Annotated in this window: 60 protein-coding genes and 1 other RNA gene (1 of these 61 only partly in view); 33 read left to right on the forward strand and 28 right to left on the reverse strand. The window is 35.3% G+C overall.

Annotated features, from left to right (window positions below):
- From LY01_RS12030 to LY01_RS12060, 7 genes are all read right to left on the reverse strand, one after another.
- Nucleotides 1-604, reverse strand: partial view of a LamG-like jellyroll fold domain-containing protein gene (locus LY01_RS12030; RefSeq protein ID WP_104516106.1) — the 5' end (the start) only. The gene continues 1550 nt to the left of window position 1, outside the view; 604 of the gene's 2154 nt are visible here — the first part of the coding sequence; it begins with the start codon at nt 602-604; the stop codon falls past the left edge of the window.
- A gap of 708 nt (nt 605-1312) precedes the next feature.
- Nucleotides 1313-2188 carry a hypothetical protein gene (locus LY01_RS12035; protein ID WP_104516107.1) on the reverse strand — a complete coding sequence of 292 codons (876 nt, stop codon included), beginning with the start codon at nt 2186-2188 and terminating at the stop codon, nt 1313-1315.
- Nucleotides 2189-2366: 178 nt separating this feature from the next.
- Nucleotides 2367-3116: a LytR/AlgR family response regulator transcription factor gene (locus LY01_RS12040; RefSeq protein WP_104516108.1), complete on the reverse strand. Its 750-nt coding sequence runs from the start codon at nt 3114-3116 to the stop codon at nt 2367-2369.
- The gene (locus tag LY01_RS12045; protein ID WP_104516109.1) at nt 3113-6046 is read right to left on the reverse strand and encodes a sensor histidine kinase; all 2934 of its coding nucleotides are present in this window, start codon (nt 6044-6046) and stop codon (nt 3113-3115) included. Before LY01_RS12045 ends, LY01_RS12040 begins: the two co-directional genes overlap by 4 nt.
- Nucleotides 6047-6213: 167 nt before the next feature.
- Entirely contained in the window at nt 6214-6639 is a 426-nt protein-coding gene (locus LY01_RS12050; RefSeq protein ID WP_146080429.1) for a hypothetical protein, read from the reverse strand.
- 62 nt (nt 6640-6701) lie between these two features.
- On the reverse strand, nt 6702-8132 hold the full coding sequence (locus LY01_RS12055; protein WP_104516111.1) for a CCA tRNA nucleotidyltransferase: 1431 nt from the start codon (nt 8130-8132) through the stop codon (nt 6702-6704).
- Between the two features lie 2 nt (nt 8133-8134).
- Nucleotides 8135-8782, reverse strand: coding sequence for an L-threonylcarbamoyladenylate synthase (locus tag LY01_RS12060; RefSeq protein ID WP_245890715.1), 648 nt, complete (start codon nt 8780-8782; stop codon nt 8135-8137).
- Between the two features lie 115 nt (nt 8783-8897).
- Between LY01_RS12060 and LY01_RS12065 the strand changes: the two genes are divergently transcribed.
- Nucleotides 8898-9830 (forward strand): glycosyltransferase, encoded by a 933-nt coding sequence (locus tag LY01_RS12065; protein ID WP_104516113.1) that lies wholly within the window; start codon nt 8898-8900, stop codon nt 9828-9830.
- Nucleotides 9831-9834: 4 nt separating this feature from the next.
- On the opposite strand, the gene LY01_RS12070 is transcribed toward LY01_RS12065, so the two are convergent.
- A complete protein-coding gene (locus LY01_RS12070; protein ID WP_104516114.1) occupies nt 9835-10626 on the reverse strand; it encodes a glycosyltransferase family 2 protein in 792 nt (263 codons plus the stop codon).
- 97 nt (nt 10627-10723) lie between these two features.
- Here LY01_RS12070 and LY01_RS12075 point away from each other — a divergent pair, with 97 nt between their 5' ends.
- Complete coding sequence (locus LY01_RS12075; protein ID WP_104516179.1) at nt 10724-11482, forward strand: lipopolysaccharide kinase InaA family protein; 759 nt, start codon at nt 10724-10726, stop codon at nt 11480-11482.
- The gene (locus tag LY01_RS12080; RefSeq protein WP_245890716.1) at nt 11479-12318 is read left to right on the forward strand and encodes a glycosyltransferase family A protein; all 840 of its coding nucleotides are present in this window, start codon (nt 11479-11481) and stop codon (nt 12316-12318) included. The genes LY01_RS12075 and LY01_RS12080 overlap by 4 nt, the downstream gene beginning before the upstream one ends.
- Here the strand turns inward: LY01_RS12080 and LY01_RS12085 are convergent.
- Complete coding sequence (locus LY01_RS12085; protein ID WP_104516116.1) at nt 12315-13079, reverse strand: glycosyltransferase family 2 protein; 765 nt, start codon at nt 13077-13079, stop codon at nt 12315-12317. The genes LY01_RS12080 and LY01_RS12085 overlap by 4 nt on opposite strands.
- Nucleotides 13080-13193: 114 nt before the next feature.
- On the opposite strand from LY01_RS12085, the gene LY01_RS12090 reads away from it, so the two are divergent.
- On the forward strand, nt 13194-14024 hold the full coding sequence (locus tag LY01_RS12090; protein ID WP_104516117.1) for a glycosyltransferase: 831 nt from the start codon (nt 13194-13196) through the stop codon (nt 14022-14024).
- 20 nt (nt 14025-14044) lie between these two features.
- On the opposite strand, the gene LY01_RS12095 is transcribed toward LY01_RS12090, so the two are convergent.
- Nucleotides 14045-15109: a glycosyltransferase family 9 protein gene (locus LY01_RS12095; RefSeq protein WP_245890718.1), complete on the reverse strand. Its 1065-nt coding sequence runs from the start codon at nt 15107-15109 to the stop codon at nt 14045-14047.
- The gene (locus LY01_RS12100) at nt 15109-15924 is read right to left on the reverse strand and encodes a 2,3,4,5-tetrahydropyridine-2,6-dicarboxylate N-succinyltransferase (protein ID WP_104516119.1); all 816 of its coding nucleotides are present in this window, start codon (nt 15922-15924) and stop codon (nt 15109-15111) included. Before LY01_RS12100 ends, LY01_RS12095 begins: the two co-directional genes overlap by 1 nt.
- 103 nt (nt 15925-16027) lie before the next feature.
- On the opposite strand from LY01_RS12100, the gene ruvX reads away from it, so the two are divergent.
- The 3 genes from ruvX (at nt 16028) to LY01_RS12115 (ending at nt 17584) form a co-directional block, all read left to right on the forward strand.
- Nucleotides 16028-16447: a Holliday junction resolvase RuvX gene (gene ruvX / locus LY01_RS12105; protein ID WP_104516180.1), complete on the forward strand. Its 420-nt coding sequence runs from the start codon at nt 16028-16030 to the stop codon at nt 16445-16447.
- A gap of 54 nt (nt 16448-16501) precedes the next feature.
- The gene (gene def / locus LY01_RS12110; RefSeq protein WP_104516120.1) at nt 16502-17092 is read left to right on the forward strand and encodes a peptide deformylase; all 591 of its coding nucleotides are present in this window, start codon (nt 16502-16504) and stop codon (nt 17090-17092) included.
- Nucleotides 17093-17188: 96 nt separating this feature from the next.
- A complete protein-coding gene (locus tag LY01_RS12115) occupies nt 17189-17584 on the forward strand; it encodes a DUF5606 family protein (protein WP_104516121.1) in 396 nt (131 codons plus the stop codon).
- 76 nt (nt 17585-17660) lie between these two features.
- On the opposite strand, the gene LY01_RS12120 is transcribed toward LY01_RS12115, so the two are convergent.
- The 4 genes from LY01_RS12120 to rlmD are packed head-to-tail and all read right to left on the reverse strand — an operon-like array spanning nt 17661 to nt 20824.
- Entirely contained in the window at nt 17661-18374 is a 714-nt protein-coding gene (locus LY01_RS12120) for a DUF6048 family protein (protein ID WP_245890720.1), read from the reverse strand.
- Complete coding sequence (locus LY01_RS12125; protein WP_104516123.1) at nt 18337-18852, reverse strand: DUF6452 family protein; 516 nt, start codon at nt 18850-18852, stop codon at nt 18337-18339. The genes LY01_RS12120 and LY01_RS12125 overlap by 38 nt, the downstream gene beginning before the upstream one ends.
- 4 nt (nt 18853-18856) lie before the next feature.
- Nucleotides 18857-19393: a TlpA family protein disulfide reductase gene (locus LY01_RS12130; RefSeq protein WP_104516124.1), complete on the reverse strand. Its 537-nt coding sequence runs from the start codon at nt 19391-19393 to the stop codon at nt 18857-18859.
- A gap of 12 nt (nt 19394-19405) precedes the next feature.
- The gene (gene rlmD / locus LY01_RS12135; RefSeq protein WP_104516125.1) at nt 19406-20824 is read right to left on the reverse strand and encodes a 23S rRNA (uracil(1939)-C(5))-methyltransferase RlmD; all 1419 of its coding nucleotides are present in this window, start codon (nt 20822-20824) and stop codon (nt 19406-19408) included.
- A gap of 157 nt (nt 20825-20981) precedes the next feature.
- Between rlmD and rocD the strand changes: the two genes are divergently transcribed.
- The 3 genes from rocD to LY01_RS12150 all read left to right on the forward strand — a co-directional run bounded on the left by rocD (nt 20982) and on the right by LY01_RS12150 (nt 23021).
- The gene (rocD, locus tag LY01_RS12140) at nt 20982-22259 is read left to right on the forward strand and encodes an ornithine--oxo-acid transaminase (RefSeq protein ID WP_104516126.1); all 1278 of its coding nucleotides are present in this window, start codon (nt 20982-20984) and stop codon (nt 22257-22259) included.
- An 81-nt stretch (nt 22260-22340) separates the two neighbouring features.
- Nucleotides 22341-22640 (forward strand): CD225/dispanin family protein, encoded by a 300-nt coding sequence (locus LY01_RS12145; RefSeq protein WP_104516127.1) that lies wholly within the window; start codon nt 22341-22343, stop codon nt 22638-22640.
- 3 nt (nt 22641-22643) lie between these two features.
- Complete coding sequence (locus tag LY01_RS12150; protein WP_104516128.1) at nt 22644-23021, forward strand: DUF2752 domain-containing protein; 378 nt, start codon at nt 22644-22646, stop codon at nt 23019-23021.
- Nucleotides 23022-23109: 88 nt separating this feature from the next.
- On the opposite strand, the gene LY01_RS12155 is transcribed toward LY01_RS12150, so the two are convergent.
- From LY01_RS12155 to LY01_RS12165, 3 genes are all read right to left on the reverse strand, one after another.
- Nucleotides 23110-23472 (reverse strand): CCC motif membrane protein, encoded by a 363-nt coding sequence (locus tag LY01_RS12155; protein WP_104516129.1) that lies wholly within the window; start codon nt 23470-23472, stop codon nt 23110-23112.
- A gap of 61 nt (nt 23473-23533) precedes the next feature.
- Nucleotides 23534-23830: a DUF2752 domain-containing protein gene (locus tag LY01_RS12160; protein ID WP_104516130.1), complete on the reverse strand. Its 297-nt coding sequence runs from the start codon at nt 23828-23830 to the stop codon at nt 23534-23536.
- Between the two features lies 1 nt (nt 23831).
- Nucleotides 23832-25829 carry a T9SS type A sorting domain-containing protein gene (locus LY01_RS12165; protein ID WP_104516131.1) on the reverse strand — a complete coding sequence of 666 codons (1998 nt, stop codon included), beginning with the start codon at nt 25827-25829 and terminating at the stop codon, nt 23832-23834.
- 105 nt (nt 25830-25934) lie between these two features.
- On the opposite strand from LY01_RS12165, the gene LY01_RS12170 reads away from it, so the two are divergent.
- Nucleotides 25935-26144, forward strand: a complete 210-nt coding sequence (locus LY01_RS12170) for a hypothetical protein (RefSeq protein WP_104516132.1) — start codon at nt 25935-25937, stop codon at nt 26142-26144.
- Between the two features lie 3 nt (nt 26145-26147).
- On the forward strand, nt 26148-26678 hold the full coding sequence (locus LY01_RS12175) for a Smr/MutS family protein (RefSeq protein WP_104516133.1): 531 nt from the start codon (nt 26148-26150) through the stop codon (nt 26676-26678).
- On the opposite strand, the gene LY01_RS12180 is transcribed toward LY01_RS12175, so the two are convergent.
- Nucleotides 26647-27636 carry a hypothetical protein gene (locus LY01_RS12180; RefSeq protein ID WP_104516134.1) on the reverse strand — a complete coding sequence of 330 codons (990 nt, stop codon included), beginning with the start codon at nt 27634-27636 and terminating at the stop codon, nt 26647-26649. The genes LY01_RS12175 and LY01_RS12180 overlap by 32 nt on opposite strands.
- A 73-nt stretch (nt 27637-27709) precedes the next feature.
- Here LY01_RS12180 and LY01_RS12185 point away from each other — a divergent pair, with 73 nt between their 5' ends.
- A complete protein-coding gene (locus LY01_RS12185; protein WP_104516135.1) occupies nt 27710-28867 on the forward strand; it encodes a cysteine desulfurase family protein in 1158 nt (385 codons plus the stop codon).
- Nucleotides 28868-28891: 24 nt separating this feature from the next.
- On the opposite strand, the gene LY01_RS12190 is transcribed toward LY01_RS12185, so the two are convergent.
- Genes LY01_RS12190 through LY01_RS12200 form a run of 3 tightly spaced genes read right to left on the reverse strand, consistent with a single transcriptional unit; the run spans nt 28892 to nt 33601 of the window.
- Complete coding sequence (locus LY01_RS12190) at nt 28892-29380, reverse strand: FEKKY domain-containing protein (protein ID WP_104516136.1); 489 nt, start codon at nt 29378-29380, stop codon at nt 28892-28894.
- Nucleotides 29381-29386: 6 nt separating this feature from the next.
- Nucleotides 29387-31882: a TonB-dependent receptor gene (locus LY01_RS12195; RefSeq protein ID WP_104516137.1), complete on the reverse strand. Its 2496-nt coding sequence runs from the start codon at nt 31880-31882 to the stop codon at nt 29387-29389.
- Nucleotides 31883-31891: 9 nt separating this feature from the next.
- Nucleotides 31892-33601 carry a M23 family metallopeptidase gene (locus LY01_RS12200; RefSeq protein WP_104516138.1) on the reverse strand — a complete coding sequence of 570 codons (1710 nt, stop codon included), beginning with the start codon at nt 33599-33601 and terminating at the stop codon, nt 31892-31894.
- A gap of 119 nt (nt 33602-33720) precedes the next feature.
- Between LY01_RS12200 and LY01_RS12205 the strand changes: the two genes are divergently transcribed.
- The 4 genes from LY01_RS12205 (at nt 33721) to rny (ending at nt 36079) form a co-directional block, all read left to right on the forward strand.
- The gene (locus LY01_RS12205) at nt 33721-34008 is read left to right on the forward strand and encodes a hypothetical protein (RefSeq protein WP_104516139.1); all 288 of its coding nucleotides are present in this window, start codon (nt 33721-33723) and stop codon (nt 34006-34008) included.
- 2 nt (nt 34009-34010) lie between these two features.
- The gene (locus LY01_RS12210) at nt 34011-34301 is read left to right on the forward strand and encodes a cell division protein ZapA (RefSeq protein ID WP_170034627.1); all 291 of its coding nucleotides are present in this window, start codon (nt 34011-34013) and stop codon (nt 34299-34301) included.
- A 53-nt stretch (nt 34302-34354) separates the two neighbouring features.
- Nucleotides 34355-34465: non-coding RNA, 6S RNA (ssrS, locus tag LY01_RS12215), on the forward strand.
- 45 nt (nt 34466-34510) lie between these two features.
- On the forward strand, nt 34511-36079 hold the full coding sequence (gene rny, locus LY01_RS12220) for a ribonuclease Y (RefSeq protein WP_104516141.1): 1569 nt from the start codon (nt 34511-34513) through the stop codon (nt 36077-36079).
- 263 nt (nt 36080-36342) lie between these two features.
- Here the strand turns inward: rny and LY01_RS12225 are convergent, their stop codons facing one another.
- Nucleotides 36343-37290, reverse strand: coding sequence for an aldo/keto reductase (locus tag LY01_RS12225; protein WP_104516142.1), 948 nt, complete (start codon nt 37288-37290; stop codon nt 36343-36345).
- A gap of 141 nt (nt 37291-37431) precedes the next feature.
- Nucleotides 37432-38328: a site-specific tyrosine recombinase XerD gene (gene xerD / locus LY01_RS12230; protein ID WP_104516143.1), complete on the reverse strand. Its 897-nt coding sequence runs from the start codon at nt 38326-38328 to the stop codon at nt 37432-37434.
- A gap of 199 nt (nt 38329-38527) precedes the next feature.
- Between xerD and LY01_RS12235 the strand changes: the two genes are divergently transcribed.
- Nucleotides 38528-39127: a porin family protein gene (locus LY01_RS12235; protein WP_104516144.1), complete on the forward strand. Its 600-nt coding sequence runs from the start codon at nt 38528-38530 to the stop codon at nt 39125-39127.
- 96 nt (nt 39128-39223) lie between these two features.
- Complete coding sequence (aroQ, locus tag LY01_RS12240; protein ID WP_104516145.1) at nt 39224-39640, forward strand: type II 3-dehydroquinate dehydratase; 417 nt, start codon at nt 39224-39226, stop codon at nt 39638-39640.
- A 56-nt stretch (nt 39641-39696) separates the two neighbouring features.
- On the opposite strand, the gene LY01_RS12245 is transcribed toward aroQ, so the two are convergent.
- Nucleotides 39697-40053: a TM2 domain-containing protein gene (locus LY01_RS12245; RefSeq protein ID WP_104516146.1), complete on the reverse strand. Its 357-nt coding sequence runs from the start codon at nt 40051-40053 to the stop codon at nt 39697-39699.
- 44 nt (nt 40054-40097) lie between these two features.
- On the opposite strand from LY01_RS12245, the gene LY01_RS12250 reads away from it, so the two are divergent.
- Nucleotides 40098-40988, forward strand: a complete 891-nt coding sequence (locus tag LY01_RS12250) for a hypothetical protein (protein WP_104516147.1) — start codon at nt 40098-40100, stop codon at nt 40986-40988.
- Nucleotides 40989-41061: 73 nt separating this feature from the next.
- Complete coding sequence (locus tag LY01_RS12255; protein WP_104516148.1) at nt 41062-41661, forward strand: outer membrane beta-barrel protein; 600 nt, start codon at nt 41062-41064, stop codon at nt 41659-41661.
- 79 nt (nt 41662-41740) lie between these two features.
- Here the strand turns inward: LY01_RS12255 and lpdA are convergent, their stop codons facing one another.
- A complete protein-coding gene (gene lpdA / locus LY01_RS12260; protein ID WP_104516181.1) occupies nt 41741-43132 on the reverse strand; it encodes a dihydrolipoyl dehydrogenase in 1392 nt (463 codons plus the stop codon).
- Nucleotides 43133-43207: 75 nt separating this feature from the next.
- Between lpdA and LY01_RS12265 the strand changes: the two genes are divergently transcribed.
- The 3 genes from LY01_RS12265 (at nt 43208) to LY01_RS12280 (ending at nt 45657) form a co-directional block, all read left to right on the forward strand.
- Complete coding sequence (locus LY01_RS12265; protein ID WP_104516149.1) at nt 43208-44254, forward strand: quinone-dependent dihydroorotate dehydrogenase; 1047 nt, start codon at nt 43208-43210, stop codon at nt 44252-44254.
- 32 nt (nt 44255-44286) lie between these two features.
- Nucleotides 44287-44640: a hypothetical protein gene (locus LY01_RS12270; RefSeq protein WP_104516150.1), complete on the forward strand. Its 354-nt coding sequence runs from the start codon at nt 44287-44289 to the stop codon at nt 44638-44640.
- A 399-nt stretch (nt 44641-45039) separates the two neighbouring features.
- Nucleotides 45040-45657, forward strand: a complete 618-nt coding sequence (locus LY01_RS12280) for a LysE family translocator (RefSeq protein ID WP_104516152.1) — start codon at nt 45040-45042, stop codon at nt 45655-45657.
- A 41-nt stretch (nt 45658-45698) separates the two neighbouring features.
- On the opposite strand, the gene LY01_RS12285 is transcribed toward LY01_RS12280, so the two are convergent.
- The gene (locus LY01_RS12285) at nt 45699-47477 is read right to left on the reverse strand and encodes a glycoside hydrolase family 15 protein (protein ID WP_104516153.1); all 1779 of its coding nucleotides are present in this window, start codon (nt 47475-47477) and stop codon (nt 45699-45701) included.
- Between the two features lie 86 nt (nt 47478-47563).
- On the opposite strand from LY01_RS12285, the gene LY01_RS12290 reads away from it, so the two are divergent.
- The 3 genes from LY01_RS12290 to LY01_RS12300 all read left to right on the forward strand — a co-directional run bounded on the left by LY01_RS12290 (nt 47564) and on the right by LY01_RS12300 (nt 52538).
- Nucleotides 47564-49774, forward strand: a complete 2211-nt coding sequence (locus LY01_RS12290; RefSeq protein ID WP_104516154.1) for a bifunctional alpha,alpha-trehalose-phosphate synthase (UDP-forming)/trehalose-phosphatase — start codon at nt 47564-47566, stop codon at nt 49772-49774.
- A 247-nt stretch (nt 49775-50021) separates the two neighbouring features.
- Nucleotides 50022-50885, forward strand: a complete 864-nt coding sequence (locus LY01_RS12295) for a hydroxymethylglutaryl-CoA lyase (RefSeq protein WP_104516155.1) — start codon at nt 50022-50024, stop codon at nt 50883-50885.
- 132 nt (nt 50886-51017) lie between these two features.
- Complete coding sequence (locus LY01_RS12300) at nt 51018-52538, forward strand: GH3 family domain-containing protein (RefSeq protein ID WP_104516156.1); 1521 nt, start codon at nt 51018-51020, stop codon at nt 52536-52538.
- Nucleotides 52539-52580: 42 nt separating this feature from the next.
- Here the strand turns inward: LY01_RS12300 and LY01_RS12305 are convergent, their stop codons facing one another.
- Complete coding sequence (locus LY01_RS12305) at nt 52581-53171, reverse strand: hypothetical protein (RefSeq protein WP_042248313.1); 591 nt, start codon at nt 53169-53171, stop codon at nt 52581-52583.
- Between the two features lie 150 nt (nt 53172-53321).
- Here LY01_RS12305 and paaE point away from each other — a divergent pair, with 150 nt between their 5' ends.
- The 6 genes from paaE to paaD all read left to right on the forward strand — a co-directional run bounded on the left by paaE (nt 53322) and on the right by paaD (nt 57663).
- Nucleotides 53322-54398, forward strand: a complete 1077-nt coding sequence (paaE, locus tag LY01_RS12310; RefSeq protein WP_042248316.1) for a 1,2-phenylacetyl-CoA epoxidase subunit PaaE — start codon at nt 53322-53324, stop codon at nt 54396-54398.
- Nucleotides 54399-54562: 164 nt separating this feature from the next.
- Nucleotides 54563-55525, forward strand: a complete 963-nt coding sequence (gene paaA, locus LY01_RS12315; RefSeq protein ID WP_245890722.1) for a 1,2-phenylacetyl-CoA epoxidase subunit PaaA — start codon at nt 54563-54565, stop codon at nt 55523-55525.
- 82 nt (nt 55526-55607) lie between these two features.
- A complete protein-coding gene (paaB, locus tag LY01_RS12320; RefSeq protein WP_036581638.1) occupies nt 55608-55892 on the forward strand; it encodes a 1,2-phenylacetyl-CoA epoxidase subunit PaaB in 285 nt (94 codons plus the stop codon).
- A 41-nt stretch (nt 55893-55933) separates the two neighbouring features.
- Nucleotides 55934-56287: a four helix bundle protein gene (locus LY01_RS12325; RefSeq protein WP_104516158.1), complete on the forward strand. Its 354-nt coding sequence runs from the start codon at nt 55934-55936 to the stop codon at nt 56285-56287.
- Between the two features lie 53 nt (nt 56288-56340).
- The gene (gene paaC / locus LY01_RS12330; RefSeq protein ID WP_104516159.1) at nt 56341-57141 is read left to right on the forward strand and encodes a 1,2-phenylacetyl-CoA epoxidase subunit PaaC; all 801 of its coding nucleotides are present in this window, start codon (nt 56341-56343) and stop codon (nt 57139-57141) included.
- A 24-nt stretch (nt 57142-57165) separates the two neighbouring features.
- Complete coding sequence (gene paaD / locus LY01_RS12335) at nt 57166-57663, forward strand: 1,2-phenylacetyl-CoA epoxidase subunit PaaD (protein ID WP_104516160.1); 498 nt, start codon at nt 57166-57168, stop codon at nt 57661-57663.
- Nucleotides 57664-57671: the final 8 nt, after the last annotated feature.

Here is a 57671-nt window from a genome sequence, read left to right on the forward strand (position 1 = left end):
CAGCTGTACTATTAAGCGAAACTACAGATGGGTATGATTGTAAAACACCGTCTACATAAGTATCAAATTCTATGGTGTTACCGTTAACCTCGCTTACTAATGCAACATGATGCCATGTGTCATCAGTCAAACTGGGAATACTTGTAGTGGCAAAACCATTTTTTTGAATTCCGTTAACGCTTCCTCTTGCATAATATTCAAACCTGCCAGGATTAGAACTGTCGCTATTATTTATTCTTATATTCAAGAAGCCAGAGCTTCCTCCTATTAAAAAAATCTGTGTTGTATTTGCTGCAAGGTCTGCGAGGTCTACTTTCATCCAGAAGCTCATAGAAATTTCTTGATTATTAACGGTCGAACCTTGTCGTGTATTGATAAAGTAATCGGAATTCATTTGGTATGCAGTGTTTGCTGTACCAACTCTGTCTATTACTGAGACCGCAGTTTGATTATTTGTAGTAAGATCTGCAGTTCCAGGTGTTACTTGATTCACTAGACTTCCGTTAGTAAATGTAAAATCCCATAATTGTCCTGTGGGGATTTGAGCATTTGCACTCATCGTAAACAGAAAAGCGATAATTAAAAAAGGTAATGTTTTTTTCATGATTGTAATTATTAGTTGATTTACAATCACAAATTTGCAATAAGATGCCAGTTGATTTTTATAAGAATTTATGAAGGTGTGTTTTCAACTTATGAAGAGTTATTTTAAGCTTAAAATGAAAGACAGAGATCTAGAATTAAGTATTCATAGATGATTGATAAATGATAATTTTGCGAAAAGAATTGCCGAAATAGAAAAAATGATAAACAATCGATAGGTTAAAAAAAATGGAGATCTTTTGCCTATTAAAAAATTAAAATCAACTTGATTAGTTGCAGGTATAAGCTGAACTCGGCTTTGTTTTTATATTTTGTTTTAAAACATTTATACAGGGTTGCCTATAGATTTGTATAATGAGGTACGGTTCATCTTATGAGAACGTATATAGCAAATACTACCGGCTAAGGTTGGGTGCTTTATTAATTCCTTATACTAAAGACTCGAAATATTCAGAAATTAAGCAACACCTTGCAACGGCCTCAAGGATTATAAGGTGTAGTAACCCCTTCACGTTATAGGATTTATAATTTTTTCAAACAAGCCACGCAAAAGAATTCTTGAGGTAGCTGGATCGATAAGTATTTCAGACCAATTAAATTTTGAGTCTAAATAAAAAAGGGAAGTCCTAAATAGACTTCCCCTAAAAAATATTTAATCTCTTGTGTTCAACTAAAAGCTTTAGAACTAGATGAAAATTTGTTTTGTTGTTTAATGAAAAATATTTGTGCAGCTAGATGCTGTTAACCTACAACTTGATTTATGCTCGTCTGCTAATTTCCAACCTCTAAGAGTTTTCTGACCTTCAGGACTATTCCAATAGGCATTGTTCTTGTCTTTAATGTATTTACTGTAAGCGTCTGCCTCTTTTTGCATAGTAGCTAAATCTGCTTCGTCTTTAGATGTTAGCGTATAGGCGATTTGTTTTTCACGCATAGCGGTTAAATAATCGCTTATCATTTCACGTACATTTTCTTTAGATATGGCTTTATATTCTGGTGCTTTTCTAGGATCTGGTCCTGCACTATTATTTAAAGCAATATTTTTTGCTTTGTTTAAAAATTTACCAAAGCCACTTTTCTTTTTTTTAGTTTTTGAACTTGCTTCGCCATCTGGTGTTGTACCCTTTAACACATAAACTCTGTTTATGTCACCAAATTCTGTACGGCTGTTAAAGTGATCTATAAAAAATATATAGTTGCCTATAGCTACATAACCTTCATTAAACACATTTTCATAAACGATATATGTGTTAGGAAACCCAGTGAACGTGTGTCTGTTTTTTGTAAAATCTGCTATATACTGGCTTCCTTTTTCGTCAGTATCATTTTTATCAATAATAGCAATTCCAGAGTCGATACCTTCATGCTTTAACAATTTTACAATAACTTCTCGTGGCTCGTTATACTGGCCTACTCTTTCCTGGCTAAGGTCTACCATTTGTTCTCCTTTGTTATCTGTAGAAACGCCTGGGTATTCTATATAGACTGGGTTTTCACCTTTTGCTTTAATGTTTTCAAAAAATGTTTTCTGTGCAAATGCGTTTGAAGTTACTAGTGCAGTAATAATTAAAATAATGTATTTCATGATTGTAAGTTTTAATTAGTTTACAATCGCAAAGTTGCAGTGAGATGGCGGTCGGTTTTTATATGAACTTATGAAGGTGCGTTTTCAACTTATAAATGCTTTTTCAAAATCAAAAGAAAACAGGAGTCAAGAAACAAGTATTAATGACGACCGACCAGCCGAAAACTGAGGCTGAAAACTAAATACTCTGTACAATAGTGAGAAACTCTTCTCTTTTATCCTTAGAGATGAGTATATCTAGATCGCCTTCCATGAGTATGTAACCGCCATCTTTGCGCACATATTCTTTTATGTGTCTTAAATTAATGAGGTACGAGCGATGTGGTTTATAGAACGTCTTTAAGCTGTCGAGTATATCTGTAAAATGCTTGAGAGGTTTACTTACTAAAATTTTCTCTTTACCTATTAGATGAAATTCTGTATACATACCGTCTGCTTTTATGGCAATGATATTATCAAATTCTACAAACTTAATCCCATCAGAATAGGGTAGTGCTATTTTAGAAAAATTTGCTTCTTTAAAGCTGTTCTTTAATTCAAGAAGTCGCTCGGTAAGTTGAGTTTTACCTCTTAATTCTATCACTCTTTTGAGCGCTTGTTTTAATTTTTCTGGACGCAGTGGTTTGAGTAAATAATCTATCGCGTTTAATTGAAAAGCTTGTATCGCATAGTCGCTATATGCTGTGGTGAAGATAATTTCAAAATTAAAATGATTCTTATCTATAAACTCGGTTATTTCTAGACCGCTATGTTGTGGCATTTCTATATCTAGAAATACGAGATCAGGTAGTTCATTTTTTATAAGTTCAACACCTTGTAGTAAATTGGGTGCATTAGAAATTTCGGTCACTTCTGGACAATGATCTTTCAGTAAAATTTTAAGAACTTCTCTTGCTTTAGGCTCGTCGTCTATGATTATTGCTTTCATTCTTCTGTGGTATATGGTATTTTAATGGTAACTAGCGTTCCAGTCGCTTTATCGCCATTAAATTTATCGGTGGTTTCTATGCTAGCCTCTTTCTCTAGTACGTAGTTGAGTAAAGAAATGCGGTCATCAGTCGCTTTTGTAGCAAATGATTTATGAAGTTTTATTCTTTTGGATTGAATTTCCTTTGACTTCTCACGGCCTACTCCATTATCATCTACTGTGCAAATAATGCGGTGCTGTTCTAGATCTTGAGTAAATTTAATAGTCAATAAACGTTCTCCTTCTATATGAAGTAATCCATGTTTGAGCGCATTTTCTACATAGGGCTGTATCAACATCGTAGGAATGAGAAAATGATCTGGTTGTTCTTCCATATTTATGACGATAGTATACTGCAGGCGTTCTTCAAAACGTAATTGCTCCAGTTCTAGATACATGTTGAGACTATCTATTTCCTCTTGTAAGGTAATGCGTCCTTTAACGCTATGATCCAGGTAAGTTCTTATTAAATCAGCAAATTTCCCAAGGTAATCTCCAGCCATTTCTCGCTGATTTTTCAAAATGTATTCTTGAATGGAATTAAGTGCGTTAAAGACAAAATGCGGATTCATCTGAGAGCGCAGATTCTCTAGTTTGAGGTTGACCATTTCCTTCTCCTTTTGTAGAGTGAGGAGTTGTCTGTTTTTCTCGCTTTCGCGAAAGCGTAATTTCCATCTATAATAAAATACAATTCCTGTAATGGAGAGTAACATTACTGCGATCCAGAACCAATTTTCCTTATAAAAAGGCAGTGTTACTTCTAACATTACTTCTTCAAGATCGCTCGTTTTACCGTCAGTATCCACGGCTCTTAATTGCAGTGTGTAATTACCTTGTGGTATGGTAGTAAAGTTGATGTTATTTGTTCCTTTAGGTATGCGTTTCCATTGTTCAAAAAGACCAGAAAGGCGGTACTCATAATTACCACTGGTCATAGCGCGCAAACCATTTGAATTGAACGTGATTTGAAACTGACTTTCTTCCTGCGGTAACTGGTAGCTGGATTGAAGGGCTACTTTTTTATTATTAATTTCTACCGCGGTAAAATATACTTCGATAGGGTTAAAGTTTTTGAAGGTAAGTTCTCTGTCTATTTTGAAAACACCAGCATTACTGGCAAAGAGAACATAGTTATTTATAATCTTTATATCATTAATGGAATATGAAGGTATTCCATCTTGTTTTGTGAGGTTTTTAAAAGTGTTGTTTTTTAAGGATAGTCTCTGGATTCCTCTATCTGTTGTAATCCATAGAAAATCACCGTCGGCTTTGATTTTATTAATATTGTTAGATAACAACCCATCTTCTTCAGACCATTTTTTTATTACCTCATCGTTTTTAAACTCAAATAAACCATTATTGAATGTAGCAGCCCATAAATGGCTTCTATTATCCATATCTATCGATCCAGTGATTATACTGCCTCTATTTTTATCTTTTAAGAGTGTGCGTTTCCCATTAGAATTAATCTTAAGGAATTCATCTATCATGGCAAAATATTTGTCTTGGGTAATTGGATCATAATAACAAGTGTAACCTCTTTTTAGTATATTAATAGTATACTCATTATTGTCCCTTTCTTGAGCTTTGTAGTTGACAACGTTAGCGCTGTTAGAACTTACAATCATAATACTATCAGGAGAAATGACGTGCCCTTTTTTAACCGTGGAAAAATTTATAAGATTTGATACAATGGAGTTGTTTTTACCTAAGGTGGTAACTTCAATATCCTGAAGAAAGCTTTTTTGTTCTCTATAGGGATCGTAAATAATCTCACTAACGGCTCTAGTCCCATTAATGTTTAATTGCTCTAAAGATTTGTGTTCTAAGTCATATTGAAAGGCAGCTCCAGTAGAGGTTCCTATATAGAGTGTTTCATTTCCATTTGTTTCAAGAACTCTAGAATCTCCTGTGTTCTCAGGTAATTTTATAGTTTCTATATGGATATTAGGCAACACAAATATACCGTTAGAAGTAGTCGTGACCCAGTGATTATCATCACGATCTTTTATAATATCAGTAGAGAATACATCATCTAGCAATGTGTTTTTATAGATAAGAACATCATCTATTAATTGCATAAGTAAAACACCTTTTGATGTACACACCCATATGTCGTCTGCTATTTTTTTGACTTGGATGATTCTTACTCCATCCAGCACATCAGGTACTGAGATTTGTTTCCATGTATTGTGGTCCAGGAGTTCTATGAATTTTTCTTGATTGTTGTTTTGATAAATTATTAGGGTTCTATCCTTGCCTATGTAGGTAGTTAAATCAATGACATCACGAGCTCTGTTGAACGCTTTTAGATCTTTAGGAAGGTTGCACCATAGTTGAGGTTTGTTGTTTCCTAGAGTATACAAATCGTTGCGATAGGTAAATACTACTTTATCCTCAGTTATAAGAGGTTTGAGAGCTATATCTGTATTAGTGTTTTTTATTTCTTTAATTTCAAAGTTTGTCTTTAAATCAAATACCCTTACAAAAAGATAAGAACTCACTACTAGCTGGTGATCATAAATAGCAAGTTCAGGTAAGTTTCCTTTAAGATCGTTTTGCAAATCTTTAAAGAGCACCATCTCATCGTTTTGTACATAAAAAATCTGTCCAGAAATGTTGACGCACCATATGCGATCTTGCTGATCTACATGAATTTCAAAAACAGATAAACCACGCTTCTCAGGATGAGAAAAGGTCTTGTAATTTTCACCGTCAAACCTGGTAAGTCCTTTATTACCTGCAAACCATAGAAAACCTTTACTATCTTCAATAACACCATAAAATTCCTTGTCTGGTAAGCCATCCTTTTCTGTTAAATGAATAGATACAGGTTGTTGTGCCGTAGATAAATTACACAGAATAAAAAATAAAAAAATAACAACTTTCAAGATTAGCTTTTAGGTTATTGTAAATCTACTGTTTTAATGAGTTTTATGTATAGAACGATTGATGAATCTGCCTTATGGACTTATAAGAAAGGAAAAGCTATGTTGATTTGGGTGTAAGTAGTTGTGAAATTTTTTTAAGGATACAATTTAACAAAAGTAGCAACAAATTAAAACTGTGGTGCTGTAGAATAATTACTATAACCAGAACTTAATATAGAATTACGACCTGCTTCAAAAAGAGCAAGGTTGTTTGTTTTCATATTTATGAAAGTAGAGTTGTAATTTCCTAATTCTATGAAAGCATCTGAATTGATATTTTGAACGGTAGGGAACTCTTCACTCACTAATAAAAGTGGTAGTTTTTTAAAATTTATTTGGTCTGTTAGTAGTGTAGATTGCGCTACTTCTATAGAAGACTTATCGCTAATGCATTTTGCAAATAATTCTAAATCACTAGTTGTAATACTGGATTTAAAATTAACGTCGCACGAATCTTTTTTTACTGGTATATCTTGCAATAAATTGTGTTGCGCAAACATGAAAGCACTAATAAATAAACAAATTATAAACGATGCTATTTTTGATGCTTTCATGATTGTTAGTTTTAAAACACTTAAATATAGTGATTTAAAAATCTGTAGGTCTTAAAATAAATTTATTTTTTAAGTGTTAAACCCAGGCTTTTTCCTTTTTCGAGCATAAATTGATATGCTGCATCGTGCTCGTTAGGAATCACGCCATCGAGGATAGAGTCTTTAATAGCGGTTTTAATGATTCCTATTTCTTTACAAGGTTTCAGGTCAAAGGCTAGCATGATTTCTTCTCCAGTAACTGGTGGTTGAAAATTGCGTACATGATCGCGTTCTTCTACCTCGACTATTTTATCGCGCACCTGTTGAAAGTTTGCGTGATACTGTTTAAAACGCCTAGGATTTTTAGTGGTAATATCTGCCTCACATAGAATCATTAAATCTTCTATATGCTCGCCAGCATCGTGTACTAGTCTTCTCACAGCGCTGTCTGTAGCGCTCTCGTCAATAACGGCTATAGGTCGGGAGGACATGCGCACCATTTGCTGCACAAATTTCATCTTATCATTTAACGGCATTTTTAATCTTTTGAAAAGATGGAAAACCATTTTTGCTCCCTTGAACTCGTGTCCATGAAAAGTCCAACCTACCTTTTTACTAAATCTCTTGGTAGGTGCTTTACCTATGTCATGAAGTAGTGCTGCCCAGCGCAACCACAGGTCTTCTGTATTGCGTGATATGTTATCTACTACTTCTAGTGTGTGATAGAAGTTGTCTTTGTGTTTTTGTCCTTCTACTTCTTCAATACCTTTTAAGGCAGTGAGTTCTGGCATTATTAATCTAAGCAAGCCAGTCTTTTGAAGTAATAGAAAACCTAATGATGGTTCTTTACACAACATGATTTTGTTAATCTCTGTAACGATACGCTCTTTTGATATAATTTCAATTCTATGTGCATTGCGTTTTATACTTTCAAAAGATTTAGATTCTATCCTAAAACCTAATTGAGATGCAAATCTAATAGCGCGTAGCATTCTTAATGGGTCATCACTATAAGTAATGTCAGGATCTAATGGTGTGCGTATAATCTTATTCTCTAGATCATTGATGCCATTAAAAGGATCTAATAAAGCGCCGTAGTTTTTTCTATTAAGAGAAAAAGCCATTGCGTTAATGGTAAAATCACGACGGTTTTGATCATCTTCTAGGGTGCCATCTTCTACAACAGGATTGCGACTGCCTCGATCATAACTTTCTTTTCTTGCACCTACAAATTCTAATTCTAGATCGTCTGTTTTAACCATGGCGGTGCCGTAGTTTTTAAAGACACTTACTTTGGTGCTGTGTGGTAATAGTTCTTCTACTTTGCGAGCTAGTGTAATACCGCTTCCTACGGCTACTACATCTATGTCTTTTTTCTGACTGCGTTTAAGGAAGAAATCTCTTACATATCCACCTATTACATATGCTGGTAATTCTAGTTCTTCTGCTGCCTGACTTAAAGTTCTAAAAACGTTTTCTTGAATGGCTTCAGGGTAATGTGTTTTTTGATCCATTCTTACTCGCGTATAATTTTAATAACTCCATTACTAGAGATCTTCATAATAGAAGATGGTTTGATATTTTTATGAACAAGAGGTAAGTCCATTACATGGTCTACTCTTGCAATTAAATCTGGATGAATATCTGTAAAGTTAACTGGAGAAGGTGAGCCACTTAAGTTTGCACTGGTAGAAACGATAGGTTTGCGTAATTTCTTAATGATAGACCTACACAATGGATCGTTAGTAACTCTTACGGCTAGTGTGTTGTCTTGAGCTACTACGTTTTCTGCTACGTTTTTAGGCCTGTCGAATACGATAGTAAGAGGCTTTTTATTCACCTTAAGAACCTCCCAAGCCATATCAGGTACATCTTCAATAATAGATTCTAACATTTGAAAGCTATCTACTAGAACTAGTAAAGATTTAGATTTATCACGTTCTTTAATTTCAAATATTTTTTCTACTGCGTCATAATTACTAGCGTCACAGCCCAAACCATAAATGGTGTCTGTTGGGTAAATAAGAGTCTGACCTTTTTTAAGAGCCGTTACAGCTAGGTTAATAGCCTCACGAGGTAATTCTACCTCTATTTGCTTATCCTTACTAGGTTTACGACCTCTTACTTGGTCTCTTCTATTTCTACTTCTATCACTTCTTCCCATGGTTTGCAAAATTAAGTTTTCTAGCTGTATTAGTAGCTTTTTTATGTCAACTTCATTCTATTGTTTCTTGTTAAACTATGATCGGTTAACTTTGAAAGCTAAATCTTAAAGATCAATGCTAGATATAAGCTGTGTTTATGTAAACTACAATAGCGCGTCATACACGTTAAATGCCATAAAATCGTTGCTTGAAAAAACGACTGACACGGTTACTTATGAAATTGTGGTCGTGGATAATGGATCTAAATATGAGGATTATGAAATACTTAAAAATTCTCTAGATTTATCAAAGTCTGATAAGATACGGTTATATCGCAGTAGGGTTAATACAGGTTTCGGTGCAGGGAATATGTTAGGAGTTAACTTTGCCGCACCATCTAAGTATTATGCATTCATAAATAATGATACTCTTTTTACTCAAGAGAATACATTACATGATTTAAAAGCATTTATGGATAGTACTCCAGATGCTGGTATATGTGGTCCTCAAATGATGAGTGAACATGGTGACAGGATATCGTCATTAGACCATCTTGCTACACCTGCTAGACAGCTATTAAAAAGAGATTTTTTAGAATGGATTAATGTTACTAAATATCCGAAACGTAAAAAAACATATACAGAGCCTGTGGCCTGTGGTTATGTGCCAGGTAGTTTTATGTTTGTAAAAGCCAGTTCTTTTGATACAGTGGGAGGTTTTGATACAGCTTTGTTTCTTTATTATGAAGAAAGCGATTTATCTACAAGATTATTGAAAAGACTAGGAGAGAAGACATATCATTATCCTAACCAGCAATACATTCATTATCAGGGTAAGTCTACGGAGAAGAATGTCAACATAAAAATAGAGCAAAAACTGTCGCTACTTTATTTGACTAAAAAACACCATGGTCGTTTAGCTTATTGTTTACTGCTTAATTTTTACACGATTAAGTTTTTCCTAGGTGGGATTTTTAGTGCCAAAAAAAGAAAAATGTTCATCGCATTATTTAAAGGAGGTTCTCTAGATCAATCTTTGCGATGCAAACAAGTTGTTCAAAAAAGGTAAAGGTTTAAAGATATTGATCGACACCTTTCTGGGCATAAGTATTTCCAGAGTTTTCCATTTGTTTTTCTATTTCTAGATTTAAATGGACCTGGCTTTTATCTTGCTCTTTGTGATATACGTGATATACGATACCTTTATGTTTGATACGTTTACCTAAAACACCATTGTTAATCATGCGTTGTATAAGTTCACTGTCGTCGATTCCCCAGCCTACTAGTTCTTCATTAAAACCATTTACAGCTATAAAGTCTTTGCGCCAAAAGGACATGTTGCAACCTCTTAATTTTTTAGATCTTTTAGTTTCTTTCTTTGCGCTATTTGCTAGTAAAGGAATGCGCAATGTTCTATTGCGTTTTTTGATGCCTTTTGAGAAGTAATTAAAATCTATTTGTTTGTTTTTAAATAACTTTTCTAAATGGCTTTCCTGAATATTTACACGACTACCGAATAGGTAAACACCTTCTTCAGCCATAGAAAGGTGGTCTTTTACAAAGTCTTTATGTAAAATAATATCTCCATCTATCTCTAGAATGTAATCATAAGTAGCTCTGGCAATAGCCTTATTCATGATAGCAGGCTTTTGATTTCCGTGATCTTCATGCCAGACATGGATAAGCGGTACGGGAAAATCTTTTTGATATTTTTCAATAAGCTCGCGTGTAGCTACTGTAGAGCCATCGTCTGCAATAATGACCTCGTTAGGTAACATACTTTGTCTTTTAACACTCAATAGTAGTAATTCTAGCGCATGTGGCCAGTTATACGTAGGAGTAACAAGAGAACATTTTAAAGACATAGAGATAAATAAAGTTGTACACTGCAATATTAAGTAATTCTATTCATTTGATAGTTTTTTCCGTTTCTTTGCGGTCTGTAAATAGATGGAAAATAAAATGAGTAGAGAAAAATTTGTTAGTGGCACGCTTTCGCGAAAGCGGTTTCAAGAAATACTCGATCTATTTCATCAATCTACTCAACAGTTAGGAGATGATCGTAATAAGATTAAAATAGTCACGTACCAAGGTGAGAAACTGGTAGTAAAGTCTTTTAGAACGCCTAATTTTATTAATAAAATAGCGTATCGATTTTTTAGAAAATCTAAGGCCGCTAGATCTTATTACAATGCACAGTATCTAGAACAACACGGTATAGGTACTCCATCGCCTATTGCTTTTCTAGAACAATTAACAGCTCTAGGACTGCATGAAAGTTATTATGTAAGCGCCTATGCAAATCATGATTTTACCTATCGCGAGATTATAAATGATGATCAATTACAGGATAAAGAGAATATCTTAAAGCAATTTTCAAAATTCATGTACGACATGCATGAAGCCGGTATTTATTTTTTAGATCACTCTCCAGGAAATACTTTAATAAAAAAAGAAGGAGATAATTATACGTTTTCTTTGGTAGATTTGAATAGGATGAAGTTTTATGATATCCCATATGAGGATAGATTAAAAAACTTTGAACGTTTATCTCCTAAAAAAGAGATGTATGAAGTCATGGGAGCAGAGTACGCTTTACTTTCTAAGCAAGATCCACAGACTACTATAGAAACTATGTGGAAGTATACACAGCAGTTTCAAGAAGCATTTCACAGAAAGAAACGCATGAAGAAGAAAATTAAAGGTATTTTTAAATCATGAAGTTATCTGAAATTCCTAAGTCCATAAGCACGAGTCTAAAGATGGTGCTGATACCGAGGTCTAGGCTAGCCACTAATCCAGAAAAGAGAATACCTGTGATAGTGTCTTTAACTTCTATACCGACTAGATTGAGAACATTGCACATTACTATACGCAGTATGATGCAACAAGAGTATTTGCCAGAGAAGATTATTTTATGGCTCAAAGAAGACCTTAAAAATCAAATACCTAAAAGGCTTGCAAAATTAGAAGGAGATCTTTTTGAGATACGATATTCTGCTTATGGTTTTTCTCATAGAAAATTGATTCATAGCATAGAGGCATTTCCAGATAAGGCTATAATCACTTGTGATGATGATGTTATTTATCAACCAAATACACTTAAGCTTATTTTTGAAGAACATCTTAAATTTCCAGACCAAGTTATAGGAAACAGGTGTCGTAAAATGACTTATTTAGATGGTCATGTAAATTCTTATAGTAAATGGCCTTTTGTAGTAGATCCACCAGCACAGAGTCCTCATAATATGCCAGTAGGTGCTTTTTGTGTTTTATATCCTGCAGGTAGCTTGCATAAGGATGTTCAAAATGTTGAACTTTTTACAAAATTAGCTCCTAAGGCAGATGATCTTTGGTTTAAAGCAATGGCTATTTTAAATGGGACAACCTCATTACAAAACAACTCTAGGCCAGAAGTTCCTATTCCTATTTTAGGTACTCAGTTTGTAGCATTGAAAAAAGTGAATAAAGGACAAGATTTTAATCGAGTACAATGGGAGCAAATTTGCGTCCATTATCAGTTATCTGAAAGTAAGATAGAAAAATTACTAGCTTAATTTATACCCCTACGCAGTAGCCATAGTTTTACATATCTCATAAAGATTCCATAACTTCTTAGGTATGCAATGGTAAAACCTACAAATCCATCTAGAAAACCTAGTTGAATGATGTAGTGTTTAAAAAATCCCCAAAATGGTTTAACCACCACATGGAACAAGGTGATCTTGCCTACTTTTTTATCAAAATCTCTTGCTTGTAAACTAGCATAACGCTGTAGTTTATTTACATGGTGATCTATGTTTACATATTTATAATGCAAGAGCTTGTTGTCTAGCCAGCCTAGAGATCCATTTGTTTCTATTTCAGAATGTACGTGTTTATCAACGTATTTACATTTAGATTTTTGAAAAAGGCGTATTACTTTATCGTTTTTCCAGCCGCTGTAACGTACCTGTTTACCCATAAAGAAATTGCGTCTACCCATCCAGTAGCCTGTGTGACCGTTAGTCTCTAGATTAGGTAAAAGGTTAATGATTTCTTCTTTTAAGGCAGGTGTGACCCTTTCGTCTGCATCTACAAGTAAAATCCACTCGTTAGTTGCTTGCGGTATGGCCCAGTTCTTTTGAGAAGCACTGTGAATATATTCCCTAGAAAGTAATTTATCAAAATAGGGCTGTGCCAGTTCTACAGTATTATCAGTACTGTTACTGTCTACTAATATGACTTCGTTACAAAAACTTACACTTTTAAGCACTTCAACAATGTTGTGGGCTTCGTTATAAGCAGGTATTATGGCTGTTATTGGATATTTTGGCATGTGGTGACTAATCTACAAGATAAAAATCAAACAGTAGCAAAAATAACTTTGTTATCTTAATAACCCATCTTATATGATTAAATTTGTAAAAAATCAGAATACTATTTTCATTTTATGATTAAAGATCCATCTATATCGGTAATAATAAGTACATATAACTCTATTCCATGGTTAGAAAAAACCTTGTGGAGTTATGAGCATCAAATATTTAGGCAGTTTGAAATAGTTATTGCAGACGATGGGTCAAATGATGAGACTAAAGAATTTATAAAAAAATACAGTGAGAAAAGCTCTAAGAAAATCATACATGTATGGCATGAAGATAATGGTTTTCAAAAAAGTATGATTTTAAATAAAGCTTTATCTGCCTGTAATGCAGAGTATGTAGTAATGTCTGACGGTGATTGTATCGCGAGAGAAGATTTTTTACAGATTCATTACGAGCGTCGTGAGCATGGTTATTTTCTTTCTGGCGGTTATTATAAATTGCCATTAGAACTTTCTCAAAATATTACAGAAGAAGATATCGCTACTCAACGATGCTTTAATGCAAACTGGTTAAGAAGTAATGGATTACCTGCATCTTATAAGAACCAAAAACTAACATCAGGATTTGTTACCGCAAAGATTATGGAAAACCTAACACCGACTAATGCTAGTTGGAATGGGCATAATTCTAGTGGCTGGCTGGTAGATCTTAAAAAAGTAAATGGATTTGATGAGCGCATGCAATATGGTGGTCAGGATAGAGAATTGGGTGAGCGATTATTCAATTTAGGTATCAAATCAAAGCAAATACGTTATAGTGCCATCTGTTTACACTTAGATCACGCTCGTGGTTATAAGAACCAAGAATCTATTGATAAAAACAAAGCAATAAGAAAAGCTACAAGAGGCGAGAAAAAGGATTATACGCCTTATGGAATTGTGAAGGAAAGTAAGTAGTTTTTAAAAACTATTATTAATTAATAATTCTCTCTAACAAATTTTGCTAGATCGGGAAACATCAACTCGGCATCAAATTGCTGGTATAATTCCATGGCTCTAGACTTCATGTTCTTAGGAGAGGAGTCTTTATATAGTTCTGGTAAATAATCTTGTAAATGTACAGAGATGTGTTTTTTACCATCTTCACTAACATTCCATGATGCTTTATTAATCCATGGGCTGAATATAGCAAACGTGGGTATATCTAGTGCTTTACCCATATTAATAGCACCACCTTCATTACCTATTATACTTGTGCAGTGCGACAGTACTTTTAGAAAATCTCTAATACTAGGTGCAAATGCATCTATAAAGATGTGTTTTTGAGTAGTGATGGAGCAGGCATTATATATAGCTAGCGCATCCTTTTTCTGACTAGGTATGTAATTAAAAAGTAATTGTGAGCCAGTCTGGTTTACAAAATTATCGAGCACCTTTGCCATGGAGGTAAATGGTAAAGTCTTATTTGCACTACTTCCTAAAACACTCACCATAGTAAGTGGTTTTTTAAGATCTATTCCAGACTCTAAAAGCCATTGTTCACCTTCTTTTTTCTCAGCTGGTGTGAGGTATATCTTAGGTTTTAAATGCCATTGCACATCGCTAGTTATAGGTGTGGTAAGCAACATGCGGCTGCCTAGTGCGATACCAGTTTTATAAATAGAGGTGTCTGGATTATTTTTTACGGCATCTGTATAAGCTAGTCTAGAGAACCACTTTTTATAGCCTATTCTTTGTTTTGCTCTAGATAAAAGAGATAGCACAGCGCTATTATTTTTTCCATAAGCATCTATGAGAAGGTCGTATTTTTTGTGTTTCAGCTTTCGCGAAAGCGAGATTATAAAACTCATTTTCTCAAAATCTGACTTGGTTACTTTTATCAAATTATCAATAGCTGGGTGATGTGCCACTAGAGCATCGGCATGTGCGATGATGAGGTAATCGATTTGAGCATCAGGATACGTGATCTTGAGCTGTTGTGCGATAATGGTACTGGTAAGTACATCACCTAGCATTTGATATTGAATGAGTAATATATGCACTAAACGGCTACATTATATTCACGTAAAGCATCATTTAATGAGGTCTTTTTGTTAGTGCTTTCTTTACGTCTACCTATGATTAAAGCACAAGGTACTTGAAACTCACCTGCAGCAAATTTTTTAGTATAACTACCAGGTATCACAACAGAACGTGCAGGTACACGACCTTTCATCTCTACAGGCTCATCACCAGTAACGTCTATTATTTTAGTACTCATAGTAAGAACAACATTTGCACCTAGAACAGCTTCTTTTTCTACGTGTACGCCTTCTACAACTATACAACGAGAGCCTATAAATGCACCGTCTTCTATAATTACTGGAGCTGCTTGTAGAGGTTCTAAAACACCACCTATTCCTACACCACCACTTAAGTGTACATTTTTACCTATTTGAGCACAACTACCTACGGTAGCCCATGTATCTACCATAGTGCCTTCTTCTACATGCGCACCTATGTTTACATAAGATGGCATGAGGATAACACCCTTAGAAATGTAAGCTCCATGTCTAGCTACTGCATTAGGTACAACGCGTATTCCTTTTTCTGCATAGCCTGTTTTAAGAGGTATTTTATCATGATATTCAAATGGTGCACATTCTATAGTTTCCATTTTTTGAATAGGAAAGTAAAGTACAACGGCTTTTTTAACCCATTCATTTACTTGCCATCCATCTTCTGTAGGCTCTGCAACACGTAATGTACCGCGATCTAGCATGTCTACAACTTCTCTTATAGCGCTTTTAGTTACTTTGTTTTCTAAAAGGGAACGATCTTCCCACGCATTTTCTATAACATTTCTCAATTGATCCATGGTGTTCTTTTTTTTACAAATATAATAGCTAGCTCTTTGAATTGATACTTTGCAGGTAGCATATTAGGGCATCCTTATGGATTTGGTTATTTTTGCAATATATATGGCAAGATTACTAGCAATAGATTACGGTAAAAAAAGAACTGGAATAGCGGTGACAGATCCTATGCAAATTATTGCATCTGGCCTTACCACGGTTGCTACACGTGATTTAACCTCTTTTTTGCAAGAATACCTTAAAAAGGAAGATGTAGAAACTATAGTTTTAGGTGAACCTAAACAAATGGATTATACAGATAGTGAGTTAGGGCCATGGTTGAGAAAGTACACAGTTCAATTACAAGAACTGTTTCCTGATGTAAAAATAGAGCGTGAAGACGAGCGTTTCACTTCAAAAATGGCACATGCAGCTATGCTTAGTGGTGGGCTTAAAAAGAAACAACGCCAAAATAAGGCGTTAGTGGATGAGATAGCAGCCACGATCATATTGCAAAGTTATATGGACAGAAATCGTCCGTTTTAAATAATTAGTTTTTTAATTTTATGATTGAAAAGCATTAACAATTAATCATTTATTATGATTTTACCAGTAGTCGCTTATGGCGATCCAGTTTTAAGAAAGAAGGCAGTAGATATTACATCAGAACATCCTCAAATAAAGGAGATTCTAGACAATATGTGGGAAACTATGTATAACGCGAGTGGAGTAGGTCTTGCTGCGCCACAAGTAGGAATGCCTATTAGACTTTTTCTAGTAGATACGACTCCGTTTTCTGAAGACCCAGATCTCAGTCCAGAAGAAGCAAAGGAATTAAATGGGTTTAAAAAGACATTTATAAATGCTGAAATCCTTGAGGAAAATGGTGAAGAATGGGCTTTTAATGAAGGTTGTTTAAGTATACCTAACGTTAGGGAAGATGTTTTCCGTCAGGAAGAGATCGTTATACGTTATCTAGACGAAAACTTTAAAGAACACACAGAAACTTATAACGGACTAATAGCTCGTGTTATACAACATGAGTATGATCACATAGAAGGTGTTTTATTTACAGATAAAATTTCAAGTCTTAAAAAGAGATTGATAAAAGGTAAATTATCTAACATCTCAAAAGGAAAAACTAATGTAGATTATAGAATGCGCTTTCCTGAAGTTAAGGGAAGAAGGTAGTTCTAGACAGATTTCACAAAGAAATGTTGAAATCTTAAAGTAATAGTTAAGGTAAAGTGTAATTATATATATTTGCCACCGTTAAAAAAGAAAAATATGAATTTAGATAATATACTTTCCATAACAGGTAAGCCAGGTTTATACCAATTAAAGAGTAAAGCAAAAAGTGGTTTTGTAGTTGAGTCTTTGTTAGATAACAAAACTTCTATAGTTGGAATTAGTCATAATGTAAGTGTTCTTAAGGACATCTCTATTTATACGTATTCTCAAGAAATGCCTTTAAAAGAGGTGTTTAAAAAGATAGCGACAAAGGAGTCTAATGGTCCTGCAATTAATCACAAGGGAAGTAAGAAAGAACTAGAAAGTTATTTTAATGAGGTACTGCCTGATTATGATGAAGATCGCGTTTATGCAAGTGATATTAAAAAAGTATTACAGTGGTATAACTTACTACAAGGTAATGACTTGTTAGGTTCTCTAGAAGAAGAGTAAACTTAAAGTTATCATATAAAAAGAAAAGCCTTTCCATAATAGGAAAGGCTTTTTTTTATGTCTTTGAAAATGTGATTTACTTTTTGAAAAATGGAATTCTGTACATGATTCCATAAGAATAACCTACACCTATATTTCCAGTGTCAAAAGTTCTACCATATCCTGGGACATAGAGATTATCAAAATTATCAGGTGTTTTTTCTGATACCTGACGCTTTAATTGAAAGTTTGCTGTCATGTATAGGTTGTTCAACACTTCAACTTTTAAACCTAGTTGTATTTCTAGCCAGATCATATTCAGACCTGTAAATTCTCGATCTACAGCGTTAGTGAAAACAGGAAAGTAGTTGTTATCTATATTATAATCATATCGGTTTAAGGTTTGTGACATGGTGGCATATCCTATTCTCGCACCACCATAAATCATGTTATCCATGTCCAGCCAGTTTTGATAGAAATTATAATCTACACCTGCTTTTATGAATGACCCTGATGTTTCATAATCTACGCTTTCGCTTATTCTGTCTAGAGATTCATTACCTAGCTCTCCAGCAATATAAAGTCTGTCGCTTAGTCGGTAATCTGCTAGGACTTGGAAACCGGTGTACTCATCGTCAAGTGCGGTTCTTATTAAACTAGCAAGATCTAGACCAGCACGCAACCCATAAGATTTTTTATAAACGATGCTGTCTTTTTCTATCTCGTTTTCGCCTTGAGCGTTACTAGTAAAAAAAGTAAGTATGGCTAGTATGCTAATGAAGTATTTGAACATGTATGTCTTCTGTATCATTAGTTATATTATTTTCTACAATTACGGTCCTGTTGATCCATTGCGTGCCGGTAGTCTCTGGAGTAAGAATAGCAACTAGGTTGTCATAAATGATTCTAAAACCACAAGCTCTACTCACATACTCTTCTTCTAGTATGTAATTAAAATCTATGTTATCAGAATTTATAGTGCCGTCTTCAGTTAAGATAAAGTCATAACTAGTTCTATTACCATCAGTACGTAAAGGTATAGAAATGGTTTCTACGTCTGTAAGAGTGGTAGAATCATTGCTATCTAGTGGTGCAAGCTCTGTACTGCCTATTTCTTGTACTTGAATTTGATCTACCGCTTTAAGATTAAGAGGGTTAAGTACGTCTCTAAATTCAATTACTAGCCTAGGAGTAACTGCCTGGTCTGTTGTGCATAAATCATCTTTTTCACAGCCATTAAATAAAATGACTGCGAGTAGGACTAAAAGAATGCTGAAAAATCTTTTCATAGAACTATGGAGTGCTATTAGTCATATCAACAACTTCATCATTGATCAACTTTGTTAAAATGTCTGACGTAGGTCCGTGACTAGGTCTGTGTATATAGTCAGATAGTACCTGATTTCCTTTTTTATCATAGATCGTATAAGTCGGGAAACCTATTAAGTTTAATTGCTGTTGTACAATAGAAGCTTGCTGGTCTGTAAGGAAATAATGTTTTCCTTTTATATTATACTCTTCTATAGAAGGTAAATAGGTAGCTTCTTTACTTGCGTGGCATAGGTAGATAAATTCTACATCTTCTTTAAATTTTTCATGTAAAGCAGGTGATGCTTCTTTAAACTCTGCTTTGCAAGGCGCGCACCAGGTTGCCCAGTTGTCTATGTAGATAACCTTGCCGTCTGCATTGGCTACAATTTCATCAATAAATGTAGATGCGTCGTCATTAGAAAAGGTGAGTATTTCTATGTCGTTAGATACTTCAACTTGCTCTTTTTTACAGGCGACTGTAATAAAGAGCAAGATTATTATTGTGAAAATGTTTTTCATAATTTGATTTTTCTAGCTTTTAAGTTCTAGTAAAACTACGTTTTCTACGTGGTGCGTCTGTGGGAACATATCTACAGGTTGTACCTTTACTATAGAGTATTTCTCATCTAGTAACGCAAGATCACGTGCTTGTGTTGCACTGTTGCAGCTTACATATACAATGCGTTGTGCACTTAGTTTAATAAGTTGTGCTACCACATCTTTGTGCATACCATCTCTAGGTGGGTCTGTAATAACTATATCTGGCTGTCCGTGCTCGTCGATAAATTCTTGAGTAAAGACATCTTTCATATCTCCGGCAAAGAATGTTGTATTTTCTATACCGTTGTGTAGAGCATTTGTTTTTGCATCTTCTATAGCAACAGGTATAGCTTCTATACCTACCACGTGTTTTGCTTTTTTAGCAACAAATTGCGCGATGGTTCCTGTTCCTGTATAAAGGTCATAAACCAGTTCTTCTCCAGATAATCCTGCAAAATCTCTAGTTATTTTATACAGCTCATAAGCCTGCTTGCTATTAGTTTGATAAAAAGATTTTGCATTAATTTTAAACTGCAAACCTTCCATTTCTTCAAAAATATGATCGCGGCCGTTATAGCATATCACATCTTGATCATAAATCGTGTCGTTTGCTTTTTCATTTATAATGTATTGCAATGAGGTGATTTGTGGGAAGTTTTCCTTTAAATGATCTAATAAAGCAATTCTCTGTGCTTCATTATCTTCAAAAAATTGAATTACTACCATGTTCTCACCGGTAGAAGACATGCGTAACATTAATGTTCTTAATGTTCCTGTTTTTTCTCTTGGGTTAAAGTAGGATATGTTTTCCGCTTTCGCGAAAGCGTGCACACTCAACCTAATATCTTCTCCTATTTGAGGATGTAGATGGCACTCGTCTAGGTGTAAAATCTTATCCCACATTCCAGGGATATGAAAACCTAGCGCTTTTTTATCTTCTATTTCTACATCACTCTGAATTTCTTCTAGTGTCAACCATCGGTTTGCAGAAAAGCTGAATTCCATCTTATTGCGATAGTGGTATTGCTCAGAAGATCCTGCGATAGGAGTCATTTCTGGAAGGTCTAGGTGGCCTATTCTTCTCAGGTTCTCTGCAACTTCTTTTTGCTTAAAAAACAACTGACTTTCATATGTCATGTGTTGCCATTTACAACCACCACAGGTGTTGAAATGTTTACAAACAGGCTGCGCGCGTCTGTCACTTAATTCAATAAATTCTGTAACGCGACCTTCGTAAAAAGATTTCTTTTTCTTAAAAGTCTGGATGTTTACCACATCACCTGGTACAGCGTCTGTTAGGAAAATTACTTCTCCTTCTTCTGTTTTTGCTACACTTTTACCTCTTGCACCTGCATCTACCACTGGTACATTTTCAAAGGTCTTTTGAGCTCTTCTTCTTCGTTTTGACATAGGCGGTAAAATTAACGTAATTCCTTGTTTTTATAGAATCTTTAGGCATTTATGTTAGTGGTAGATTCTTGCGAAATTGATAAATTCTTAGATGTTTTAATTTTAATTCTGTAATCGAAATGATTAAATTGCGGCAAACGATAAAAATAGCACTGCAATGAGCATGAATAAAGAAAGTAAAGCACAACATTTTATAGATCTAGAAGATAAACATGGAGCGCATAATTACCATCCCTTACCTGTAGTATTAGAAAAGGGAGAAGGTGTTTATGTATGGGACGTGGATGGAAAGCGATACTATGATTTTTTAAGTGCTTATAGTGCGGTGAATCAGGGACACTGTCACCCTGCGATCGTAAATGCTATGAATGAGCAGGCGCAAACTTTAACGCTTACATCAAGAGCATTTCATAATGATAAATTAGGTCAGTATGAAAAATACATGACAGAGTATTTTAAGTTTGACAAGGTGTTGCCTATGAATACTGGTGCTGAGGCGGTAGAGACTGCTATAAAAATAGCACGTAAGTGGGCTTATGAGAAAAAAGGAGTAGAGGAGCATGCTGCAAAAATTATAGTATGTGAAAATAATTTTCACGGTCGTACGACTACAATTATCTCTTTTTCTAATGACGAAGATGCTCGTAAGAACTTTGGACCTTATACACCTGGATTTATAAAAATACCTTACAATGATACTGCGGCTCTAGAAAAAGCACTGCAAGAAGAAAATGTAGCTGGTTTTCTAGTAGAGCCTATACAAGGTGAGGCTGGGGTTTTTACTCCTAATGATGATTTCATGAGAGCATCTCGCGAGCTTTGTAATAAATATAATGCTTTATTTATAGCAGATGAGATACAGACCGGTATCGCAAGAACTGGTGGTTTACTGGCGGTATGTGGTGACTGTAGTTGTGATGCGCATTGTGAGCGTCAGGAGGCAACTTATGCACGTCCTGATATGTTGATATTAGGTAAGGCATTATCTGGTGGTGCTTACCCTGTAAGTGCAGTACTTGCAGATAATGAAGTGATGAATGTTATTAAGCCTGGTCAACATGGTTCTACCTTTGGTGGTAATCCAGTTGCAGCAGCAGTAGCAATGGCTGCTCTAGAAGTGGTTAAGGATGAAAAGTTAATTCAAAATGCTCGTGCATTAGGTAGCTATTTCAGAGCTGAGATTAATAAATATATTGCGACTACAGACACGGTAACTCTAGTAAGAGGTAAAGGTCTTTTAAATGCTATTGTTATTAATGATACAGAAGATAGTAAGACGGCATGGAATATATGTTTGAGATTAAGAGATAATGGATTGCTAGCAAAACCTACTCATGGAAATATTATTAGATTTGCGCCACCACTTGTAATGACTAAAGAACAGTTAGATGAGTGTATTGCAATTATTATTAATACTTTAAAAGAATTTGAATAGAATTATAAAAGTTAAGTCCGTTAGTTTTTTAGGATCTTAGTGAATTTAATTTATATTTGATTTTTTTAAACCAACTTAATTATGCAAAACGAATTCAATCAAGGGCAAGGACAAGGTCAAAGACCAGTAGGTCCACCACCTAAAACATATTTAGCAGAATCAATTATAGTAACTATTATCTGTTGCTGGCCTCTTGGTATCCCTGCGATTGTTAATGCTGCCAAAGTAGACCGTCTATATCAACAAGGTCTTCATGCAGACGCTCAAAGAGCTTCTGAAAAAGCAAAACAATGGTGTATTTATAGTGCGATAGGAGCAGCAGTATTTATTGTTTTATACTTTCTTTTTGTCTTTCTGATAGTAGGACTTGAAAACTTTTAATTAGTGTTAAAAATTTATAGAGTTTTATTTATAATCATAGGAGCCACTTTAATAGGTGGCTTTTTTTATTTGTATCTTTCTTATAATCCATTAGAAAGTAATTTATTTCCCAAGTGTCCTAGTAAGTATGTTACAGGATATGACTGTCCAGGCTGTGGTTCCCAGAGGGCTTTTCATTCTGTGTTAAATGGAGAGTGGAGAAAGGCATTTGATTATAATGCGTTGTTGTTTTTGTTAATCCCATACGGATTATTGGTTGGGATATTTGAATGGTTCCCATCTTTGAGAGGCCATTCTTTTAGGAGAATACTAATTAATATGTATACCATTTTAACGGTATTTTCTATAGTTGTCGTTTTCACAATCGTACGTAATCTATAGAATTCTAAAACTATATCATATCTACATTTTAAACAAAAAAAAAGGGAAAGCGTTAGCTTTCCCTTTTTTTTTGTTTAAAATGTATTTTTTAGATACATCCAGCTTCTTCCATAGCTTCATAAATAGGAGCTAGTTGTTCTTCTGTAACACCTGGTTGGTCTCCAAATGTATCTAAATACCATGTGTAGAATTCGCATTGGTTAAAATAGAACCACGCCATTAGAGCAAGTCCTATTAGTGAGATAACTAGAGAGATGATAGCCACGGTTTTAGCAGTTTTCATAGCTTTACCATTCACAAACTGTTCTGGATTTGCATTGTATTTATTCAATTCTTTGCTAGCTACCACTATAGCTATTATTGCTGCAATGGTACCTACACCGTAAAAACAGCAGCATAAAAATCCTATTACTGATAGAATATAAACTAGAGTTGTATTTAATTTTTGCATAATTTGGTTGATTTGATATATAAAGTTAGTTGATTATTTAATCACAATGTTACAATATTTTTTAATGAATTGCCATTTTGATAAAATAACTAGTGAGAATGGTACCTATAGTAAGTATGGTAGCCCATAGTTTAATTTGCTCTCCGTGTTTTACATTCTTAAACCAATCAAAGATGAGAAAGAAGAATAAAAACATGCCTGGGTAAAGGCCTGGGTACATTAAAAAGGAATCTACGATGTCACCTTTGAGTAAAAAAGAAATGGACCGCTGGATTCCACATCCAGGACAGTCCATTCCTGTTAATTGTTTACTCATACATGGTAGCATCCAGCTATCGTCTATGAGAAATGATTTCATATTAATTTGAGATACTCACCTTAACAGCTACTTCTTTATTGTTAACAGTAGTCACCTTTGCGATGTAAATAGCGCTAGAAAGTGATGCTGTTTCAAAACTGTAACTACCTTCTGTAGATGATGGCTTGTTAGAGAAGATTTGCCTTCCTGCAAGATCATATAAGGAAATGTTTGCTACATCTTCTAAGTTAGGATTAAGTATCGTTAATTCTTTCTTTCCGTTGTTTTGGAAAATATCAAAATTAGTTTCTTCTACAAGTTCATTACTCAATGTACCAGAAGTGTTTTTAAATGTTACTTCAAAACGATCTGTATAGTGACCTGGAGCAATTAATAAAGTCTTGTTTCCTGCTTTTAAATCGTGATAAACTCCTGTTGTTTTATCATGAAGATAAACCTCGTTAGGATCAAAGTTAATCAAGAATGCTAATTCAAATTCTACGTCGATAGGAGCAGTAAAAGAACTCGCAACTTCTACACCTATAGGAATAGCCATATTCTCATCAAACGCTTGAGAAGAAAGACCGTATTCACCTGCAGTACCTATTTTGATATAAGCATCTGTAGCAACTCTACCAGATATAGGAGATTCCCATGCATAATCATATGCTTGTGATGTACTGTCGTCGAAAGCAAAGTTAAGAGGTCTAGCATAAAGTCCGTTAGGCACAACATTTATAATCATCTTAGGTATTTGTCTAGCAGCAACACTACTTAATGGATTACCATTAACTGGAGCAGCTTTAAATACAGATGTATTACCATCTTCTTTTTGAAAAACTCTCATTGCATTAGTGAAAATTATCTCTTCACCTGTTTGGCCACCTGGTAGTGTTACTCCACCGGTAATAAATTCAGTTGCCTCTTGTTCAAAAGCTGTTGCAGAAAAAGTAACATCTGTATTAGTTCTAGAAATAAAGAAACCTTGACCTATTGCAGCATATCTTCTTCTTCCATCTATTCCTGATCCTGTGTTAGATGCATTAGTACCTGGAGGAGTTGCAAGTCCTAGTGTACTTGAAGCTGTACTGGTCATGATGTTACCATCATTATCTGTTCTTCTAAAGATAGGTTCTAGATAAGTACCGCTATTATCATAGCCGTTTTCAGATCCAGGATCAAATCCCATAGGCACGTATCTTGCATAACCACCTAGGTAAGAAGTAAGTTGGTGAGAAGTCTCTACTTGAGATTCCCAAAACTCTACCCATGGATCCATTTTTACATCACTACCACTTGTATGTTCAGCATTAACTTGTATAAATCTTTTTAAATCTAGTGCACTTGGATAAGGGTTACCGGCAAGAGTTGCGTTATCATTTCCTACAGCTATAGTAATAGTACCGTTGTTAGGTCTTCCTCTAAAATCATAACGTTGTCCACCATTATAGTTAGCAGATCCTCCAGCGATTTCATTAACACCTTTCATAGTAAAACCTTGACCAGCTGGTGTGTTTTGTGCACCATTAAAAATAGACCATCCTGCATATCCTGTTGCAGGGTTACCACCGCTTTCATAAGTGTATAACCATCTACCAGCTATTTTTAATGGGCTACCATCTATAGTAGCATCATCAGACTCTCCATCTCTAACATTAAAGGCTAGTATTTGTGAATCTTCTGCAGTAATAGTAAAGTCGGTGTTAGTTCCTGCAGCTGTAGTAGGGTATTTGATTTGTGTGTTTAAAAAACCAGTGTTACCAGTTCCAGTAGTTTCATCACTTACTGGAGAAGACCAGTAGTTATAACTATAACTATTAGTTGTTCCTTCTTGAAATACAGAAATGATTCCAGCACCTTCGTTAGGTACATCGGCATCTTGTATTAACTGAGCTTCTTCTCTTAGGTAAAATTTAGAATCAGTATCTAGATTGATTTTATTTTTCACAAAGATGTTTGTTCCCTTTGAGTAAATAAAATTATCACCCTTAATCCATACTTGTGCGGTTGCCATTTGAAAGGCAAAACCCACTAGTAATAAGCTTATAATGTTTTTCATAATAATGCTGCTTTAACAATACAAAAATATAATTTATCTCCTTAATGCTAGTGCCTTTTAAATAAGTTTATAAATTTGTTATAACAATTAGACTAAATAGAAAAAATGCCGATTAAAAACACCTTTTTACAGTTAATCAACGGTTTTGTGATATTTATAGGTGCAATTTTATTGCTCTATACCTTTATAAATGAGGACGCAAACATATTATTTAAGGTTTTTGGAGTGATTCTAATCATGTTCGGCGCATATCGTGCGAGTACACATTGGGTTGCTCATAAAGATGATCATTTATCTGAAGAAGAAGAAGAATAGTCCATGAATCAGTTTCAAAAAGGAGATCGAGTACTGGTTCTGGACGATGAATTTGGTGGTGTGGTAGCTTTCGCGAAAGCGGAACAAGTAACCATCTTAACTGACGATGATATAGAAATTACTTATAATTCTAGTGAGTTGATTTTAGACAGGTCATTCAAAGTTTCAAATTTTACTCTTAAAGAAGAACCTGCTCCTAAGAAATCTAAAGTTAGACAGGTTTCTAGAAAAAAAGCAGCTTTTATTCCTGCGGTAGAAATAGATCTACACGTACATCAATTAGTAAAGTCAGAACGTGGCATGGATGCTTATGATAAGCTTAATCTACAAGTAGATACGGCGAGGCACAAGATAGAATGGGCTATTCAAAATCGTGTGCCTAAATTAGTTTTTATACATGGTGTGGGGCAAGGAGTACTTAAAGAAGAACTCAATTATCTTTTTCAACGATACAGTCAGATCAAATTTTATGATGCTGATTATCAAAAATATGGAAAAGGCGCTACTGAAATATACATACACCAGAACCCATAGTACCTGGAAATGCTGGCGTACAGGTTAATATAATACCGTCTTTTATATAATTACCAAAGTCATAATCATCTTCAATTATTTCTACATTACCGTTAGTTAAGGTAAGACCTGCTATGGTGATGTGCAATTGTGTGATGCGTTCTATAGTATGTGGGATGTATTCTTCTATTAATGGACTAGCCTCTGCTGGTGTGCTAGAGAATACTAAGTAATTAGGTACTGTGGCACCTATGGCAAAATCATCTGTTGGGTCTAGATTACCATCTATACTTTCGTTTCTTGTGAGAACTCCATCGCCATCGTCGTCTTCCTCTAAGTAATCTAATTTGTCATCACCATCGGTGTCTCGACTATTTGCTATGTCTATCGTCCCGTCACTATTAAAAGCGACACCTTCTTGACTAGTAGGTACATTATCACCGTCATCATCTATATCCATGAAGTCAGGTATGCCGTCCTCATCGGTATCTTCACTGGCAAGAAAATCAATATTTCCATTAAGGTCGTACTCAATTCCTTCATCTTCAGATAGGATTCCATCATTATCATCATCACTACGTGTAGATGTTTCTATGGTAATGTCTCCACCTATGGCATTAAATACCTCAGTTACTGTAGGTGTGCTAGGCGGTATGCTGTTGCAGTAATAATCATTACCTGGCGCAGCATTGAATTTACGGTATTCAAATATGGTCGTACTAGTAGTTGAGATGTTATAAGGACCGTAAATAGCATTTGTATTTAAAATGTCATCACTAGTTAAAATTTGTAAAACGAGGCTTTCAAAATTTGTGTCTTCATTTTTATAAAAAACAAAATTATTTATACTACCAGAAGAAACTGTTGGGTCACAAGCCTCTACACTGGCATCTTCAAAATCAAAGTCGTTAGTAATGATGTCTCCATCGTTACAGCCTAGTAAAACTATAGGAATTATAAGGTATAGTAGTTTTTTCATGTGTACAAAAGTAGTCAATCATATTAAAGCGCTAAAGTGCAAATTTTATTGTAAATAAAATTACTTTTGTGCTATGAGAGAAGTTTATTTAGATAGTGCGGCAACGACACAAATGAGACCAGAAGTTGTTCAAAGAATGACTGAGGTGATGACAGAAGTTCATGGAAACCCTAGTTCTACCCATAGTTTTGGACGTAGTGCAAAGTCCCTTATTGAAAATGCTCGTAAGAATATTGCTGCTCAATTAAATGTTACTGCTGCAGAGATTATTTTTACCTCTGGTGGTACAGAGGCAGATAATCTAGCTATTCATAGTTGTGTGCGTGATCTAGGTGTGGAGCGTATTATAACTACCACTATCGAGCATCATGCGGTTCTTTATATAGTAGATTATTGTAAAGAAAAATATGGTACAGAGGTAGCTCATGTAAAACTTAAAGATTGTGGTACACCTAATTATATAGATTTAGAACAATTGCTAGCATCTAGCGATAAGAAAACGCTAGTTTCATTAATGCACATTAATAATGAGATAGGAAATAAACTAGATATAGATAGAGTAGGAGAGTTGTGTAAAAAACACAATGCGTTGTTTCATAGCGATTGCGTGCAGTCTATAGGTCATTATGAAATGGATTTAAGTAAGTTACCAGTAGATTTTACAGCAGTATCTGCTCATAAATTCCATGGGCCTAAAGGAACTGGATTTGCTTTTATAAGAAAAGGAACAGGTTTAAAACCGCTTATTTTAGGTGGTTCTCAAGAACGAGGTATAAGAGCAGGTACAGAAAGTGTGCATAATATAGTAGGTATGGATCTGGCTTTAAAAATGGCCTATGACAATCTTGAAGAAGATCGTGCTTATGTTTTAGATCTTAAGAATTACTTTCAAGAACAGTTAGAAAAACACGTTCCTGGTGTTAAGTTTAACGGTAATTGTGGAGATCATAAAGAGAGCACGTATACTTTATTAAACGTGTGTTTACCATGCCCTGCTGATAAAGCTGCAATGCTTTTATTTACTATGGATCTAAAAGGTATTGCTTGTTCTAAAGGAAGTGCCTGCCAGAGTGGTTCTCAAAAAGGGTCTCACGTATTAACTAGTGTTCTTTCAGAAGAAGATTTGAATAAGCCGAGTCTACGTTTCAGCTTCTCTATTTATAATACAAAAGAAGAACTGGATTATGTAGTAGGAATATTGAAAGAATATATGGAAGGTATTGTTGCTTAGGTCGAATTTTAAGAATTAAAAAATCTATTTGTCTCGTTTTAATGTAGTATCAGACTTAAGTGTAGTTTGAAGGTTTTCTTTCCAGTTTTTGAAACCTGCTATATCTTCTCTTATTTCTGTAATCCATTTTGTTCCATACAGCTTTAGCATGTGATCAAACATTACATTGTTGTAAGCTAGGATGACTTTAAATTCTGGAGGAGTACATCCATATTCGTAAAAAGATAAGTTATATTTCTTCTCAAAATCAGTATCTGAACTTATAGATACTGGAGCAATTCCGCTAGCTAATAATAGGGTTGTGTTGTTAGATTTTATATCGTTAATGGCTTGTTCTTGAGCTTTTTTTGGATTCTTTATGAATTCTTCATAAATATGATTGCTTACAATTTTTAATGGGGTGTGTTTTTCTGTCTTAGAGATTGTTTGGGCGTGTAAAGCAAATGAAAAGAAACATAATGATAAAACTAGTTTTGTCGAGATATTTTTCAAATATGTTTTTATATTAATCATTACTTTCTACAACTTTGCAATCAATCTCAAATTAAAAACACGTGGCGTTAATCTGACAGGTACTGCGTATTGCGCACTGCTAGCTACATCACGCACCCATAGGTTAGAAATATTATTTTCATAATCAAAGATGTTGAATATTTGAGCTCCTATAGAAAACTCATCAAAATCTTCCAGCCAGCTACCGGCCTTTGGTTTTTTCTTGTCATCTACCAGTACAAATTGTACACCTAGATCTGCTCTAAAATAATCTTTTAAACGGAACTGGAAATCATAAGGGTCTGCATAGCTAGGTGATCCACCAGGTAATCCAGAACTATACACCATGTTGATGTATGCCTTTAAATTAGGAATGTTAGGTACATAATCTTGAAATAAGAATGCTACTTTAAGTCGTTGATCTGTAGGTCTAGCGATATAACCACGACCATCTAGATTTTCTTCTGTTTTTAAATAGCCAAGTGATATCCAGCTTTCAGTTCCTTTTACAAATTCACCTGCCAGTCGCACATCTAGTCCGTAGGCATAAGCCTCTGCGTCATTATTTGCTCTATAGCGTATTCTTACGTTTTCTAGCGTGTAGGTATTTACATCAGATAGATCTTTGTAATAGGCTTCACTAGTTAATTTAAAAGGTCTTTTATCTCCGTTAGGGGCTGTCCAGTTAAAGCTCCAGTCATTTCCTAATACAAAATGAACCGATTTTTGTGCCTTCACATCTGGATTAACAACACCTTGTTGATCACGTAATTCTCTGTAAAAAGGTGGTTGATAATATATACCGGTTGAGAACCTGAAAAGCATATTTGTATCGTCCCATGCCGGTTTCATAGCTAGCTGTCCACGTGGCGAGATAACAGTTTGAGTAGTGCTTTGAATTCCTGCTCCACTTACGTTCCAGGTATGTGATCGCACACCAGCATTCCAGTATAATTCATGATCACCTACATAGCCACGGCTGCTGTATTGGGCAAATGCTTGGAGTCTGGTTATTTGCACATCGTTATCTGCACTAGCAGATTCAAAAGAATCTAACGGTGCAGTATATGCAAAATAAGGCTCGTCGTTTGCAGCCACTGACGGCGGTCTTATATTAAAACCAGCACTGTCTATAACAGTGTATTCTCTTAAACGATCTCTTATATCTTCTCGATTAAATTTTAAACCCCAATCCAGTTGGTCGTTTTCCTTTTTACCGTTGTCAAATTCTAATGTTCCTTTATGTTCTAGACTTACTATAAGAGCATCTAGATCATTACGACCGTGGTCTAACTCGCTACCTATCGCACGAGTAAAATCTACTTCTCCTAGGTCATCACTACCTATGTTAGTGTTAGGTCTACCTATGCGATAACGTCCTAAAATGTCGTAATGTTCTTGTTCTTGAGTGTGGTAAACGCTAGTTATAAAGCGCAAGTTTAAAAGCTTATTCACATCATAACTTGCTTTTAATGCGCCAAAATAAGTCTCGTATTGATCGTCTTCCTTTCCATCATAATTTATGATCAATGATTGTGCATCGTCTACGGTTCCAAAATTAGTTTGAGAAGTCAGTGGTTCAAACTCATAACTGTTGATGGCTATATTACCTAAAAAGCTTAATTCAAATTTAGGACTTACCTGATAGGTTAAATACGTTTGTGCATCTATAAAAACAGGTTTTGTAATAGCCTCAGTCTCGCGGCTATTCACAAATAAACTGTTGTTTCTATATCGTACTCCTAGTATTCCTGTTGCCGCTTTCGCGAAAGCGGTACCTTCTGCATAAGCATTAACACCTAAAAAGCTAGCGTCTATTCCTGCGCCGAATTCAGTCGGGCGACGGTAATTAATGTCCAGAACAGAACTTAATTTATCGCCATATTTAGATTGAAAACCACCAGCGCTAAAATCTACACTACGCACAAGGTCTGCATTTACAATACTCAGTCCTTCTTGCTGTCCACTGCGTACTAAGAACGGTCGGTACACTTCTATTTCATTAATGTAAACTAGGTTCTCGTCATAGTTACCACCACGCACAGCATATTGGGTGCTCAGTTCATTATTAGAAGATACTCCAGGTAGTGATTTCAATAAATTTTCTACACCAGGTTGTACACCAGGTATTGCTCGCACAACAGTAGGGTCTACATTTGTAATTCCGGCAAATTCTTTTGTTCTTGTGTTATTAATGGTAACGGTACCTATTTGCTCTATATCTGTTTTAAGTACAGGATTGAATTCAAACGGTGCTTTACCGTCAAGTTCTATGTCTTTTAAGGTAGAAGGTTTAAAAGATATGGATGTAAATGTGATTGTGATTTTTTGATTTGCAGGAACTACTAGTCTATAGAATCCAGTGTTATCACTGGCGGTTCCTATAGTTGTTCCCAGGACATTTATGTTAACGTCTGCAATGGTTTGATTTTTATCATCAAGTATAACCCCTTGAATAACGGCGTTCTGAGCATAAATAAAGCTGGTAGCAACAAGTGCTATAAATAGTAAGAAGTTCTTCAAATCGTTTGTTTAGCTTTTACGGTAAAATGTGGCTTCAAATGTAGTGCTATTTCCTACATTATCAGTAACAATAACCTTCAGTTCGTTTTCTGAATCAGTAACGACACCATCTGAGAAATCGTGTGTGATAACTCCAGTTTTATAGTCGTATTCCATTAAAATGAATTTACCATTTACAGTTGCTCTATATCCATCTACACCAGTGTCTCTATCGGCTATTTTTAGTCTTAAGGTTTTGTTTTTAGTAATCCACTGTTTGTTTTTAAAGTTAATAGGTTTTATAGTCGGTGCGGTGTCGTCTTTACTAATGGCATAGGTTCCCATAGTTCTAGTGGCAGCACTTAATATGTTTCCTTTTCTTCTTGTGTTCACATGATATACAGCACCCCAACTAGTTACTCTACCTATATAGTATTGTTTAAGGTTGTCGTTTTCTTTTGAGCTCATGTCATAACTTATGATCATGTTTTTATGTAATGGGACGATGTCCTTGTGTACCTTAAGCGTGTCTGCACTTTGTGATAAATCTAGAAATTCACTTTGATAAAGAGCTCCTTTAGGAATCATTAATGAATAAGGACCATAACTTTGGTTATAAGTGCTGTTGTGATCCACAAAGGTCATGGGATCATTATCTATGTATGGTATGGATTCTAAAGCAGCCTCATTTTTAATATCCATATTTATTTCTACGCTGTTCTTTTTATAATCTTCTATTTGGATACTATAAGAATGAGTAGTCCCTGCGTCGTATAATTGTAAAACACCTTTGTTAATGTGATGTTCGTATAAGCTTAATGGACTTTCATTAGGAATGTAAAGTCTGGAGATGCGGCTTTTAGTCTTTTTAAAATGCTCGTAATCTATCATTTGATTGATGTGTCTGGACTCACTAAATGCATAACGATCAAATGTCATTTCAAAATTCTTACTTCCATTAAAATAAGTTTCAATGTGAAAAGTTCCATTTTGATTATTTGCCGCACTTTGCTGGTCACTGGTATTTACACCTATTCCTATCTCTCCATAAGCACTGAAAGGTTCTACTTTAAACTTCCCTCCTTTTAATGGAATGAGTCTTAGAAGTTTTGCTTCATTCTTACCATTAATAGTAGAGCTCTCATTTAATGGATAGGCTTTTATTTGTTTTACAAGAGGCCTTTTAGTGTCTGGAATCTCAATTCCCATCATCATAGGGTTGATAGGTCTTGCTGCGCTGTCTCTAATTTCAAAGTGTAAATGAGGACCACCGCTACCACCAGAATTACCGCTATAAGCAACAATTTCATTTTGATCTACTCTAAGCTCTAGATCTGTAGGGTATAATTGTATGGTGTAGCTTTCTTTCTGGTATTGCTTTTTCTTTAAATATGCTTCTATGCGTGGAGCAAACTTTTTAAGATGGGCATAAACAGTAGTGTATCCATTAGGATGTGTGATATAAAGAGCTTTTCCATAACCATATCGCTCTATTTTTATACGGCTTACATAACCAGATGCTGCAGCATGCACATTTGCACCAGTACGTTGATTTGTTTTAATATCTAGGCCGCTATGAAAGTGATTGGATCTTAGTTCACCAAAAGTTCCACTCAATTTAAGATCTATATCCAGTGGATTAACAAAGTAATCTTGAGGGAGATTTTTGATGGTTTGGCTTTCGCAATAGCGAGATGTAAATAAAAATAATGTCAGGAAACAGATAAAAAGTCTAATCATGAGTTAAATATATAATGAGAAATGGTATTAATGCAAAGCTTTTCAAACTTTGTTCCATAAATATTTGATTTGTCTAAATGGAAACTTAGATTTGTAATAACAGCATTAAATTAGTCCGTATGCCTACATTGTCTTCTCAAATTTCTGAAATAGAGCTAAAGATCAAGTCTTTAATATCAGAAAACACCAGATTGAAGGCTCAAATGGGTGATAAGGATCAACGCATTTTTGAACTTGAAAAAGAAAATAATGCGCTTATTACCGCGTTTAAAGAGAGTGAAGACAGAAATGTAGCGCTTAAAACGGCAAATGCAATGCTAGGTAGTGATGAATATAAAACAAAAACAAAGCTCAAAATAAATGCATTGATTAGAGAGATCGATCAATGTATTACCCAATTGACTTAACAGTGGCAGATAAACTTAAAATAAAAATATCGATTGCAGATAGGGTTTATCCACTAACTATAGATCCTTCTCGTGAAGAAGGTTTGCGTAAAGCAGCAAAAAGTATTGAAGCCATGATTAAACAACTGGAGCAAAGCTATGCCGTGAGAGATAAGCAAGATCTTCTCGCGATGTGCGCCCTTCAGTTTGCAGCAAAGTCTGAGCAATTAGTTATAGATGATAGTGCAGATGTAGAGCAGGCCAAAGAACAATTAAACGTTCTTAACTTGTTACTAGATAAGCAGCTATCATAGTCGTTCTTTAAACATAAACAGTTACTACCTGCACTTGTTTCATTTTTTGGTGAACTCAACAAGATATTCTTTAAAAAAGGTGAGTCGTGGTTGTAAAAGCAAGCCGAACTTATGAGTCGGATCCTTGATCAGCCAGTTAACCTTAAACTTTATTTAAGGAGTTCATACAAAACCCAAACTCGTGCAGGTTTTTTTATACACAATAACCAATGGAAACAATTATATATGCCATCGTGGCACTTATTATAGGTCTAGCAATAGGCTTTTTTGTAGCAAAATCAATAGTTGAAAAAGGTAAGGCATCGAGTCTTATCGCAACTGCAAAAAAAGACGCAGAGTCTATTCTCAAAGATGCCGAGGCAAAAGGAGAGAAAATATCTAGTGAAAAGCTATTTAGAGGTAAGGAAAAGTTCATGGAACTTAAATCTAAGCATGAGAAAGAAATCATGGCTAGAGAACAAAAAATGAAAGATGCAGAGAAACGTACAAAAGATAAAGAGTCTAACGTTTCTAATGAACTTGCAAAGAGTAAAAAATTAAATCAGTCCTTAGATAGTAAACTTAAAGATGTAGAAGGAAAGCGCGAGTCTGTTTACAAGCGCATGGAAGAGGTTGATAAAATGCACGCCTCTCAAGTAAAACAACTTGAGGTAATAAGCGGCATGTCTGGTGAAGATGCAAAGAAACAACTTGTAGAGTCTTTAAAAGATAAAGCAAAGAGTGAAGCCATGAGTATAGTGCAAACTACTATAGAAGAGGCAAAACTTACTGCACAACAAGAAGCTAGAAAAGTAATTATTAATACCATACAACGTATAGGTACAGAAGAAGCAGTAGAAAACTGTGTAAGTGTATTTAACCTAGAAAGTGACGATGTTAAAGGTCGTATTATAGGACGTGAAGGTCGTAATATTAGAGCTATAGAAGCTGCTACTGGTGTAGAGATTATAGTAGATGATACTCCAGATGCTATTATTCTTTCTTGCTTTGACTCTGTACGTAGAGAGGTGGCTCGTTTATCATTACACAAATTAGTGACAGACGGCCGTATACACCCAGCACGTATTGAAGAAGTGGTTTCTAAAACTAGAAAGCAAATCGATCAAGAAATTGCCGAGGTAGGTAAGAGAACAGTTATCGATTTAGGTATTCATGGTTTACATCCAGAATTGATTAAAATGGTAGGTCGTATGAAATACCGTTCTTCTTATGGACAGAATCTATTACAACACAGTAGAGAAGTAGCAAAACTTTGTGGTACCATGGCTGCAGAATTAGGTCTTAATGCAAAACTTGCAAAAAGAGCTGGACTTTTACACGATATAGGTAAGGTGCCAGAAACAGAAGACGAGACGCCTCACGCAATACTAGGTATGAAACTGGCTGAAAAGCATGGTGAAAAGGCTGAAGTGTGTAATGCGATAGGTGCTCACCATGACGAGATAGAAATGACATCTTTACTTTCTCCTATTGTACAAGTATGTGATGCGATAAGCGGTGCACGTCCAGGTGCTAGAAGACAGGTGCTAGATTCTTATATCCAGAGATTAAAAGATCTTGAAGATATAGCCTTTGGCTTTAAGGGTGTGGAAAAAGCATATGCTATCCAGGCCGGACGTGAATTAAGAGTTATGGTAGAGAGTGAAAAAATAAATGACGATCGTGCTGCACAATTATCATTTGAGATTTCACAAAAAATACAAACAGACATGACTTATCCAGGTCAGGTTAAAGTAACGGTAATTAGAGAAACAAGAGCGGTGAATATCGCTAAGTAAAAACTCTTAGTTTTATTTCAAGCCTCGGTAATTTATTTTATCGAGGTTTTTTTATATGTGTGAATTAGATTCTAACATTACAGGCTTCTCTTATCTATCAGATTTAGATTAAGCTTTAATCAACCTTTCTTAAAAAGAAAAGGAATTCTTTTGTGCTGTTAGTTCACACTCTTTAATTTATTTGTAAATAAAAAATCCATTATTCGATTTGTTTGAATAATGGATTTCATTTCTTCTAATATCTAATATCTAATATCTAATATCTATTCATCATAAATATTAGGATAACCTTTCTCCGCAACTTCAAAGAATTTACCAGTTACATAGCGGTAGTGTTTATCCATATCAGCAAGATTTTTTAAATCCTCTTTATCAAAGTTAACGGTTGCAGCAGCTAGATTCTCTTTTATACGTCCTTCATTTGTAGATTTAGGTATAACTGCAGTACCTCTATTTGCACTCCAGTTAATTAACACCTGTCCAGGACTAGCGTTATGTTTACTAGCGATAGAAGTGATGGTTTCATTTTCCAGCATGTTAGGCTCGTTGTCTTGTTTCATCGCGTCACTGCGGTCACCACTTCCTAATGGAGAATATCCTGTTAAATGAATACCTTTATTAGAACAATATTCAAATAGTTCATTTTGTTGTAATAAAGGGTGCAATTCTACCTGATTCATCTCAGGTGCTTCATCAGTTTTTGCAAGAAGGTCATCCAGTTTAGTGGTAGAGAAGTTAGAAACCCCTATATGCTTCACCTTACCAGCTTTCTTTAAATCTACCATCGCATTCCATGTTTCATGAACAGGCGCCTCTTGTGGTGTTAGATAATCATCTGGCTTTTCGGCCGCTTGTACTTCTGGTTTAAAAGCAACTGGCCAGTGTATTAAATATAAATCTAGATAGTCCAGTTGTAAATCATTAAGGGTTTGATCTAGGGCAGGTGCTACATCACTTTTTAGGTGTGAATTGTTCCACAATTTTGATGTGATCCATATATCTTCTCTTTTAATCTCTCCTTTTGAGAACACTTCATTAAACGCTTCTCCTATTTCTTTCTCATTTCCATAAACGGCAGCGCAGTCTATGTGTTTGTATCCAGATTCTAGGGCAGTTATTACCGCTTGTTTTACTTCACCTGGTTTAGATTTCCAAGTACCTAATCCTATTGCGGCCATTTCGTCGCCGTTTTTAAACTTTAGAGTTTTCATTGTGTCGTATTTTTTTATAAAGTTAGCTTTCGCGAAAGCGTACACCAAAAAATCACCTTTACTTTATAAAAACTTTAGTACATCTTAAGAGTCATTAAAACGAGATGTTAATGAAGATGTAATCAAAGAATGTAAATTGAATTATGCTCGAGGGTGGTGTTCATTAATCACCTTGGAAAGGTGTGCACGATCTACATGCATATAGATCTCGGTAGTGGTAATACTCTCATGACCCAACATCATTTGTATGGAGCGGAGGTCAGCGCCATTTTCTAATAGATGTGTCGCAAAACTGTGTCTAAACGTGTGTGGGCTTATGGATTTTTTAATCCCTGCTGTAATAGCTTGTTGTTTAATGACATGAAAAATCATTGCTCTAGTAAGTCCAGCGCCACGTCTGTTTAAAAAAAGGGTATCGGTATGGTCAGGTTTTACTGGTACATGAATGCGTACTTCATTCTTGTAGAGTTCAATAATTTTTATCGTGTATTCTCCTATTGGGACAAATCTCTGTTTATCACCTTTACCAGTTACTTTTAAAAAACCTTCATTAAAAAATAGATCACTTATCTTGAGAGTTATCAATTCACTAACACGCAAACCGCAAGCATAAAGTGTTTCTAGCATGGCGCGGTTGCGCTCACCTTCTAGAGTAGAGCGATCGATGCTGTTTATCAATAGATCTATTTCTGTGGTGCTTAGAGTATCGGGCAGTTTGCGACCTGTTTTAGGAGCCTCTATTAATGACATGGGCTGGTCTTCTCTATATCGTTCTAGAGTTAAAAATTCAAAAAACGCTTTTAAACTACTTATAGATCTGGCTTGCGATCGTGGCTGGACCGTTTTTGCTAGCTCATATATATAGGTGCGTAACGTATCTACTGTAATGGCAGCAGGTAATTCTTTTACCTCGTTAATTTCTAACCACTGCGCCAGTTTATTTAAATCTCTAGTGTATGCTTTTAGGGTGTTGACTGACAGGCCTCTTTCTAGCTTTAAGTATATAGAAAAGTCTTTTATGGCCTGCTTCCAATTCATAATTGTAAAAGTAAAAATTATTAGACGTGAATAGATTGTTAAAAAAACAATGTTAATTAATTTGTAAGAAAAAAAGCTAATATACTGAAGCTTAAAATGTAGGAAATACCTTTAACAATCTTTAAGATGAGTTGTGATTTTGTTAATAATCAAAGAATTAAACCTTCTCTAATTTTGCACCGAACTAATAAACATAACTATGAAAAAATTATTATTAAGTGCAGTAGCAGCAGTATTTGCAATGGGAGTTTCAAATGCTCAAGAAATTGATTTTGGTGCAAAAGTAGGTGTGAATTTTGCAAAGCTCCAAGGTGATGCAGTAGAAGACCTAGATGGTAGAACTGGAATTAATGTAGGTGTAACTGGAGAGTATATGTTTAATGAAACATTTGCTTTACAAGTAGAGGCTCTTTATTCTCAACAAGGATTACAATCTGACGAGGGTGGAGTAGAGCAAAAATTAAAATTAGATTATATTAATGTTCCTGTTTTAGCAAAATTCTACATTGGAGAATCTGGTTTTTCTGTAGAAGCAGGACCTCAAATAGGTTTTCTAGTAAGTGACAAGTATGAGGTAGACGGCGTTAATGTAGACGAAGATTTAAATGCGGAAACTATAGACCTAAGTGCTGGTGGTGGTGTTGCGTATAAATTTAAAGAAGGTACTTCATTAGAAGGATTATCTGCAAACGTGCGTTACATGATAGGTCTTAATAATGTGTATAAAGATAACGGTGATACTTTTGGTGATGACATTACTAATTCTGTATTAGCTATATCATTAGGGTACAAATTCTAAGATACATATTTAATTCATTAAAAGCCGAATCATGACGATTCGGCTTTTTTTGTGTCTCGCTTTCGCGAAAGCGGAATTACCAATATCTTTATACCTATGAAAATACTTATTCTAAACGGTCCTAATTTAAATTTACTAGGCAAACGCGAACCTGAAATTTACGGTTCACAAACTTTTGAAGATTACTTTACAGAATTGCAATTCAAATTCAAAGAAGTAGAATTGGGCTATTTTCAATCTAATATAGAAGGTGAAATAATCGATAGACTTCATAAAGCACAAGAAGAAGAATTTAATGCAGTAATTTTAAATGCTGGTGCGTACACGCATACATCCATAGGTATAGGTGATGCAGTAAGTGGTATTACAACGCCGGTTATAGAAGTGCATATTTCTAACGTTATGGATCGTGAAGAGTTTAGACACGTATCTTATATTTCAAAATATACGGCAGGTATTATTACAGGTTTTGGCCTCAAGGGATATGAACTTGCTGTGAAGAGTTTTTTGTAAAAAAAAAAGCCCATTTAGAAAATTTCTAAACGGGCTTTTATAATAATAGGTCTTAATTATAGACCAGGGTAACTACCTGTAACTATATCAATAAGGTCAATGATTGCCCATACACCTAATCCACCAAAAGTTAATATGAAAAGGATGTTCCATCCAATTGGACTTTTAAGGAACCAACGGTGAGCTGCAAACGGCCAAAGAAAAACAAAAAGCAATGTTGCTATAGTTTGATTTTCTGACCATACAACTGCTGCTGGAGAAGTAAGAGTAGCAGTAGATTCTTCTACTGTAGTACCATTTTCAAGTGTTACCACTTGGGTAGTAACTTGTCTTTCTACTGGAAATGATGCAAATGCAAGACTGCTTACCATCATAAACACACTCATAAGAGCTAGAGTTAATTTTGTTTTCATAAAAGGTTATTTAGTTAGTTATATTTGTAAATATAAAATAAAATATGAAATCATTAGTGCTAGTTTTATGTGTATTATTCAGTTTAAGCACTGTTAATAGTCAGACGTATGAATATTTAGGTTTATTGAAATTACCAGATAGTTCTCTAATTCCTTATAAGATAGACTTTAAAGAAGTGGATGGGAAAATTTCTGGGTATTCTTTTACAGATTTAAATGGCAAACATGAAACTAAGGCAACTATAGTAGGTAGGTATGATGATAAAAAGAATCAACTTGAGTTTAGAGAAATAGATATAGTTTATACTAAGTCCACATTGAAAGAATTAGACTTTTGTAATGTCTATTTTACTGGTGATATGAGACGATTAAATGGTAAATCTAAAATAGAAGGGACTTTTAAAGGGTATTATGATGACCTTACAAGTTGTATCGATGGGGAGTTGTTTATGAGTGCTGCTCAAAAAATACAGAAGCGTAATGAAAAACTCCAGAAGCGTGTAGACCGATCTAGTCGCGTACCAGATAGTGTAAAGCAAAAGTTTGATCTTGATAAAATGTTTAACCGTTATGCGAAAAATGATCTTAAAGGTGGTGAACAATTAAATATATTTTGGAAAGAGGAGTACCTTAAATTAATTATCTGGGATGATGGAGAGGTAGATGGAGATCAAATAGATCTTACTATTAATGGTAATAAAATTCTTGATGCCTACAGTCCGGTTGCCAAAAAGAAAGAAATGGAACTTTCTTTAATCGATCCTGTTAACACCATTTCACTTAAAGCAGTTAATCTAGGGGTAAAACCTCCTAATACGGCAAAGATTCAATTAATGAAGAAAAATGGCGAGATCATTGATCTAGCCTCAAATTTACAAGTAGGTGAAGAGGTAACTTTTGTTTTTTATAAAGAAAAACCTAAAGTTAAGAAGTAGTAACTAGAGTTAACAAGCGTTTGATATTGTGATAGTTGGAGTTTATTTGTTTTAAACTACAAAAAACTACACCATGAAAACGAAGTTAATTTTAAGTGCCATCATCGTGCTTTTAAGTATCAACTGTCTACAGGCACAAGAAAATGAAGAGTCATCAAATCAATTATTTCAACTGCCAGAGAACTCTTCTCGCTGGGATTTTGGACTCACATTTCAGGCCCTAAGTGGTATTAGACAAATTCAACACAATGCTGGCTCAGAAAAAACAGACGAGGCATGGATAGGTCTAGGAGTAGGCCTCTATGCCGATTATAAAATAAATAAGGTATGGAGTCTAAGGGCAGAAGCTGGTGTGAATACTCCAGTAGCTATTCAGCCTTATGTTAATTTCCAGTCAGAATTCAAATTCAGTAAACGCTGGAGTTTTTATGCTGGTGCTGGTGCTTACTTTAATACAAATGCAGACAGTCTGGTAAATAGAGATTCTCGAGGTCAGGTGATTTTAAATCCATATGTTCAATTAGGACTTAGATATAAAATGAGTAAAAGCTGGACTATGGATTTAAGATATCAGCAAGATCTTTTTGCTAGACAGCGTGCGACTAATTTTAATAGATTCACCAAAGAAGGAGAGATGAGTACATTTAGTCTAGGTTTCAATTATAGGTTTTAAAAAGCCTTAAGCATAGAAAAACCCCTTTGAAACTATGTTTCAAAGGGGTTTTCTTATTTTAAATAAAAACTATTTAATACTACAAGTGAATTACTTCATCATAAGCATCTGCAACAGCTTCCATTACCGCTTCACTCATTGTAGGGTGTGGATGTATCGCTTTAAGGATTTCATGTCCTGTAGTTTCTAGTTTACGAGCTACAACAGCCTCAGCAATCATGTCAGTAACACCAGCACCTATCATGTGACATCCTAACCACTCACCGTACTTAGCGTCAAAAATTACTTTTACAAAACCATCTTTTGCACCAGAAGCACTTGCTTTTCCAGATGCAGAGAAAGGAAATTTACCTACCTTGATCTCGTGTCCAGCTTCCTTAGCTTGCGCTTCAGTCATACCTACACTTGCGATCTCTGGCGTTGCATACGTACAGCCAGGTATGTTTCCATAATCGATAGGTTCTACATGCATGTCAGCTATTTTTTCAACGCAAAGAATACCTTCGGCACTTGCAACGTGAGCTAGAGCTGGTCCAGCAGTAATATCACCTATGGCATAGTAGCCAGGTAAGTTAGTTTGATACCACTGGTTAACGAGTACCTTGCCACGATCTGTAGAGATACCTATTTCTTCTAGACCTATTCCTGCGATGTTAGTTTCTATACCTACAGCACTAAGAACAACGTCTGCCTCTATAACCTCTTCTCCTTTTTTAGTCTTAACATGAACTTTTACACCATCACCAGATGTGTCCACGCTAGTCACCTCACTAGAAGTCATGATTTTAATTCCTGCTTTTTTAAAGCTGCGTTCCATTTGTTTAGAAACGTCTACATCTTCTACAGGTACGATGCGGTCTACATATTCTACTATAGTAACATCAGTTCCCATAGAGTTATAGAAATAAGCAAATTCTACACCTATTGCTCCAGACCCAACAACAACTAATTTCTTAGGTTGTTCTTTAAGAGTCATAGCCTCACGATACCCTATAACCTTTTCACCATCCTGTGGTAAGTTAGGAAGTACACGTGATTTTGCACCAGTTGCGATAATAATATGGTTTCCTTCTACAGTAGAGGTAGATCCATCTTCAGCTTTCACCTCGATTTTTTTACCTTTTTTTACCGTACCGTAACCCATGATTACGTCTATTTTATTCTTTTTAAGTAAGAACTGCACACCTTTGCTCATTCCGTCTGCCACATCGCGGCTACGTTTTACAACAGCAGTAAAATCCTTATCTACATTATCAGCTTTAAGTCCATAATCTGCAGCGTGGTTGAGGTAATTGAATACATCGGCACTTTTTATAAGCGCTTTAGTAGGAATACAACCCCAGTTTAAACACACTCCACCTAGAGATTCCTTTTCAACGATTGCTGTTTTTAACCCTAGTTGAGAAGCACGTATTGCTGTTACATATCCGCCAGGTCCACTACCTAAAACGATCACATCATATTTACTCATATCAGTCATTTTTTAAGAGTAACAAAAATATGGAATAAAGTCGAATGGATTGTAAATTTGCGCAACCTTATTCTTATGTATAAATCTTTAGTCCGTCCGTTACTTTTTGCCTTTGATCCAGAGGCTGTTCATCACTTTTCTTTTAAGAGCATTAAATTGTTAAGTAAAATACCTGGTTTTAGCACGCTTTCGCGAAAGCGTTACAGGAAAAATCATCCTGCTTTAAAAAGAGAACTCTTTGGTTTACAGTTTGATAATCCGGTGGGTATGGCTGCAGGATTTGATAAAGATGCCAAAGCTTTTAAAGAATTTTCTAACCTAGGTTTTGGATTTATAGAGATAGGAACGCTGACACCAGTACCACAAGATGGTAATCCTAAGCAACGTCTTTTTAGATTAAAAAAAGATCAGGCGATAGTAAATCGCATGGGGTTCAATAACGGTGGTGTAGACCTAGCGGTGGAACGATTAAAGAAAAACCCCAAATTAGGTCATCCTAATCATGTTTTGATAGGTGGTAACATCGGTAAGAACAAAGTTACACCTAATGACCAGGCAGTAAATGATTACATTATCTGTTTTGAAAAACTATTTGATCATGTAGATTATTTTACAGTAAATGTAAGCTCGCCTAATACACCAGGTCTAAGAGAATTACAAGACCGCAAGCCATTAACGCATATATTACAAACACTACAAGACTTAAATAATAAAAAGCCTCAAAGAAAACCGATACTCCTTAAAATCGCTCCAGATCTTACTGACGATCAATTGATGGATATTATTGGAATAGTAGAAGATACTAAAATCGATGGAGTTATTTCTTCTAACACCACCATCTCTAGAGAAGGATTGCAATCAGAAGAAAGTCTAGTAAAACAAGCCGGCGGACTGAGCGGTGCGCCATTAACTAAAAGAGCGACTGAGGTGATTGCTTTTTTACACGATAAAAGCAACGGTGCCTTCCCGATTATCGGTGTAGGTGGTATTATGACCGCACAAGATGCTATTGATAAAATAAATGCTGGTGCCAGTCTGGTTCAATTATATACTGGTTTTGTTTATGAAGGCCCTGCGTTGATTAGGGAAATTAATGAAGAAATAATTAGAAAAGCTCACTAGTTTTTTATTTTTTTGACGAAATAATAAGAAACATGCAACATATTAAATTTTTATTACCAGTCCTTTTTACTTTTTTTATAATAAGCTGTGCGACAGTTGAAGACCATTTTGATGAGAAATGGAAAGGTAAAACGGCAGCTAGTATGATTAAAAAGAATGGCGAACCGGATGAAATAAAAGAAGGAGATAATGGTGAAAAAATTCTTGTTTATTACGTTCAACAAACGAGTAAACTTGGGTATGCAAAAGCTACTAAACCTACATCTAATCGTGCTCAACAAATTAAGAATGAGCAAAAATTGAATAATCCTAAAACATATTCTTATACTCTCAATTATTATGTAAATTCTAACGATAGGATATATAAAGTCACACAAACGCCTTAGGTTAAAATATTAAGATGCTATAACGTACCCAAGGCTATCATTAATTTGATAGCCTTTTTTATTGGTTGACATTTAAATCTTAAGGGTCATTTGTTGAAACTGTCAAATGTTTGTATACTTACTCTTAAATTTAAGAGGAGATATGGTTTATTTAACTTGTGATAAATGTAACGAAGAATTTCCCATGGCATTAAAGGGTTGTCCTTCGTGCACAGATATTGGCAAAAAGGCTAAAAATAAATTTATCGAATCAGAAAAAAATACTTCTAAGGGAAAGTATTCTGAATTTGATCAATATCACAAAAAGACTGAATCTAAAAGTATTTTTACCTTCAGAAATATCCTTAGCTTTATTCTGATCACTTTTGCAATTGTACGTATAATCATTAGGCTTAATAAGTGATAGAAACCCTAATCTCCTTTGCATTTGCAACTTTACTCCTCGCATTAAGTCCAGGACCAGATAATATTTTTGTACTCACACAATCAGTTGCAAGAGGCTCTAAATACGGGATCGCCATCGCCAGTGGATTAATTACAGGATGTATTGTTCATACATCAGTAGTTGCATTAGGTTTTGCTGTTGTTATCCGAGATAATGAGTGGTTGTTGTATTCTATTAAAATTGCTGGTGCTATTTATTTGCTTTATCTCGCTTTTAAAATTTATAAATCAGATGCGAGTATTGAATTTGGTGATTCAAAAACTTCTTCCCAAAGTCTATGGAAGCTTTACAAAGTAGGAATTACTATGAATTTGCTCAATCCTAAAGTGACTTTGTTTTTTCTCGCATTGTTACCGCAATTTGTAATCGCAAACTCTTATCCAGACTGGATTCAGATTTATGTTTTAGGTGGCGTTTTTATGTTAGTTTCATTACTAACATTTTACACCATTGCTTTACTAGCAGGAAAAGCAGCAAGTTTTATAAAAACTTCTACCTGGTTTGCACCAGCCATGAAATGGACGCAAATTGTAGTTTTTATAGGTATTGCTGTTGCTATTTTGATTCCGTAAATAAAATGCTTTTAAACAACTTGCATATTTAGATTTCTTGACTAATTATTCTCCATGGTTTTTGAAAAATTGATAGCAGTTTCTATAAGAGCAAGATGTGAATAAGCCTGCGGGAAATTACCTAGTAGTCTTTTAGTTTCAAAATCAATATCCTCACTAAATAATCCTAAATGATTACTATAAGATAACAACTGATCAAAATACATGCGAGCTTTCTTAGTCTCCCCTATTTTATTAAGACTGTCGATAAACCAAAATGAGCAAATTGTAAAGCTGGAAGAAGGCTCTCCAAAGTCGTCTTGATTCTTATATCTATACATTAATCCATCGCGGCACAATTCTTTTTCTGTTGCTTGGACAGTACTTATAAAACGAGAATCTGTGGCTTTAATAAATCCATACTGTTCCATTAGTAATGTAGATGCATCTAAATCTTTTGAGCCATAAGATTGAGTATAAGCTTGTACTTCTTCACTCCAAGAATTCTGGTAAATGTCTTCATAGATTTCTGATCGTAGTGTTTTCCAGTCTTCTAAAGGTTCTTTACGACCTAATATCACACCTACTTTAATAGCCCTATCCATGGCTACCCAACAAAGTAATTTTGAAAAGGTAAAATGTCTATCTTCAGTACGCAATTCCCATATACCTTTATCTGGTTCTTGCCAGTGTTGTTCTACTATTTTAGTAATTCCTTTAATAATGGTCCATAGTTCTTCACGGTTTTCTAAAGTGGTTTCAAACTCTACAAACTGGCGATAAATAACCTCCATTAAAATCCCATAAATATCATTTTGCTTCTGTATATAAGCAGCGTTACCTATACGCACAGGCTGCGAATTCTTATAACCATCAAGGTGATCTAAGAAACTTTCGGTCAGGTCACGCTCACCATTAATTCCATACATGATTTGAATTTTTTCATCCTTATCTGGTATGGTATTTATAACAAATTGTAAAAATTTACGTGCACTTAATGGGTGACCTAGATCTGCAATTACTTTAATTACCATTGATGCATCACGTATCCAACAAAAACGATAATCCCAGTTTCTTACCTCACCTATAGTTTCTGGCAAACTTGTTGTAGCCGCAGCAAGAACAGCACCAGACTTTTCATATGAAAGCACTTTGAGTGTAAGAGCACTGCGTATAATTTCATTTTGATATATAGGATAACTAGTCGTTTTTTCACTCCAGTCCATCCAGTAGGTTTTAGTACGTTGGAATTTGAGATAGCATCTATCTAGGCTTTGTTGACTCAATTTTTCATGATAACTTACAAGTAAATAAGCGTTACTAGTCAGTGTTATAGTTTGCTGGTTGACAATGTCTTCATAGTTAAGATCACTATATAAAAACAAAGAATCATATTTACCGTCTTTAGTCTGGCTGTGGACATATTCTTCTTCAATTGTGGTAAATACTTTACTAGAAGCATATTCTAGACGTGGATCATATTGAATGGAGAATTGTGGCTTTCCTTTTAAAAGCCTTATAAATCTTATGATATCAGGTGGCGTGTAATAACTACCGTCTTCTTGCTGGTAGCGCGGCATAAAATCAATTACTTGAAAGGCATCGATACCATTATCATAAGTAGTGCTTAGAATATTTGTTTTCCACAGATATTCTTGAGATATACTATAATCATCACGTAATATAAAACTAAGAGAACCACCCTTTTTATCATCTAATAATTTTGCAAATACAGACGCAGAATCAAATATGGGAAGACAGCACCAGTCAATGGATCCTTTTTCAGAAATAAGGGCTGCGCTTTGGCAGTTACCTATAATTCCATAATTTAAATTATTCATAATAATCGTAAATTTTTATTTAGGACAAACAGATTTTTCCGAAATTTAAGAATTAATGAATAATTCAAACCAAAGATTTTATTTTTATGTTAAAAACCTTAATAGTTTCTAATAGATTACCCTTACAATTAAACATTAAGAATGGTAAGGTTTCCTCTTCTCCTAGTGTAGGTGGGCTAGCTACAGGACTTAAATCTGTACATAAAGAGAGTAATGGTTTATGGATAGGGTGGAATGGTCTTATACAGGAAGATGTTGATTCCCAGCTAGTAAATACTGTGGAGAAGGTAGTAAAAGAACAACAATGTGCCTCTGTAACATTATCTAAAGATGACTTCGACGGTTTTTACTATGGATTTAGCAATCATACCATATGGCCCATGTTTCATTATTTTATGGAATACGCAAAATTTAGTAATGATTATTGGGAATCTTACAAAAGGGTAAATGAAAAATTTGCGCAAGTAGTGTTAGAAAATCTTGAAGAAGGTGATACCGTTTGGATACATGATTATCAGCTTATGTTATTGCCTCAACTTATAAAAGAAAAACGTCCTGATGTATCTGTTGGTTTCTTTTTACATATTCCATTTCCTTCGTTTGAAGTTTTTAGAACAATTCCATGGCGTGAGCAGATTTTAAATGGTCTTCTAGGAGCCGATCTTATAGGGTTTCATACATATGATTATGAGCGACATTTTTTAAGCTCGGTAAGTAGGATTTTAGGCTATGCGACTAGTTTTAATAGTATCACTCTGGCAGATCGTGTGGTGACGGTAGATTCTTTTCCTATGGGTATCGATTATGAAAAGTTCTCGTCTTTCGCGAAAGCGAATCAACAACAAACAGACACAACACAGAGTGAGCTACAACGTAGATTATACCATCATCAAGAAGAAACTCCAGAGGCTAAAATGATTCTTTCTATCGATCGACTGGATTATACAAAAGGTATAGCAAACCGTATCAAGGCTTATGAACGTTTTCTAGAGAAATATCCTGAATACATCGAAAAAGTGAGACTAGTTATGCTAGCGGTTCCTAGTCGTTCCAACGTAAAGCAATATAAACGATTGAAAAAAGAAATAGATGAGCTAGTAGGGCGAATTAATGGAAAATTTGCCACAGTAAGCTGGACACCTATCTGGTACTTTTATCGATCCATGCCTTTTACAAATTTAATAGACCTATATACTTCTTGTGAGGTAGCACTTATAACACCTATACGAGACGGAATGAACTTAGTTGCTAAAGAATATGTTGCCTGTCGCACTGATCAGACAGGTGTATTAATTCTAAGTGAAATGGCAGGTGCCGCAAAGGAAATGAATGAGGCATTACTCATCAATCCTAATGATATGGAATTGATTGCAGACACTATTAAGGAAGCTATAGAGATGCCTGTAAGTGAGCAGAAAAAACGTAATAAATATATGCAAAGCCGTCTTAAACGCTATAATGTAGAAAAGTGGGCAGAAGATTTTATGAACAAGCTTAAATCAATTAAAAGGACCGAAGAGTTAGTAAAGACTAAATTATTAAATTTTAATCGCAAGGAAAAATTATTACAACGATATAAAGAATCTAAGAATAGAATCTTCTTTTTAGATTATGATGGGACTTTGAGAGGATTTGTGAATAATCCTAATGAAGCATCCCCTGATGAGAAAATTTTAAATTTAGTACGTAGTTTAAATAATTTGCCACGTACTGAAGTTGTGATCATAAGTGGTCGCGATGCAGATACTTTAGGAGAGTGGTTTAAAGATATTCCGGTAGTTCTTATTGCAGAACATGGGGTTCTTAAGAAAAATGTGGTCGATAACAAATGGTTTCTAACTGAGGCCATGAATACAGATTGGTTTCCTACTATTGAACCTATTCTTCAAAAATATGTGGATCGTACTCCAGGAACATTCATTGAGAAAAAGAAATATTCATTAGCATGGCACTACCGCAAAGCAGATCCCGATTTAGGTGAACAACGAGCAACAGAACTCTCTAATGTTATTAAAGAATTAAGCATTAACCGTGGCTTAAGTGTTCTTTATGGTAACAAAGTCATTGAAGTGAAAAGTATGAATGTTCATAAAGGTAAAGCAGCAACTAATCATATATTAAGTTCAGAAAAGGATTTTGTATTTGCAATAGGAGATGACTGGACGGATGAATTTATGTTCCAGGACCTACCAGAAGATGCTGTTACTGTTAAAGTAGGACGTGTTAATACTGCAGCACGATATTATATAGAAAGACAGGAAGATGTTGCCGATTTGTTGAGTTTGTTTATATCTTAAAAAGGGTTGTTGTAATCAATTAAGTGCCGTTGTGATATTTATGTGATGATTATTATTCATATTTGAATACTGATTTAGAAATCGTAATAAGTTAGACTTGAATTTTATTAAAATATTTTAAAAGTAATTTTCCCCTTAAATTTTACTTTAATCTTAAAGCCTCTTTTTATAAGAGGCTTTTTGACTTTTAAATAAGAAGTAGAAATCATTTCCGCAAACCTTTGCGTAACCTTATATTTGCAGCTCAATGGAAAAGGTAAAAATCATAGAATGTCCGCGTGACGCAATGCAAGGAATCAAAGAAATGATTCCTACAGATTTGAAGGTGCAATACCTTCAATCCTTATTGCGATGTGGATTTGATACCATAGATTTTGGTAGTTTTGTTTCTCCTAAAGCAATACCGCAACTAGTGGATACGGCTGAGGTTCTTTCAAAACTTGACCTTTCTAAAACAGAATCTAAACTGCTTGCTATTATTGCAAATCTACGTGGTGCAAAAGCGGCATGTGAGCATCCAGAGATTCAATATTTGGGTTATCCATTCTCTATTTCAGAGAATTTCCAGATGCGTAATACCCATAAAACTATTGCACAAAGTGTGGAGTTGTTGCAAGAAGTAATTGATCTCGCTCAAAAGCATAATAAAGAATTAGTAGTTTATATCTCGATGGGATTTGGTAATCCTTATGGAGATCCATGGAATGTGGAGATAGTAGGAGAGTGGACAGAGAAATTATACAAGATGGGCGTTAAGATTTTATCGCTATCTGATACCATAGGTAGTTCAGATCCCGAGACGATTACTTATTTGTTCTCTAACTTGATTCCTAAATATCCTGAAATAGAATTTGGTGCACACTTACATACCACACCTACCACGTGGCATGAAAAAGTAGACGCTGCTTATAAAGCTGGTTGCCGTCGTTTTGATGGTGCGATTCAAGGTTTTGGCGGTTGCCCTATGGCAAAGGATGAACTTACAGGTAATATGCCTACAGAGAAAATGGTAAGTTATTTTAATGCCGTAAAAGCAGATTCAAACGTAAACGCGATGTCCTTTGAAAGCAGTTACAATGAAGCGACAAAAATCTTTACTAAGTATCATTAGGCTATATTTAAACAGTGACATTTCTAGAGTCATTGGGATCGCAATTTAATTTTATTCATATTTAAAATCTTATCAGAATCTTAACCTAGCACAGGTGTTTAAAGGTCTATTTTTGGAATAAACCACTATTTCATGGCACTTTTAGGTCCTATTATTAAGACAGCATTAAATCTTCACGAGACGATTACCGCGACGTCAGACCATGTGGTTGCGCAACGCAAAGTATTGGAGCATTTATTAAAAACGGCAAAGAGAACTTCTTTCGGCTTGTATTATGACTTTAATAGTGTTTTAGAAGGAGATGATATGGAGCACGCTTTCGCGAAAGCGGTACCGTTTTACGACTATCACAAAATGGACGAGCAATGGTGGTCTCGCATGAAAGAAGGAAAGCCCGATATCGCATGGCCAGGCGTACCAAATTTTCTTGCTAGATCTAGTGGTACCACAGGTAAAAAATCTAAAACAATTCCAGTCACAGATGAGATGATTGCGGCGATAAAAGCTGCAGGAACCAGACAGGTAAGCGCATTGACTAATTTCAATTTGCCCACAGATGTATTTGAGAGTGAAGCCCTAGCACTAGGTAGTTCTACAGATTTGAGTGAAGAAAATGGTTTTACGATAGGAGAAATTAGTGGAATATCTGCCAGTAATATTCCAGAGTTTTTAGACTCTTTTTACAGACCAGGAAAAGAAATATCTTCCATAGACGATTGGGATAAGCGCGTTCAAAGAATAGCAGAAGAAGCTAAAAATTGGGATATAGGTATGTTAAGCGGTATTCCATCATGGTTAGAAATGATGCTTAGAAAAGTAATGGATTATCACAAGGTAGATTCTATTCATGAAATATGGCCTAATCTGTCGGTTTATACTTCTGGTGGTGTAGCATTTGAACCTTATCGCTCGAGTTTTGAGAAGTTGTTTTCAAAGCCTGTACAGATAGTAGATACCTATCTAGCTAGTGAAGGTTTTATAGCCTGTCAACAACGTCCAGAATCTAGTTCTATGCAGTTGATTACCGATGGTGGTATTTATTTTGAATTTGTGCCTTTTCAACCAGAATACGTAGAACAAGATGGTAGCATTTCTGATGATGCGCCAGTTCTAACAATGGCTGAGGTAGAACCAGAGGTTGATTATGCTTTAATCATATCGACAGTATCTGGCGCATGGCGTTACTTGATAGGTGATACAATAAAATTTACAGACGTAGAAAGAGCCGAAATTAAAATAACTGGTAGAACTAAGTTTTTCTTAAATGTAGTAGGTAGTCAGTTATCAGTTCTTAAAATGGAAACCGCGATTACAGAATTGCAAGAAAAATTTAATACCAGCATTAAAGAGTTTACCGTTTCTGCAAAGAAAATTGATGATGAATTTCAGCATGTATGGTATCTAGGTACAGAAACAGAAACTTCAGAAAATGAACTTGCTGAGGCTCTTGATCAATCGCTACAAGAAGCTAATAAAAACTATAAAGTAGCCAGAACCAAGGCGCTAAAAGGTGTGCAAGTTCATAAAATACAACCAGAAACGTTTGCACAATGGAACGATCACAATAAGAAAAAAGGTGGTCAGGTAAAAATGGAAAAAGTCATGGACGAAGTGAAGTTTAAAGCCTGGGAAGAGTTTGTAAGTAGTCTTTGAGTATGTTAGCTTATATGAGGAAAAAACTCACCAACTCACCAACTAATTAGGCGCTAGTTCATCTTGACTAGGCTTTTCTCCAGTTTCCCCATAGCGATTAATCAATTCTAAAATCTCTTCAGGAGATAGGTAGAATTTACGCATGTGCTTTTTATATTTCTCAGACAGACTCGTGTGATTTAAAATAAATTCTTTAGTCTTTAAAATATATTCACCCATACCGTGGCGCACGGCATAGTCGTCTGCGGCACGTTCTACTTCTTGAATGTGTGCATGTGAGTATAAGTATTTTAATCCAAAGAAAATCATATCTACAGTAGATCGAGAACGATAATCCATGACATGGCCTAGTTCATGACCCAACCATCCTGTAAGGACATCGCTTGGTATTTCATTTATAGTAAAGATTTCATTTTCTACTTTAAATTCTTTGCTTATTAAAATGATATAACCGCGATTTTCTTTACTTCTAAAAATACTTTTATAAGTAGGTTGTGCTTGCATGAAATTCTTGCGCACCATATCATTGAACTTAAATTCTATTTCAGTATCCTTTAAGGCAGGATAAAAAGACATCGCTTTTTCGGCTTCTTTTAAAATGGAATCTGGAGCTGTAATATTAGGGTATTGCATATATAGCAATATACGAGAGGTAATGATTTGATGTCGTGAAAATAGCGTTAAAGGTTAATTAACGATACCATAAAATGCATCCTTAAAAAAGGCGCTTGTTTTCCAAACTAACAAGTGTTAGTTTTGTGTAAACTTAACGACCTAATATCTGTGAGCAACTTTCATAACATAACATTATCTCAAGTCTATAAAGAGACAGACGATACTACGGTAATCGCCTTTGACGTTCCACAAGAACTTAAAGAAGAATTTAACTATCGTCCAGGTCAGTTTTTGACCTTACGCGCTATGATAAATGGTGAAGATGTGCGACGCAGTTATTCTTTGTGTAGCAGTCCGCTGGATAATGAGTGGAAAGTTGCGGTTAAAGAAATCTTTGAAGGTAAATTTTCAACTTATGTAAATCGTGAGTTAAAGACTGGTGATGTGTTACAGGTATCAGCACCTAGTGGTGATTTTGGAATCGAAGTATCAGAAGAGAATGATGCCAAAAACTATATCGCATTTGCCGCAGGTAGTGGAATTACACCTATGTTGAGTATCATTAAGACACATCTTGCTAGCGAGCCTAATGCAAAATTCAAGTTATTCTACCTCAATAGAACCGTAAAATCGATTATATTTAAAGAAGAGATAGAAGCACTTAAAAACAAGTATTTAAGTCGTTTTGAAGTCTTTTATTTCTTAAGTCGTGAGCACAGAGATATTCCATTGTTTAATGGACGTTTTGACCAAGAAAAATTACAAACGCTTACTAAAACTTTAATAAATGCACCGCATACAGACCATGCTTTTATCTGTGGTCCAGAAGAGATGATTTTCTTAATAAGAGATGAATTAGTCGCTGCAGGAATGAAGAAAGAAAATGTTCATTTTGAACTCTTTGTAAGCGGATTAAGCGATGCAGATAAAGCTCGTGCCGCTGCTGCACTAGAGAAAAAGGTCGATGGTGTAGATGTGACCATTATAGATGGTAGTAAAGAATTTCATTTTGTACTAGGTGATGATTATGATAACGTCCTAGATGGTGCCATAGGAGCTGGAGCAGATTTGCCATATGCCTGTAAAGGTGGTGTGTGCAGTACATGTAAATGTAAAGTGGTAGAAGGAAGTGTGGCCATGAAAGTGAACTATGCGCTGACTGACGAAGAAGTTGAGAAAGGATTTGTGCTTAGTTGTGTAAGTGTTCCAACGAGTAAGAAACTTGTTGTAGACTACGATGTCTAGAGTATAAAAAAAGTATGTTGTTATATCGCTTTCGCGAAAGCGGAACCGCAACAAGTATATAGAAAGAAAAGTAAGTTCGCATCGCATGCGAACATCACAAATGCATGCGATGCGTCCACAACGAAGTATCATAGACGCAGTCGATGCGTCAAAAACATAATACCATGAGTGAAGCAGAAATCAAAAATTTAGAAGTGCAATTTGATGCTAAAATTGCGAGAGACGAAAAGATTGAGCCTAAGGACTGGATGCCTGAGAAGTATCGCAAGACGCACATCAGACAAATATCCCAGCATGCTCATTCTGAAATAGTAGGGATGTTACCAGAAGGGAACTGGATTACTCGTGCGCCGTCATTGCGACGCAAAGTAGCGCTACTGGCAAAGGTGCAGGATGAGGCTGGACATGGACTCTATTTATACAGCGCTTGTGAAACTTTAGGTATCACTCGTGAGCAACTTTATGAAGATTTACATTCTGGTAAAGCAAAATATTCTTCGATTTTCAACTACCCTACTATGACTTGGGCAGACATGGGAGCGATAGGCTGGCTAGTGGATGGTGCTGCGATTATCAATCAGGTACCGTTGTGTAGTACTTCTTTCGGTCCATATGCACGTGCGATGGTGCGTGTTTGTAAAGAAGAAAGTTTTCACCAGCGCCAAGGATATGAAATTATGTTATCCCTATGTAACGGTAGTGAAGAGCAAAAAGAAATGGCACAAGATGCATTGAATCGCTGGTGGTGGCCGTCATTAATGATGTTAGGTCCTACAGATGCGGCAAGTACGCATACAGAGCAATCCATGAAATGGAAGTTGAAGCGTAAGACCAACGATGAGTTACGTCAGCAATTTATAGATCAAACAGTACCACAAGCAGAACTTTTAGGACTTACTATTCCGGATCCAGATTTAAAATGGAATGATGAAAAGGGAAGTTATGATTTTGGCGAAATTGATTGGGACGAATTCTGGCAAGTAGTAAAAGGCCACGGACCGATGAATAAAAAACGTCTAGATGATAGACGTAACGCTTGGAACAATGGCGCTTGGGTACGTGAAGCAGCTACTGCTTATGCAGCAAAACAGAAACTTAAAAAAGAAGAGACTGCGCAAGCGGTATAGCTCGCTCGCTAGCAAGGGCGCATCGTATGCGTCCATTTTGAGTGTAGCGCATGCAATGCGCACGAACTAAAAATGAAAATATATGAGTCAAGAAATTCCACTTTGGGAAGTTTTTATAAGATCTAAAAACGGATTAGAACACAGGCACTGCGGTAGCTTACATGCCGAAGATGCTGAAATGGCAATGAATAACGCTCGCGACGTTTATACACGCAGGAATGAAGGTGTGAGCATATGGGTAGTAGAATCTAAAAATATAACAGCCAGTAGTCCAGAAGCAAGTGGCGAGTTATTTGAGCCGGCAACAGATAAAGTTTACAGACATCCTACTTTTTATGAGTTACCTGAAGAATTAAAACACATGTAATTCTTTAAGCATAAACTTAAGTTTAAGATCAAGTTTAAAATATGGATGGAAAGAAATATGATTTAGAGGATAGATTAATCAAGTTTGCTGTAGATATGGTGAAAGTTTCACGTAAAGCGGACTGGACCGATTATGCTTCTCGTTATTATCAGCAACAAATTATTCGTTCTTCAGGATCTGTAGCATTAAACTTTGGTGAATTCTTAGGCGCAAGTAGTCAAAAAGACAAATTAAATAAGCTCAACATTGCTCATAAAGAGATAAAAGAATGTCGAAACAATCTTTTAATACAGATAGGAGCCGAATTAAATGATGAAACAGAGCTAGAGAAATTATCACAAGAGTCATTAGAATTAATTAAAATTTTACGAGCAATAATCAAATCTAAGTCATAGAGTTAAATGAGGCTGAGTTAGGCTTTATCTTAAACTTCAACTTAAACTTTTATATGAAACCAATAAAAGAATTAAACCCACAATTCCTTGAATCAACAGAAAATAAGAAACACCTGATCGACTATCTTTTAGGTGTGGCAGATAACTATTTGATTCTTGGTCAGCGTCTAGGAGAGCTTTGTGGTCACGGTCCTAATCTAGAGCCAGATATCGCATTGACTAATATCTCACTAGATATGTTAGGGCAGGTGCGTAGTTTTTACCAGTATATAGCGCAATTAAGAGGTGATAAGTCTACTGAAGATGATATCGCATTTTTAAGAAAAGAACGTGAGTATAAGAATGTATTACTGGTAGAGCAGCCTAATACAGATTTTGGATACGTGATCGTACGTCAGTTTTTCTTTGATGTATATAACAGAATGTTCTTAGGCGCATTACAGCAAAGTGCAGACGAGACTTTAAGAGCTCTTGCTTTTAAAGGTATCAAAGAAGCGAGCTATCATGAGCGTTTTTCTGGTGACTGGTTAAAACGTCTAGGCGATGGAACTGAAGAAAGTAAAACACGTGTACAACAAGCGGTAAATGATCTTTGGATTTATACTGATGAGTTGTTTCACACTACCAATGCAGATGATGCTATGATTGCTGCAGGTGTAGCCCCAGATATGTTGCAGTTAAAAGAATACTACTATGAAAAAGTAGGCGAGTTACTTTCTACAGCAACACTAGAAATTCCAGAAGTAGAATACTTTCAAAAAGGTGGAAAAGAAGGATTACATAGTGAACATATGGGCTATATTCTTACTGAAATGCAGTATATGCAGCGTGCTTATCCTGATAGTAAGTGGTAATTTAATCGATTTTCGATATTCAATATGATCCAAAACTATAACATATCTCAAGAATTATTAGATGTTTTAGAATCTGTGAAAGATCCTGAAATACCTGTATTAAACGTGGTAGACCTTGGGGTAATCCGAGAAGTTATAGTTGAAGGAAAAGAGATTACTATAAAATTGACACCTACCTATAGTGGCTGTCCAGCGATGGATGTTATAGGCGATGATCTAGAACGAGCATTTGCAGTTCGCGGTTACATAACACATATACAATTAATTATGAGTCCGCCGTGGACTACAGACTGGATTACCGAGCGTGGTCGTAAAGCGCTAGAAGAATACGGTATCGCCGCTCCACTAGAAGAAACCGCCGATAAAGATGTACTTCTCAATGAGAAGAAATTAGTGAAATGTACCAATTGCGGCTCAAAAAACACAAAGTTAGTCAGTCAGTTTGGTTCTACCGCTTGCAAGGCTATGTTTCAGTGTGAGGATTGTTTAGAGCCGTTTGATTATTTTAAGTGTTTGAAGTAGTACTCACT

Source organism: Nonlabens xylanidelens, from assembly GCF_002934445.1.
GTDB classification, from domain to species: domain Bacteria; phylum Bacteroidota; class Bacteroidia; order Flavobacteriales; family Flavobacteriaceae; genus Nonlabens; species Nonlabens xylanidelens.

What these genes read in the sequence shown, in the direction of transcription:
- paaC (WP_104516159.1), top strand. Translation starts at nt 56,341, where the DNA reads ATGAAACCAATAAAAGAATTAAACCCACAATTCCTTGAATCAACAGAA.
- rlmD (WP_104516125.1), bottom strand. Translation starts at nt 20,824, where the DNA reads ATGTCAAAACGAAGAAGAAGAGCTCAAAAGACCTTTGAAAATGTACCA.
- LY01_RS12285 (WP_104516153.1), bottom strand. Translation starts at nt 47,477, where the DNA reads ATGAATAATTTAAATTATGGAATTATAGGTAACTGCCAAAGCGCAGCC.
- LY01_RS12085 (WP_104516116.1), bottom strand. Translation starts at nt 13,079, where the DNA reads ATGCCAAAATATCCAATAACAGCCATAATACCTGCTTATAACGAAGCC.
- LY01_RS12035 (WP_104516107.1), bottom strand. Translation starts at nt 2,188, where the DNA reads ATGAAATACATTATTTTAATTATTACTGCACTAGTAACTTCAAACGCA.
- LY01_RS12155 (WP_104516129.1), bottom strand. Translation starts at nt 23,472, where the DNA reads ATGCAAAAATTAAATACAACTCTAGTTTATATTCTATCAGTAATAGGA.
- LY01_RS12300 (WP_104516156.1), top strand. Translation starts at nt 51,018, where the DNA reads ATGGCACTTTTAGGTCCTATTATTAAGACAGCATTAAATCTTCACGAG.
- LY01_RS12080 (WP_245890716.1), top strand. Translation starts at nt 11,479, where the DNA reads ATGAAGTTATCTGAAATTCCTAAGTCCATAAGCACGAGTCTAAAGATG.
- LY01_RS12115 (WP_104516121.1), top strand. Translation starts at nt 17,189, where the DNA reads ATGAATTTAGATAATATACTTTCCATAACAGGTAAGCCAGGTTTATAC.
- LY01_RS12170 (WP_104516132.1), top strand. Translation starts at nt 25,935, where the DNA reads ATGCCGATTAAAAACACCTTTTTACAGTTAATCAACGGTTTTGTGATA.
- paaD (WP_104516160.1), top strand. Translation starts at nt 57,166, where the DNA reads ATGATCCAAAACTATAACATATCTCAAGAATTATTAGATGTTTTAGAA.
- xerD (WP_104516143.1), bottom strand. Translation starts at nt 38,328, where the DNA reads ATGAATTGGAAGCAGGCCATAAAAGACTTTTCTATATACTTAAAGCTA.
- LY01_RS12290 (WP_104516154.1), top strand. Translation starts at nt 47,564, where the DNA reads ATGTTAAAAACCTTAATAGTTTCTAATAGATTACCCTTACAATTAAAC.
- LY01_RS12055 (WP_104516111.1), bottom strand. Translation starts at nt 8,132, where the DNA reads ATGGATCAAAAAACACATTACCCTGAAGCCATTCAAGAAAACGTTTTT.
- LY01_RS12255 (WP_104516148.1), top strand. Translation starts at nt 41,062, where the DNA reads ATGAAAACGAAGTTAATTTTAAGTGCCATCATCGTGCTTTTAAGTATC.
- LY01_RS12060 (WP_245890715.1), bottom strand. Translation starts at nt 8,782, where the DNA reads ATGGGAAGAAGTGATAGAAGTAGAAATAGAAGAGACCAAGTAAGAGGT.
- LY01_RS12325 (WP_104516158.1), top strand. Translation starts at nt 55,934, where the DNA reads ATGGATGGAAAGAAATATGATTTAGAGGATAGATTAATCAAGTTTGCT.
- LY01_RS12090 (WP_104516117.1), top strand. Translation starts at nt 13,194, where the DNA reads ATGATTAAAGATCCATCTATATCGGTAATAATAAGTACATATAACTCT.
- LY01_RS12185 (WP_104516135.1), top strand. Translation starts at nt 27,710, where the DNA reads ATGAGAGAAGTTTATTTAGATAGTGCGGCAACGACACAAATGAGACCA.
- LY01_RS12165 (WP_104516131.1), bottom strand. Translation starts at nt 25,829, where the DNA reads ATGAAAAACATTATAAGCTTATTACTAGTGGGTTTTGCCTTTCAAATG.
- LY01_RS12125 (WP_104516123.1), bottom strand. Translation starts at nt 18,852, where the DNA reads ATGAAAAGATTTTTCAGCATTCTTTTAGTCCTACTCGCAGTCATTTTA.
- LY01_RS12175 (WP_104516133.1), top strand. Translation starts at nt 26,148, where the DNA reads ATGAATCAGTTTCAAAAAGGAGATCGAGTACTGGTTCTGGACGATGAA.
- LY01_RS12235 (WP_104516144.1), top strand. Translation starts at nt 38,528, where the DNA reads ATGAAAAAATTATTATTAAGTGCAGTAGCAGCAGTATTTGCAATGGGA.
- LY01_RS12225 (WP_104516142.1), bottom strand. Translation starts at nt 37,290, where the DNA reads ATGAAAACTCTAAAGTTTAAAAACGGCGACGAAATGGCCGCAATAGGA.
- LY01_RS12050 (WP_146080429.1), bottom strand. Translation starts at nt 6,639, where the DNA reads ATGAAAGCATCAAAAATAGCATCGTTTATAATTTGTTTATTTATTAGT.
- LY01_RS12295 (WP_104516155.1), top strand. Translation starts at nt 50,022, where the DNA reads ATGGAAAAGGTAAAAATCATAGAATGTCCGCGTGACGCAATGCAAGGA.
- rocD (WP_104516126.1), top strand. Translation starts at nt 20,982, where the DNA reads ATGAGCATGAATAAAGAAAGTAAAGCACAACATTTTATAGATCTAGAA.
- LY01_RS12265 (WP_104516149.1), top strand. Translation starts at nt 43,208, where the DNA reads ATGTATAAATCTTTAGTCCGTCCGTTACTTTTTGCCTTTGATCCAGAG.
- paaA (WP_245890722.1), top strand. Translation starts at nt 54,563, where the DNA reads ATGAGTGAAGCAGAAATCAAAAATTTAGAAGTGCAATTTGATGCTAAA.
- LY01_RS12250 (WP_104516147.1), top strand. Translation starts at nt 40,098, where the DNA reads ATGAAATCATTAGTGCTAGTTTTATGTGTATTATTCAGTTTAAGCACT.
- def (WP_104516120.1), top strand. Translation starts at nt 16,502, where the DNA reads ATGATTTTACCAGTAGTCGCTTATGGCGATCCAGTTTTAAGAAAGAAG.
- LY01_RS12205 (WP_104516139.1), top strand. Translation starts at nt 33,721, where the DNA reads ATGCCTACATTGTCTTCTCAAATTTCTGAAATAGAGCTAAAGATCAAG.
- paaB (WP_036581638.1), top strand. Translation starts at nt 55,608, where the DNA reads ATGAGTCAAGAAATTCCACTTTGGGAAGTTTTTATAAGATCTAAAAAC.
- LY01_RS12120 (WP_245890720.1), bottom strand. Translation starts at nt 18,374, where the DNA reads ATGATACAGAAGACATACATGTTCAAATACTTCATTAGCATACTAGCC.
- LY01_RS12305 (WP_042248313.1), bottom strand. Translation starts at nt 53,171, where the DNA reads ATGCAATACCCTAATATTACAGCTCCAGATTCCATTTTAAAAGAAGCC.
- LY01_RS12070 (WP_104516114.1), bottom strand. Translation starts at nt 10,626, where the DNA reads ATGTCTTTAAAATGTTCTCTTGTTACTCCTACGTATAACTGGCCACAT.
- LY01_RS12065 (WP_104516113.1), top strand. Translation starts at nt 8,898, where the DNA reads ATGCTAGATATAAGCTGTGTTTATGTAAACTACAATAGCGCGTCATAC.
- LY01_RS12100 (WP_104516119.1), bottom strand. Translation starts at nt 15,924, where the DNA reads ATGGATCAATTGAGAAATGTTATAGAAAATGCGTGGGAAGATCGTTCC.
- LY01_RS12075 (WP_104516179.1), top strand. Translation starts at nt 10,724, where the DNA reads ATGAGTAGAGAAAAATTTGTTAGTGGCACGCTTTCGCGAAAGCGGTTT.
- LY01_RS12180 (WP_104516134.1), bottom strand. Translation starts at nt 27,636, where the DNA reads ATGAAAAAACTACTATACCTTATAATTCCTATAGTTTTACTAGGCTGT.
- LY01_RS12190 (WP_104516136.1), bottom strand. Translation starts at nt 29,380, where the DNA reads ATGATTAATATAAAAACATATTTGAAAAATATCTCGACAAAACTAGTT.
- LY01_RS12245 (WP_104516146.1), bottom strand. Translation starts at nt 40,053, where the DNA reads ATGAAAACAAAATTAACTCTAGCTCTTATGAGTGTGTTTATGATGGTA.
- LY01_RS12145 (WP_104516127.1), top strand. Translation starts at nt 22,341, where the DNA reads ATGCAAAACGAATTCAATCAAGGGCAAGGACAAGGTCAAAGACCAGTA.
- rny (WP_104516141.1), top strand. Translation starts at nt 34,511, where the DNA reads ATGGAAACAATTATATATGCCATCGTGGCACTTATTATAGGTCTAGCA.
- LY01_RS12130 (WP_104516124.1), bottom strand. Translation starts at nt 19,393, where the DNA reads ATGAAAAACATTTTCACAATAATAATCTTGCTCTTTATTACAGTCGCC.
- aroQ (WP_104516145.1), top strand. Translation starts at nt 39,224, where the DNA reads ATGAAAATACTTATTCTAAACGGTCCTAATTTAAATTTACTAGGCAAA.
- ruvX (WP_104516180.1), top strand. Translation starts at nt 16,028, where the DNA reads ATGGCAAGATTACTAGCAATAGATTACGGTAAAAAAAGAACTGGAATA.
- LY01_RS12160 (WP_104516130.1), bottom strand. Translation starts at nt 23,830, where the DNA reads ATGAAATCATTTCTCATAGACGATAGCTGGATGCTACCATGTATGAGT.
- lpdA (WP_104516181.1), bottom strand. Translation starts at nt 43,132, where the DNA reads ATGAGTAAATATGATGTGATCGTTTTAGGTAGTGGACCTGGCGGATAT.
- LY01_RS12040 (WP_104516108.1), bottom strand. Translation starts at nt 3,116, where the DNA reads ATGAAAGCAATAATCATAGACGACGAGCCTAAAGCAAGAGAAGTTCTT.
- LY01_RS12200 (WP_104516138.1), bottom strand. Translation starts at nt 33,601, where the DNA reads ATGATTAGACTTTTTATCTGTTTCCTGACATTATTTTTATTTACATCT.
- LY01_RS12270 (WP_104516150.1), top strand. Translation starts at nt 44,287, where the DNA reads ATGCAACATATTAAATTTTTATTACCAGTCCTTTTTACTTTTTTTATA.